This is a genomic window from Streptomyces sp. NPDC107581 (assembly GCF_055657175.1).
On sequence record NZ_JBVKBH010000008.1, the window covers coordinates 57,672 to 113,761 of the forward strand.

General features: G+C 71.5%; 52 protein-coding genes and 1 pseudogene (2 of these 53 cut by a window edge). 35 read left to right on the top strand and 18 right to left on the bottom strand.

The window, feature by feature from the left end; translation table 11 throughout:
• A protein-coding gene (locus ACZ7P3_RS21620) for a pyridoxal phosphate-dependent aminotransferase (RefSeq protein ID WP_472083991.1) crosses the window boundary here: on the bottom strand, positions 1-39 show its start. It extends 1,173 nt beyond the left edge of the window; only the first 39 of its 1,212 coding nucleotides appear in the window; its start codon is at positions 37-39; its stop codon lies off the left edge, out of view.
• A 126-nt stretch (positions 40-165) separates the two neighbouring features.
• Between ACZ7P3_RS21620 and ACZ7P3_RS21625 the strand changes: the two genes are divergently transcribed.
• Both ACZ7P3_RS21625 and ACZ7P3_RS21630 read left to right on the top strand, forming a co-directional pair.
• Positions 166-861, top strand: a complete 696-nt coding sequence (locus tag ACZ7P3_RS21625; protein ID WP_472083993.1) for a hypothetical protein — start codon at positions 166-168, stop codon at positions 859-861.
• A gap of 292 nt (positions 862-1,153) precedes the next feature.
• Positions 1,154-1,984: a trypsin-like peptidase domain-containing protein gene (locus ACZ7P3_RS21630; protein ID WP_472083995.1), complete on the top strand. Its 831-nt coding sequence runs from the start codon at positions 1,154-1,156 to the stop codon at positions 1,982-1,984.
• Positions 1,985-2,240: 256 nt separating this feature from the next.
• Here the strand turns inward: ACZ7P3_RS21630 and ACZ7P3_RS21635 are convergent, their stop codons facing one another.
• Positions 2,241-3,851 carry an N-acyl-D-amino-acid deacylase family protein gene (locus ACZ7P3_RS21635; protein ID WP_472083997.1) on the bottom strand — a complete coding sequence of 537 codons (1,611 nt, stop codon included), beginning with the start codon at positions 3,849-3,851 and terminating at the stop codon, positions 2,241-2,243.
• A 16-nt stretch (positions 3,852-3,867) separates the two neighbouring features.
• On the bottom strand, positions 3,868-5,145 hold the full coding sequence (locus ACZ7P3_RS21640) for an alanine racemase (protein ID WP_472083999.1): 1,278 nt from the start codon (positions 5,143-5,145) through the stop codon (positions 3,868-3,870).
• A 125-nt stretch (positions 5,146-5,270) separates the two neighbouring features.
• Here ACZ7P3_RS21640 and ACZ7P3_RS21645 point away from each other — a divergent pair, with 125 nt between their 5' ends.
• The 5 genes from ACZ7P3_RS21645 (at position 5,271) to ACZ7P3_RS21665 (ending at position 13,391) form a co-directional block, all read left to right on the top strand.
• Complete coding sequence (locus tag ACZ7P3_RS21645; protein ID WP_472084001.1) at positions 5,271-6,389, top strand: sugar kinase; 1,119 nt, start codon at positions 5,271-5,273, stop codon at positions 6,387-6,389.
• Positions 6,386-7,150, top strand: coding sequence for an IclR family transcriptional regulator (locus ACZ7P3_RS21650; protein WP_472084003.1), 765 nt, complete (start codon positions 6,386-6,388; stop codon positions 7,148-7,150). The genes ACZ7P3_RS21645 and ACZ7P3_RS21650 overlap by 4 nt, the downstream gene beginning before the upstream one ends.
• A complete protein-coding gene (locus ACZ7P3_RS21655) occupies positions 7,147-7,557 on the top strand; it encodes a RidA family protein (protein WP_472084005.1) in 411 nt (136 codons plus the stop codon). Before ACZ7P3_RS21650 ends, ACZ7P3_RS21655 begins: the two co-directional genes overlap by 4 nt.
• Positions 7,558-7,675: 118 nt before the next feature.
• Entirely contained in the window at positions 7,676-9,151 is a 1,476-nt protein-coding gene (locus ACZ7P3_RS21660) for a GntP family permease (RefSeq protein ID WP_472084007.1), read from the top strand.
• A gap of 13 nt (positions 9,152-9,164) precedes the next feature.
• Positions 9,165-13,391, top strand: coding sequence for a CHAT domain-containing protein (locus ACZ7P3_RS21665; RefSeq protein WP_472084009.1), 4,227 nt, complete (start codon positions 9,165-9,167; stop codon positions 13,389-13,391).
• Here the strand turns inward: ACZ7P3_RS21665 and ACZ7P3_RS21670 are convergent.
• Entirely contained in the window at positions 13,372-15,192 is a 1,821-nt protein-coding gene (locus ACZ7P3_RS21670; protein WP_472084011.1) for a caspase family protein, read from the bottom strand. The genes ACZ7P3_RS21665 and ACZ7P3_RS21670 overlap by 20 nt on opposite strands.
• A 130-nt stretch (positions 15,193-15,322) precedes the next feature.
• On the opposite strand from ACZ7P3_RS21670, the gene ACZ7P3_RS21675 reads away from it, so the two are divergent.
• The 6 genes from ACZ7P3_RS21675 to ACZ7P3_RS21700 all read left to right on the top strand — a co-directional run bounded on the left by ACZ7P3_RS21675 (position 15,323) and on the right by ACZ7P3_RS21700 (position 21,140).
• Positions 15,323-15,805 carry a hypothetical protein gene (locus ACZ7P3_RS21675; RefSeq protein WP_472084013.1) on the top strand — a complete coding sequence of 161 codons (483 nt, stop codon included), beginning with the start codon at positions 15,323-15,325 and terminating at the stop codon, positions 15,803-15,805.
• 61 nt (positions 15,806-15,866) lie between these two features.
• Positions 15,867-17,801: a hypothetical protein gene (locus tag ACZ7P3_RS21680; RefSeq protein ID WP_472084015.1), complete on the top strand. Its 1,935-nt coding sequence runs from the start codon at positions 15,867-15,869 to the stop codon at positions 17,799-17,801.
• Positions 17,798-18,319 carry a hypothetical protein gene (locus ACZ7P3_RS21685; protein WP_472084017.1) on the top strand — a complete coding sequence of 174 codons (522 nt, stop codon included), beginning with the start codon at positions 17,798-17,800 and terminating at the stop codon, positions 18,317-18,319. Before ACZ7P3_RS21680 ends, ACZ7P3_RS21685 begins: the two co-directional genes overlap by 4 nt.
• On the top strand, positions 18,316-18,882 hold the full coding sequence (locus ACZ7P3_RS21690) for a hypothetical protein (RefSeq protein WP_472084019.1): 567 nt from the start codon (positions 18,316-18,318) through the stop codon (positions 18,880-18,882). Before ACZ7P3_RS21685 ends, ACZ7P3_RS21690 begins: the two co-directional genes overlap by 4 nt.
• 74 nt (positions 18,883-18,956) lie before the next feature.
• Entirely contained in the window at positions 18,957-20,522 is a 1,566-nt protein-coding gene (locus tag ACZ7P3_RS21695; RefSeq protein WP_472084021.1) for an AAA family ATPase, read from the top strand.
• 102 nt (positions 20,523-20,624) lie between these two features.
• Positions 20,625-21,140, top strand: coding sequence for a hypothetical protein (locus ACZ7P3_RS21700; protein ID WP_472084023.1), 516 nt, complete (start codon positions 20,625-20,627; stop codon positions 21,138-21,140).
• On the opposite strand, the gene ACZ7P3_RS21705 is transcribed toward ACZ7P3_RS21700, so the two are convergent.
• Complete coding sequence (locus ACZ7P3_RS21705) at positions 21,137-22,480, bottom strand: M14 family metallopeptidase (RefSeq protein ID WP_472084025.1); 1,344 nt, start codon at positions 22,478-22,480, stop codon at positions 21,137-21,139. The genes ACZ7P3_RS21700 and ACZ7P3_RS21705 overlap by 4 nt on opposite strands.
• A gap of 350 nt (positions 22,481-22,830) precedes the next feature.
• A complete protein-coding gene (locus ACZ7P3_RS21710) occupies positions 22,831-24,192 on the bottom strand; it encodes a DUF1266 domain-containing protein (RefSeq protein ID WP_472084027.1) in 1,362 nt (453 codons plus the stop codon).
• A gap of 456 nt (positions 24,193-24,648) precedes the next feature.
• Here ACZ7P3_RS21710 and ACZ7P3_RS21715 point away from each other — a divergent pair, with 456 nt between their 5' ends.
• Entirely contained in the window at positions 24,649-25,329 is a 681-nt protein-coding gene (locus tag ACZ7P3_RS21715) for a hypothetical protein (RefSeq protein ID WP_472084029.1), read from the top strand.
• A gap of 24 nt (positions 25,330-25,353) precedes the next feature.
• Here the strand turns inward: ACZ7P3_RS21715 and ACZ7P3_RS21720 are convergent, their stop codons facing one another.
• From ACZ7P3_RS21720 to ACZ7P3_RS21735, 4 genes are all read right to left on the bottom strand, one after another.
• Positions 25,354-26,004 (bottom strand): HAD family hydrolase, encoded by a 651-nt coding sequence (locus tag ACZ7P3_RS21720; RefSeq protein ID WP_472084031.1) that lies wholly within the window; start codon positions 26,002-26,004, stop codon positions 25,354-25,356.
• A 169-nt stretch (positions 26,005-26,173) separates the two neighbouring features.
• Positions 26,174-26,452, bottom strand: a complete 279-nt coding sequence (locus ACZ7P3_RS21725; protein ID WP_472084033.1) for a ribosomal protein L7/L12 — start codon at positions 26,450-26,452, stop codon at positions 26,174-26,176.
• 84 nt (positions 26,453-26,536) lie between these two features.
• Complete coding sequence (locus ACZ7P3_RS21730) at positions 26,537-26,737, bottom strand: DUF397 domain-containing protein (protein WP_472084035.1); 201 nt, start codon at positions 26,735-26,737, stop codon at positions 26,537-26,539.
• A gap of 8 nt (positions 26,738-26,745) precedes the next feature.
• Positions 26,746-27,597, bottom strand: coding sequence for a helix-turn-helix domain-containing protein (locus ACZ7P3_RS21735; protein ID WP_472084037.1), 852 nt, complete (start codon positions 27,595-27,597; stop codon positions 26,746-26,748).
• Positions 27,598-27,800: 203 nt separating this feature from the next.
• Between ACZ7P3_RS21735 and ACZ7P3_RS21740 the strand changes: the two genes are divergently transcribed.
• Together ACZ7P3_RS21740 and ACZ7P3_RS21745 are read left to right on the top strand one after the other, a co-directional pair.
• Positions 27,801-28,217: an ATP-binding protein gene (locus ACZ7P3_RS21740; RefSeq protein WP_472084039.1), complete on the top strand. Its 417-nt coding sequence runs from the start codon at positions 27,801-27,803 to the stop codon at positions 28,215-28,217.
• Between the two features lie 96 nt (positions 28,218-28,313).
• Positions 28,314-28,550, top strand: a pseudogene (locus ACZ7P3_RS21745) (transposase); the annotation flags it as partial.
• Between the two features lie 375 nt (positions 28,551-28,925).
• Here ACZ7P3_RS21745 and ACZ7P3_RS21750 read toward each other — a convergent pair.
• From ACZ7P3_RS21750 to ACZ7P3_RS21770, 5 genes are all read right to left on the bottom strand, one after another.
• The gene (locus tag ACZ7P3_RS21750) at positions 28,926-33,650 is read right to left on the bottom strand and encodes a putative T7SS-secreted protein (RefSeq protein WP_472084041.1); all 4,725 of its coding nucleotides are present in this window, start codon (positions 33,648-33,650) and stop codon (positions 28,926-28,928) included.
• Positions 33,650-34,261: a hypothetical protein gene (locus tag ACZ7P3_RS21755; protein ID WP_472084043.1), complete on the bottom strand. Its 612-nt coding sequence runs from the start codon at positions 34,259-34,261 to the stop codon at positions 33,650-33,652. The genes ACZ7P3_RS21750 and ACZ7P3_RS21755 overlap by 1 nt, the downstream gene beginning before the upstream one ends.
• On the bottom strand, positions 34,258-34,803 hold the full coding sequence (locus tag ACZ7P3_RS21760; protein WP_472084045.1) for a hypothetical protein: 546 nt from the start codon (positions 34,801-34,803) through the stop codon (positions 34,258-34,260). The genes ACZ7P3_RS21755 and ACZ7P3_RS21760 overlap by 4 nt, the downstream gene beginning before the upstream one ends.
• Before the next feature lie 476 nt (positions 34,804-35,279).
• The gene (locus ACZ7P3_RS21765; protein WP_472084047.1) at positions 35,280-36,536 is read right to left on the bottom strand and encodes a DUF1266 domain-containing protein; all 1,257 of its coding nucleotides are present in this window, start codon (positions 36,534-36,536) and stop codon (positions 35,280-35,282) included.
• 167 nt (positions 36,537-36,703) lie between these two features.
• Positions 36,704-38,401 (bottom strand): chitinase, encoded by a 1,698-nt coding sequence (locus tag ACZ7P3_RS21770; RefSeq protein ID WP_472084049.1) that lies wholly within the window; start codon positions 38,399-38,401, stop codon positions 36,704-36,706.
• Positions 38,402-38,838: 437 nt separating this feature from the next.
• Here ACZ7P3_RS21770 and ACZ7P3_RS21775 point away from each other — a divergent pair, with 437 nt between their 5' ends.
• The 14 genes from ACZ7P3_RS21775 to ACZ7P3_RS21840 all read left to right on the top strand — a co-directional run bounded on the left by ACZ7P3_RS21775 (position 38,839) and on the right by ACZ7P3_RS21840 (position 49,952).
• A complete protein-coding gene (locus tag ACZ7P3_RS21775; RefSeq protein ID WP_472084051.1) occupies positions 38,839-39,681 on the top strand; it encodes a hypothetical protein in 843 nt (280 codons plus the stop codon).
• Positions 39,682-39,750: 69 nt separating this feature from the next.
• Positions 39,751-40,455, top strand: coding sequence for a Flp pilus assembly protein CpaB (cpaB, locus tag ACZ7P3_RS21780; RefSeq protein WP_472084052.1), 705 nt, complete (start codon positions 39,751-39,753; stop codon positions 40,453-40,455).
• 12 nt (positions 40,456-40,467) lie between these two features.
• Entirely contained in the window at positions 40,468-41,718 is a 1,251-nt protein-coding gene (locus ACZ7P3_RS21785) for an AAA family ATPase (RefSeq protein WP_472084054.1), read from the top strand.
• Between the two features lie 7 nt (positions 41,719-41,725).
• On the top strand, positions 41,726-42,109 hold the full coding sequence (locus ACZ7P3_RS21790) for a TadE/TadG family type IV pilus assembly protein (protein WP_472084056.1): 384 nt from the start codon (positions 41,726-41,728) through the stop codon (positions 42,107-42,109).
• Position 42,110: 1 nt separating this feature from the next.
• Entirely contained in the window at positions 42,111-42,458 is a 348-nt protein-coding gene (locus ACZ7P3_RS21795) for a TadE/TadG family type IV pilus assembly protein (RefSeq protein ID WP_472084058.1), read from the top strand.
• 17 nt (positions 42,459-42,475) lie between these two features.
• Entirely contained in the window at positions 42,476-43,813 is a 1,338-nt protein-coding gene (locus ACZ7P3_RS21800; RefSeq protein ID WP_472084060.1) for a CpaF family protein, read from the top strand.
• A gap of 14 nt (positions 43,814-43,827) precedes the next feature.
• A complete protein-coding gene (locus tag ACZ7P3_RS21805) occupies positions 43,828-44,772 on the top strand; it encodes a type II secretion system F family protein (protein WP_472084062.1) in 945 nt (314 codons plus the stop codon).
• A 16-nt stretch (positions 44,773-44,788) separates the two neighbouring features.
• Entirely contained in the window at positions 44,789-45,676 is an 888-nt protein-coding gene (locus ACZ7P3_RS21810) for a DUF5936 domain-containing protein (protein ID WP_472084590.1), read from the top strand.
• 21 nt (positions 45,677-45,697) lie between these two features.
• Positions 45,698-47,047 (top strand): sensor histidine kinase, encoded by a 1,350-nt coding sequence (locus tag ACZ7P3_RS21815; protein ID WP_472084064.1) that lies wholly within the window; start codon positions 45,698-45,700, stop codon positions 47,045-47,047.
• A 13-nt stretch (positions 47,048-47,060) separates the two neighbouring features.
• Positions 47,061-47,816 (top strand): response regulator, encoded by a 756-nt coding sequence (locus tag ACZ7P3_RS21820; RefSeq protein ID WP_472084066.1) that lies wholly within the window; start codon positions 47,061-47,063, stop codon positions 47,814-47,816.
• Positions 47,817-47,929: 113 nt separating this feature from the next.
• Positions 47,930-48,115 (top strand): Flp family type IVb pilin, encoded by a 186-nt coding sequence (locus ACZ7P3_RS21825; RefSeq protein ID WP_472084068.1) that lies wholly within the window; start codon positions 47,930-47,932, stop codon positions 48,113-48,115.
• A complete protein-coding gene (locus ACZ7P3_RS21830; RefSeq protein ID WP_472084070.1) occupies positions 48,115-48,702 on the top strand; it encodes a pilus assembly protein TadG-related protein in 588 nt (195 codons plus the stop codon). The genes ACZ7P3_RS21825 and ACZ7P3_RS21830 overlap by 1 nt, the downstream gene beginning before the upstream one ends.
• A 34-nt stretch (positions 48,703-48,736) precedes the next feature.
• Positions 48,737-49,318: a hypothetical protein gene (locus ACZ7P3_RS21835; protein WP_472084072.1), complete on the top strand. Its 582-nt coding sequence runs from the start codon at positions 48,737-48,739 to the stop codon at positions 49,316-49,318.
• A 7-nt stretch (positions 49,319-49,325) separates the two neighbouring features.
• Positions 49,326-49,952 carry an OmpA family protein gene (locus ACZ7P3_RS21840; RefSeq protein ID WP_472084074.1) on the top strand — a complete coding sequence of 209 codons (627 nt, stop codon included), beginning with the start codon at positions 49,326-49,328 and terminating at the stop codon, positions 49,950-49,952.
• Positions 49,953-49,971: 19 nt separating this feature from the next.
• On the opposite strand, the gene ACZ7P3_RS21845 is transcribed toward ACZ7P3_RS21840, so the two are convergent.
• From ACZ7P3_RS21845 to ACZ7P3_RS21855, 3 genes are all read right to left on the bottom strand, one after another.
• Positions 49,972-50,088, bottom strand: coding sequence for a DUF3224 domain-containing protein (locus ACZ7P3_RS21845; protein WP_472084076.1), 117 nt, complete (start codon positions 50,086-50,088; stop codon positions 49,972-49,974).
• Positions 50,085-50,387, bottom strand: coding sequence for a DUF3224 domain-containing protein (locus ACZ7P3_RS21850; RefSeq protein WP_472084078.1), 303 nt, complete (start codon positions 50,385-50,387; stop codon positions 50,085-50,087). The genes ACZ7P3_RS21845 and ACZ7P3_RS21850 overlap by 4 nt, the downstream gene beginning before the upstream one ends.
• Positions 50,388-50,579: 192 nt before the next feature.
• On the bottom strand, positions 50,580-50,960 hold the full coding sequence (locus ACZ7P3_RS21855) for a DUF192 domain-containing protein (RefSeq protein WP_472084080.1): 381 nt from the start codon (positions 50,958-50,960) through the stop codon (positions 50,580-50,582).
• A 184-nt stretch (positions 50,961-51,144) separates the two neighbouring features.
• Between ACZ7P3_RS21855 and ACZ7P3_RS21860 the strand changes: the two genes are divergently transcribed.
• The 5 genes from ACZ7P3_RS21860 to ACZ7P3_RS21880 all read left to right on the top strand — a co-directional run.
• On the top strand, positions 51,145-52,017 hold the full coding sequence (locus tag ACZ7P3_RS21860) for an LLM class flavin-dependent oxidoreductase (RefSeq protein WP_472084081.1): 873 nt from the start codon (positions 51,145-51,147) through the stop codon (positions 52,015-52,017).
• A gap of 41 nt (positions 52,018-52,058) precedes the next feature.
• On the top strand, positions 52,059-52,541 hold the full coding sequence (locus ACZ7P3_RS21865) for a GNAT family N-acetyltransferase (protein ID WP_472084083.1): 483 nt from the start codon (positions 52,059-52,061) through the stop codon (positions 52,539-52,541).
• A 276-nt stretch (positions 52,542-52,817) separates the two neighbouring features.
• Positions 52,818-53,603, top strand: coding sequence for a methyltransferase domain-containing protein (locus tag ACZ7P3_RS21870; protein ID WP_472084085.1), 786 nt, complete (start codon positions 52,818-52,820; stop codon positions 53,601-53,603).
• A gap of 748 nt (positions 53,604-54,351) precedes the next feature.
• Positions 54,352-55,125 carry an isoprenyl transferase gene (locus ACZ7P3_RS21875; RefSeq protein WP_472084086.1) on the top strand — a complete coding sequence of 258 codons (774 nt, stop codon included), beginning with the start codon at positions 54,352-54,354 and terminating at the stop codon, positions 55,123-55,125.
• 373 nt (positions 55,126-55,498) lie between these two features.
• Positions 55,499-56,090, top strand: the beginning of a protein-coding gene (locus tag ACZ7P3_RS21880) for a PhoH family protein (protein ID WP_472084088.1). Its footprint extends 734 nt past the window's final position; 592 of the gene's 1,326 nt are visible here — the first part of the coding sequence; its start codon is at positions 55,499-55,501; its stop codon lies off the right edge, out of view.

Genomic DNA, 56,090 nt, shown 5'->3' on the forward strand with positions numbered 1-56,090 from the left:
ACAGACGTTGGCGAGCTTGGTCGACTGGATCACCTGCATGCCCGTGAGCTTACGGCCCGGTAACGCGTCATGGGCCGTGTTTTCCGCCACGTGAGGCCCGAAGGTTTGTGCTGTTATCGCCGGTAGCTGTCTCAGAAGTCACTTGCGTCTCTAGAATCCGCCGCCATGTCCACCGAACGCGACCACGGGACGGAGGCGTACGGCGCGCACGGGGCGGACGCCGGGCCTCCCGGCGGTCCGCACGTGTACCACCCGCTGACGGGCCCGGCCCCGTCGTACGAGGGGTATGCCGACCCCGCCGCCGCCCACGGCTGGCAGAACGCCTACGACGAGACGCACGAGTTGCCTGCCGTGCCGGCGCCGCGGGAACCCGCCGGGGGCCGCGCGGACCGCAGGCGGCGGCAGCGGCGCACCGGCGGCCGCCGGCGGGTCGCGGCCGTCGCCGGGGCGTTCGGGGTGGCCGGCGCGGTCGCGGTGATCGCCGCTGTGGCGGGCGGCCCGGACTCCGCCGCCCGGGACGGGTCCCGGCCGGCCGGCGGCGGACACATCGCCGTCGGCGACTCCGCGGGCGCGAGCCCCCGCACGGACACCGGCTCCCCGGCCGTGACCGCCCCGACCGCCGCCGCCACGTCCTCGCCGGCCGCGCCGCCCGGCCCGTCCGCCCCGCCGGCCGTCGTCGTGCCCCGGTCGCCGGCGGCCACCGGGCCGGCCGCCCCGACCTCGGTCCCGGGCTCGGCCCCGGCCTCCACGACGTCCGCCCCGCCCGCGCCCACGGCCACGACGGCGACCGCGACGGCCTCCGCGACCGGCTTCCCCGGCGGCTGGAACCACGGCCACCGAGGCGGCAGGCACCACCACTGAGCGGCGGGCGCGCCGCCCTCGCGCCGACCGGGGTCCGGTCTCGGCCGTTCGGCCGTCCGGTGCGCGCAGCGATCCACCGCCCGGTCCCTGGGGGCGGTGGCAGGACCGGTCCGGGTGAGGCCCAAGTCGGTTGTGTTTCAGGCGGGTTGCCCGGCCCCGCACGCACAGGGAAACCCCTACGACCTGACCCGGGTTCTTGTTCACACCCCTCGCAGCATCGACAATGCGCATGACAAAGCAATGGGCGGCCGGAAGATCTCCGGTCGCCCAAGTCGTCAGAGGGGACCCCCACATGAACAAGCCTCTCCTTGCCGCGCTCTCCGCCCTGGCCATAGCCGGGGTGGGCGCAGCACCCGCGGTCGCGGCCCCGCAGGCCAAAGCACCTGCCGCGACCGTCGACTTCGCCGGTACCGTCTCCCTCAGCAACTGCTCCGGATCCGTCATCCGCTTCCCCGGTTCCGCGGACAGCGACCCGGCGCTCGTGCTGACCAACGGGCACTGCCTGGAGACCGGTTTCCCGGACCCCGGCGAGGTCATCACCGGCCAGTCCTCCAGCCGTACCTTCGGCCTGCTGAACTCCTCCGGCAGCAAGGTCGCCACGCTCCGCGCCAACCAGGTCGTCTACTCGACCATGACGGACACGGACATCACGATCTACCGCACCACCACCACCTACGCGGCGATCAAGAGCAACTACGGCATCAGCCCGCTCACCGTGCAGGACACGCACCCGGCCGCCGGCTCCGCCATCAAGGTCGTCTCCGGCTACTGGAAGCGGACCTACAGCTGCAACGTCGACGGGTTCGTGTACCGGCTCAAGGAGGGCGACTGGACCTGGAAGGACTCGGTCCGCTACACCTCCGCCTGCAACACCATCGGCGGCACCTCCGGCTCGCCCGTGATCGACACCACCACCGGCAAGGTCGTCGCCGTCAACAACACGGGCAACGAGGACGGCGAGCGCTGCACCGTGGACAACCCCTGCGAGGTCGACCAGAACGGCACCGTGACCGTCCGCAAGGGCATCAACTACGCGGAGGAGACCTACATCATCCCGGCCTGCTTCACCACCGGCAACAAGCTGAACCTCAGCGCCTCCGGCTGCACCCTGCCCAAGCCGTAGCACCCGGCCGCCCGCCGTAGCACCCGGCCGCCCGCCGTGGTCCCCGGCCGTGAGCCGTGAGCACGGCCGCCGGCCTCGATTTCCGATCGGGAGTCGTGGATGCGCTTCCGTCGGCCGCGTTTCCCGATCGGGAGTCACGGATCCGCGGCCGTCGGTCGCGGCTCCCGGCGGTCAGCCGTAGCTCACGGCCGGCGGCCGTGTTCCACGGCCGCCGGCCGCAGTACTTCACCCTCACCCGCGGTTCCCGGTCGTCGGGTCACACGGGCGTACGGCGGACCGACCGGCCCGCCAGTACGTCCGTGCGCCGGCCGTCCTCGATGACGAAACGGCCGTCGACCAGCACGTGGGGGATGCCGGCCGGCAGCGTGCGGGGCTCGGCGAAGGTGGCGCCGGGCGCGACCGTCCGCGGGTCGAACAGGACCAGGTCGGCCCGGTACCCTTCGCGCACCAGACCGCGGTCCGGCAGTCGCAGCCGGGCCGCGGGCCGCCCGGTGAGGCGGGCCACGCACTCCTCCAGCGTGAGGATGCCCAACTCCCGCACGTAGTGGCCGAGATAGCGGGGAAAGGTGCCGTAGGCCCGCGGGTGCGGCTTGGTGCCCTGCAGGATGCCGTCGGAGCCGCCGGTGTGCGCGCGGTGCCGCATGATCGCGCGGACGTTCTCCTCGTGGCCGACGTGCTGGAGGACCGTCGTGCCCAGCCGGTCCTCGGTCAGCAGGCGGCGGGCGGTCGTCCAGGCACTCTCCCCGCGCCGGGCCGCCGCCTGGGGGACCGTGAGGCCGACGAGGTCCCCGAGGGCCGGGTCGCTCACCCCGGAGATCTCGATCGTCTCCCACTCCACCGGCACCCCGTGGCAGCCGTCCGAGCCGGTCACCTCCAGATCGTGCCGGATCCGCTCGGCCGTCGCCGGGTCGCCGAGCCGGGCCAGGACCTCCTGCGGGCCGCCCTCGCTCGCCCAACTCGGCAGCAGCGCGGCCAGGGTGGTGCACCCGGGGGTGTAGGGATAGGTGTCCAGCGTGATGTCCGCGCCGGAGTCCAGGGCCCGGTCGAGGAGGGTCAGCAGGTCGTCCGCGCGGCCCTTGTTGACGCCGAAGTTCATGGTGGCGTGGGCCAGGTGCAGCGCACAGCCCGCCCGCCGGGTCAGCTCCACCATCTCGGCGTACGCCTCCAGGGCGCCGGCGCCGTAGGAGCGGTGGTGCGGGCAGTAGTAGCCGCCGTACCCGGCCACCACCCGGCACAGCTCGGTCAGCTCGGCGTCCCCGGCGTACATGCCGGGCGTGTAGGTGAGCCCGGAGGACAGCCCGACCGCGCCCTGCTCCAGGCCCTCCGCGACCAGCTGCCGCATCCGGTCCAGCTCGGCGGGGGCGGCCGGCCGGTCCTCCCAGCCGACCGCGAGCGCACGGACCGTGCCCTGGGGGATCAGATAGGCGGCGTTGACGGCGATGCCCCGGTCCAGCCGGTCGAGGTACTCGCCGACGGTCCGCCAGTCCATGTCGACGTCGTCGCCGTACCCGTTCCAGCCGGTGATCGCCCGGCGGACCTCCTCCAGCGTTCGGTCGTCCACCGGGGCGTACGAGAGACCGTCCTGGCCGAGGACTTCGAGCGTGACCCCCTGCGCCGCCTTGGCGCTGTGGTCGGGGTCCCGCAGCAGGGCCAGGTCGGAGTGGGCGTGCATGTCGATGAAGCCGGGGGAGAGGACGAGCCCGTCGGCGTCCAGTTCCCGCCGCGCACGGGGGCGCTGGCAGCCCGCCGCCGCGGCCTCCTTGACGATCGAGACGATGCGGCCGCCGGCGACCACGACGTCGGCGCGGTAGGAGTCCGCGCCGCTGCCGTCGACGACGTCCGCGTCCCGGATGACCAGGTCCTCCACGGCACTCTCCGGCTCTCTAGAAGAACGTGCGGACGTAGTCGACGACCGTGCCGTCCGCCGTGGCCACCGGGATCAGCTGCCACTTGTCGAAGGACGTGCACGGGTGGGACAGGCCGAGCCCGATCCAGTCGCCCACCTCCAGGTCCGCCTCGGCCGAGGTGCGCAGCCAGGCGTGCTGGTCGGACAGGCCGGTCACCGAGATGCCGGCGGCCGGGCGCTCGGCGCCGTCCCGGCGGACCACCTGGGCGTCCGGCAGGTCCAGGTCGTAGGCCGCGTCGCGCTTGCCCGCGTTGGCGAAGGCCTGCTCGGCCGAGGGGCGGGAGACGATCTGCGCCCACAGGCGGAAGGCCGGCTCCAGGGCGCCCTCCTCGGGGACCCGGGCGAACGGGGTGAGCCTGCTGTAGTGGCCGTCGTCGTGCGAGACGTAGGCACCCGAGCGCAGCAGCTTCAGTACGGGCCGGGAGAGTTCGGGAAGCTCCGCGAAGACCTCGGCGACCGCGTCGAACCAGGCGCTGCCGCCCGCGCTCACCACGATCTCGTCCAGCCCGGCGAACCGGCCCTCCTTGTCGAAGGCGGCGGCCAGCGCCGTCAGCCGCCGCAGATAGGCCGTCACCCGCCCGGTGTCGGCCTGCGGCACCTCGCCCTCGTACCCCGCGACCCCGGCCAGACGCAGCGTGGGCACGGCGGCCACGGCGTCGGCGACGGCCGCGCACTCCGCCTCGGTGCGCACACCGGTGCGGGCATCCTCGCCCGCGGCCAGCTCCACCACGACGTCCACCGGGCGGGCGGCGCCGCGCAGGGCCGCGTCCATCAGCTCGACCCCGCGCACGGAGTCGACGTAGCAGACGAAACGGAAGGCGGGGTCGGCCGCCAGGTCGGCGGCGATCCGGCGCAGGGCGGCCGGGTCCACCAGCTCGTTGGCCAGGAAGATCCGCTCGGTCCCGAACGCCCGGGCCACCCACACCTGGTGGGGCACCGCGAGCGTGATGCCCCAGGCGCCGTGCGCGATCTGGCGCTCGAAGAGCTGCGGGGCCATCGAGGTCTTGCCGTGCGGGGCGAAGGCGAGGCCGTGCCGGGTCGTGTACGTCTCCATGAGCGCCAGGTTGTGCTCCAGCCGCTCGGCGGACAGGGCGAGGACCGGAGTGGTGAAGCCGTCGGTGAAGAGGTTGCGGCGCTGGGCGGCCAGCTCGGCGACGGTCAGGCCCGCGGCGTCCGGGGGGAGGCCCTTGAAACGGTGGTCGACGCGTTCCTCGGCGAGGCGGGCGAGTGCTTCGGTACCGGCCTGGCGGGCCATGGGGCCTCCCTGATCTGGTGCGTTGCACTTACTGCAACGTCCATTGCGTATGTCGCTCACTGCTGTCTAACATCTCGGCCAACACGGGGTCAACGGACTCCCACCACTGAGGAGCTGCGACGATCGTGACCGCCACCGGAACCCGCAACGCCCCTGACATTGTGGATGTCGTGGCGCTAGGCGAGTCCATGGTCACCTTCCTGCCCACCCGGCCCGGCCGCCTCGCCGACGTCCCCGCCTTCGAGCGGGCCATCGGCGGGGCCGAGTCCAACGTGGCCTGCGCGCTGGCGGCGGCGGGCCACGCGGCGCGGTGGGTGAGCCGGGTGGGGGCGGACGGGTTCGGGCAGCACCTCGTCGAGCGGATCGCCGGGTACGGGGTCGACACGAGCGCCGTGGGCGTCGACGCCGACAGGCCGACGGGCATCTACTTCCGCACGGCGGCCGACCGGGCCACCGACGCGCACGAGGTGGCGTACTACCGGGCCGGCTCGGCGGCCTCCGCGATGTCCGTCGAGAACCTCGATCTGGCCGCCGTACGCGCGGGACGGCTGCTGCACCTGTCCGGCATCACGGCGGCGCTCTCCGGCGACTGCCTGGACCTGATGCGCGAACTGACGGCGCCACGGCCCGGCCGCCCGCTGGTCTCCTTCGACGTCAACCACCGGCCCGCGCTGTGGCCGGACGCGGACGGGCCGCAGGTGCTGCTGGAACTGGCGCGGGGCGCCGACATCGTGTTCGTGGGCGAGGACGAGGCACGTCAGGCATGGGGGCTGCACGGCGGCCGGGCCGTCCTGGAGGCGCTGCCCGGGCCCCGGACCGTCGTCGTGAAGCAGGGCGGGGGCGGGGCGACCGCGTTCGACCGGAACACCGATGGGCTTCAGGACGGCGACGGCACCGCGACCTTCGTCAGGGCCCCGAGCGTGGACGTCGTCGCCCATGTCGGCGCCGGGGACGCCTTCGCCGCCGGATTCCTCTCCGGCACCCTGCGCGGACTGCCCCCGCGCGAGCGCCTCCGGCACGGGCACCTGATGGCCGCGGCCGCGCTCACCACGCACGGCGACCTCGCCCTCCCTCCCGCCCGCCACCCGGCCGCCGCCCCTCATGGAGCCGCCGCGCGGCGCCCCTCCTGGACGGGCCACGCCGACCGGCTGGCCGCCCTGGACGACGAGGCATGGGGGAGACTTCGACTCGGCCCCGGCTGGACGCAAGCCGAGCAGGCCACGGAGGAGGCGAACACCCCATGAGTCAGACCGTCGACCGCGCCCTGAGCATCCTGCCGCTGCTCGCCGAGGGCCCCGCCGACCTCGGCCAGGTCGCCGACCGGCTCGGCGTCCACAAGTCCACGGCCCTGCGACTCCTGCGCACCCTGCACGAGCACGGCCTGGTCTACCGCCAGTCGGACCAGCGCTACCGGCTCGGCGCCCGCCTCTTCGCCCTCGCCCAGGAGGCGATGGAGAACCTCGACATCCGCGAGATCGCCCACCCCCACCTCGTCCGCCTCAACGAGAGCTGCGGCCACACCGTGCACCTCGCCGTGTACGAGGAGAACGAGGTGCTCTACATCGACAAGGTCGACAGCCGCTACCCGGTCCGCATGTACTCGCGGATCGGCAAGCCCGTCGCCATCACGGTCGCCGCCGTCGCCAAACTGCTCCTGGCCGACCTGCCCGAACCCGAGCGCCGCGCCCTCGCGGACCAGCTCGACTACCCCCTCTACACGGCCCGTTCCACCCCCAACGCCGCGGCCTTCCTGCGGGAGTTGGAGCAGGTGCGCGAACAGGGCTGGGCCACCGACCTCGGCGGCCACGAGGAGTCCATCAACTGTGTCGCGGCCCCCATCCGCGGCGCCGACGGCCGGGTGGTCGCCGCGATGTCGGTGTCCGCGCCGAACGTCGTCGTCACCGCCGAGGAACTCCTCACCCTGCTCCCGCAGGTGCGCCGCAGCGCGGACGCGATCAGCGGCGAGTACTCCGGAAGAACGCCAGTGAAGGGCACCCCCGTATGACCGAGAAGACCGCGCTCACCCCGAAGACCCACACCACCCCGCCCGCGAAGTTCTCCCACGGCGTGAAGAAGGGCAACATCCTCCAGGTCGCCGGCCAGGTCGGCTTTCTGCCCGCCGAGGAGGGCAAGGCCCCCACGCCGGCCGGTCCCACCCTGCGCGAGCAGACCCTGCAGACCCTCGCCAACGTCAAGGCGATCCTCGAAGAGGGCGGCGCGGGCTGGGACGACGTGATGATGATCCGCGTCTACCTCACCGACGTGGACCACTTCGCCGAGATGAACGCCATCTACAACACCTATTTCGAGGAGCAGGGCCTCACCCGGCCCCCCGCCGCCCGGACCACGGTCTACGTCGGTCTGCCGGCCGGACTCCTCATCGAGATCGACGCCCTCGCCGTACTCGGCTGAGACCTGGCGATCCTTCCCCCACCTCCCGCAATTCCGCACGGCACGGCACCCCTTCGGGGCGCCGTGCCGCGATCCTCCCTGCCCGAAAGCACGATGCACTTAACCAGAGGACCCCCGCATGTCCTTCCCGCTCGCCGCAACCGCCCCCGCCGCACCACCCCACACCGGAGGCCTGCTCCTCCTGCTCGACGGCACCCCCGGGCTGCTGACCGTCGCCGGCATCGGCATAGCCCTGCTGCTCTTCCTGATCATCAAGGTCCGGCTGCAGCCCTTCGTCGCCCTCCTCGCCGTCTCCATAGCCGTCGGCCTCCTGGCCGGCCTCTCGGTCACCGAACTCTTCGGCACCGTGCAGCGCTCCGACGCCGTGTCCACCGTCGAGTCCGGCATGGGCGGCATCCTCGGCCATGTCGCGATCATCATCGGGCTGGGCACGATGCTCGGCGCGATCCTCGAAGTCAGCGGCGGGGCGGAGGTGCTGGCATCCCGTCTGCTGGGCCTGTTCGGCGAACGCCGGGCGCCCCTGGCCATGGGCCTGACCGGCCTGATCTTCGGCATCCCGGTCTTCTTCGACGTCGGCATCTTCGTCCTCGCGCCGCTCGTCTACGCGGCCGCCAAGCGCGGCGGCAAGTCGATCCTGCTCTACTGCCTGCCGCTGCTCGCGGGCCTGTCCATGACCCACGCCTTCCTGCCCCCGCACCCCGGGCCGGTCGCCGCCGCCGGACTGCTCCACGTCCAGCTCGGCTGGGTCGTCCTCATGGGCATCGTCTGCGGCATCCCCGCCGTCCTGGCCGCCTGGGCGTACTCCGCCTGGATCGGCAGGCGGATCTTCGTCGCCGTACCGCAGGACATGGTCGAGGCGGCCGAGGAGGCCCGGCAGGCCGTGGTGGCCGAACAGCGCAGGGCGGGGGTCCCGCCGCAGGAGAACCCGGTGCCGCTCGGCACGGTCCTCGCCATCATCGGCACGCCGCTGGTGCTGATCCTCGCCGCCACCTTCTCCTCGATCGCCCTCGACCCCTCCACCGGCCGCTCGGTGCTCGAGTTCTTCGGCAGCCCGTTCGTCGCCCTCACCCTCGCCCTGCTGCTCGCCTACTACCTGCTCGGCATCCGGCGCGGCTGGTCCCGCAAGTCCCTGGAGAGCGTGTCGACATCGTCCCTCAAGCCGGTCGGCAACATCCTGCTGGTGGTCGGCGCGGGCGGTGTCTTCGGCGCGGTCCTCAAGGCGAGCGGGGTCGCCCAGGCCCTGTCCGACACCTTCCACGGCGTCGGACTGCCGGTGATCGTGCTGTCGTACCTGATCTCGCTGGTGCTGCGGGTCGCCCAGGGCTCGGCCACCGTCGCGATCGTGACGACGGCGGGCATCGTGGCGCCCCTGCTCGCGGAGGACCACCACTCCCAGGCCTTCGCCGCCCTCGTCATCATGGCCATCTCCGCCGGCTCCATCTTCGCCTCCCACGTCAACGACGGCGGCTTCTGGATGGTCGCCAAGTACTTCGGCATCAGCGAGCGGGACACCCTGCGGACCTGGACGGCGCTGGAGTCGGTGCTGTCGGTGGCGGGGTTCGCCGTAGCCGGGGTCGTGAGCCTGTTCGTGTAGGCAGTATGGGTACGTGACCTCCTCCTCCGACCTCGACGCCCAGCAGGCCGACCCGATCGGTGACATCACCGCCGAACGGGACGCCGTGCTGGACCAGTTGGCCCGGCAGTCGGCCGGACACCCGGGGACGCCCGCCCTGTGCGGGTACGCCGGCGAGCTGAGCCACCGGCTCTACCTGCTGCGGCGGGACGACGGCCGGGACGAGGAACTCGCCCTGGCCGTCGAGGCGTTCGAGCACGCCTTCCGCAGCCCCGGGGGCGATCCGCCGTGGGCGTCCTGGCGGATCCGGTTCGGGCATCTGCGGGCCGTGCAGTACGAGGACGGCGGCGACCGGCAACTGCTGGAGCAGGCGTGGCAGTTGCTGGTCGAAGGCGTCACCGGCGTCACCGGCGTCACCGGTGTCGGCGGCGTTGAGGGCGTTGAGGGCGTTGAGGGTGTTGACGGCGCCGACGGCGCCGCGGGGCCGTTCGTCGGCGACCCCGGCTTCGCGTGGGAGCGGGAGTGGGGCCGGCATCTGCTCGCCCTCTGCGCCAAGCTCCGCTACCTCGCCGCACCCGACTCCGCCGAGCTGCTCGACGAGGCCCGGCGCCGGCACGCGGACGCCCTGGAGCATGCCGAGCCGGGCAGCGAGGAGGAGGCCGACCTGCGGGCCGGGGCCGGCTTCCTGCTCCTGCAACGGGCCCTGCAGTTCGGCGACATCGACGCCGCGGACGCATCGGCCCGCCACTACCGCGCCCTCCTCGACACCGCCCCGCCCGCCGACATCCCCCACCTGCGCCACAGCCTGGGCCTCGCCACCCTGGTGCACGGCCGCGCACGGGCCGACCGCGAGCGGCTGGAGGAGGCCCGGGACGCCTTCGACACCGCCCTCACCGAGGCCCGCCGGGCGGGCGGCCCCGAACCCGACTGGGCGTTCGAGGCCGAGGTCAACGCCCTCTTCGTACGCGCCCTGATCTGGTCCACCTGGCAGGACCTCGGCCACTGCCTGGCCGCCGAGGTCGAGGTGCGCCGCCTGCTGGAACGGCCCGGCGCCGAGGAGCAGCTGCTGCCGCAGTACCTGGACCTGTTCGGGCGGCTGCTCTACGAGCGGGCCGCGGCCCGCGACGACCCCGCGGGCCGGGACCGCGGCATCGCCCTGCTGCGCCGCGCCCTCGACACCTGGGTGCCGGACCGCGACGGCGACCTCACCGCCACCGCGCTGTTCCTCGCCCTCTTCCAGCAGGCCCGCCACCACGACGACCCCGACCCCGCCCGCGCCCAGGACGTGCTGCGCGCCGCCGCCCTCGTCCTGGACGCCGGAGACGATCCGCACCATCTCGCCCAGACCGCCCGCATGCTCGACGGCTGGGCCCGCTTCACCCTCGCCGACCACGGTGTCCTCACCGAGACCGACGGACGGCCCGAAGGGCTCGACCTCGAACAGCTCAAGCAGAGCATGGGAGCCCTTCTGGAGGACTTCCGCGAGGGCCGGGCCTTCGTCGACTTCGGGGAGGAGGAGTTCCTGCGCGGCATGGGCCGGGACGTGGCCGGACAGCACCGCCGCATCCAGGGCTTCGAACAGGCCCTCGCCCGGCTGCGCTCCCTCGGACCGGACGACCCCGGCCGGGCCGAACTCGCCGCGCTGATGCTGTGCAACCTCACCCTGGTGGACCCGGAGGGCACCTACGTCACCGCGGAGCACCGGCGCGAGCTGAGCGAGGCGGTGCTCCAGCGGGCGGAGTGCGACCCGGCCTGGCGGGGCCGGGCCCATGCCGTCAGCGGAGTCGCCCGGCTGCACCAGGAGATGAGCGCCGGCTCCACCGCGGGGCTCGACGAGGTGCTCGCCGACCTCGACCGGGCGGAGGCCGTCGGCGGCCTCGGCGACGACCACAGTCACGGCCTGGCCCTCGCCCGGTTCGTCGCCCAGAGCCACCGCGGCCAGACCGGCGGCGCCGACGACGACATGGAGGCCGGCGCCGCCACCTGGCGCCGGCTGCGCTCCGACCCCGCCCTGCCCGCCCATCTGCGCACCCTGATGGACCTCCAGCAGGCGGGCTTCGACGCGCACGCCGCCATCCGGCGCGGCGACCTGGCCGAGGCCGACCGGCTCATCGCCGAGCTCACCGAGGGACACGCCGCGCTCGGCGACGAGGAACCCTCCCGCATCGAGATCCTCACCCACCTGGAGAACACCCGCGCCGGCCGCGACAACCTCGCCCAGCACCTCGGCGTGCCCCCGCTGCCCCCGTTCCGGGCCCGGCCGAGCGCGTCCGAACTGCGCCGCCAGGCGAAGCGGCTGCCCCGCGACCACCGTGCCTGGGTGCTCGGCGACAACGGCATGACCCGCTTCGTGCAGGCCGCCACCCAGCAGGACGGGCCCGGGATCTCGGCGGCCATCGGCCTGCTCCGGGAGGCCCACGAGCTGTGCGAGCCGGGCGGCGACCGCCGGCTGCGCTACGCCAACGGACTGGGCATCGCCCACTGCGCGCTGTCCGAGCTGGAGTTCGACCGGGTGCGCCGCAGAGAACGTCTGGCCAAGGGCATCGCCCTGCTGGAGGGTGCCTTCGCGGAGACCGGCGGCCCCGAGCACCGCCTCTACGCCGACACCGGCCTCGCGCTCGCCCGCGCCCGCCGCGCCCGCGACGACCTGCACCGCCGCGACCGGGACGGCGCCCGCGCCACGGGCCTGGAGTCGCTGCGCGGCCACGCCTGGGCCGCGCTGCTGCAGTCCGGCACCGACCATGCGACGGTCGCCGCCGCGCAGGCCACCCGGGCGGCACTGGAGGTGGCCGGCTGGTGCCTGCGCGACGACGAACCCGAGCAGGCCCTCCAGGCCCTGGACGCCTGCCGGGGGCTGGTCCTGCACGCGGCCCTCACCTCCGCGACCGTCCCCGACCTGCTCACCGCCACCGGCCACACGGAGCTGGCGGAGCAGTGGCGGGCCACCGGAGCCGACACGGCCGAACAGCCCGCCGACCCGCTCACCGCCGTCCGGACCCCGCTCGCCGTCCCCAGCACCCTGCGCCGCCGCGTCCTGGCCGCCCTCGGCGGCACCCACCAGGCCCGGCTCCTCGACCCGCCCGCCCCCGCCGAGATCGCCGAGGCCCTGCGCACCCTCACCAAGGACGCCCTGGTCTACCTGGTGCCGAGCACGGAGGACACCCCGGGCACCGCCCTGGTCGTCACATCGAAGGGCACGGTGCACGCCGTACCCCTGCCGACCCTGACGGAGGACGCGGCGCCGCTGAAGGAGTACGGCCCCGCGGCCGGGCCGTCCCGCGAGGCCGGTCCCCGCGACCTCGGACCCGTCCCCGGATGGCGCCCCGCCGCCCCGGACTCGCTGCGCGCCCAGCTCGACCGGCTGTGCGGCTGGGCCTGGTACGCGGCGGTCAAGCCCCTGCTGGAGGCCTTCGAGATGCCCGCCGGGCGGATGCCCAGGCTGGTGCTGGTCCCCATGGGGAAGCTGGGTCTGGTGCCCTGGCACGCGGCCTGGCAGGAGGGCGGCCCGCGCGGTCGGCAGTACGCACTGCAGGCCGCCGAGATGTCGTACGCCGCCTCGGCCCGCCTGCTGTGCCAGGTGGCCGCCCGGCCCGCCGCCGAGCACACCGGCGCCGCCCTGATCGTCGGCAACCCCACCGGCGACCTGCGGCACGCGGGCGAGGAGGCCGACGCCGTCCAGCGCGCCTTCTACCCAGGGGCCCGCTTCCTCGGCCGCCGCACCACCGGTCCCACCGACGGCCCCGGCACCCCGGACGAGGTGCTGCGCTGGCTGCGCGAGACGCCCGAGGACGGGGGAGTGCTGCACCTCGCCTGCCACGCCTCCGTCGCCGCGAACACCCGCCGCAGCGCCTATCTCTCCCTGGACGACGGCCAGTTGGCGGCCGAGGAGATCACCGGCGCGGGCGGCGACCGGCTCGGCCTCGTCCTGCTGGCCGCCTGCCGCAGTCATGTCTCGGGCCGGGGCCACAACGAGGCCTACACCCTCGCCACCGCCTTCCTCGCGGCCGGCGCCCGCTCGGTCGTCGGCTCGCTGTGGCCGGTCCCGGACGAGGCGACCTCGGTCCTGATGTTCCTCACCCACCACTTCCTGCGCACCGACGGCGAACCCCCGGCGCGGGCCCTGCGCCGGGCCCAGCTCTGGATGCTCAACCCCGGACGCGAACTACCGCCCGGCCTGCCGCGGTTCCTCGCCGAGCGGGCCCGCCGCATCGACCCGCACGACCTGAGCGCCTGGGCCGGCTTCACCCACTTGGGCCACTGACGCCCGTCCCCGGGTCCGGCACCCGTGTGCGCAGCGGCACGGTCAGCGCCGTCCAGCGGCCCGCCGCGCCCACCACCGGACCCAGGTCCCGGGGCCCGGTGACCCGGTCCCAGGCGGGCAGCTGGAACGGCAGCGTGTTCAACTCCCGGTCGGCGACGATCAGTTTCAGCCAGTCCCGGACCTCGGCCCCCGGCACGGCGGCCCGGGACGCGGGCAGCGACAGCTGCACCGGGTCGCCGTCCAGCGCATGGCCCGTACGGCCGGGTCCGACGAAGTGACCCGGGAAGAGCGCCGAACCGGACGCATACCCGTCGGTCAGATCCAGCAGCACGCACCACAGGGTCCGGTCGGCCGAGCGGTTGTGCAGGCGGATCGACACCCGCGGCGGGCGCAGACCGCTGCCGTAGGCGCAGACGATCTCACCCGAGGCGTCCGGCCGCAGCGGCTCGCCCCCGCCCCACGGGACGATCTCCAGCTCCACCAGACCGTCCAGCAGCGAGGGCCGCGGGGCGAGGTCGCGCAGCTGGTGCCAGCGGGTGAGGTGGGCCAGGCAGTCCGCGACCCGCCCGGCGTCTCCCGGCCCCCCGAACGGCAGCGGCGCCGTGAACTCCGTGCCGTCGCGCCGCAGGACGGACGCCCGCCCGTCCCGCACCCGCACCCGGAAGTGCAGCCCGTGCGCCTGCTCGGGCCCCTCCACCAGCCGTACCAGCGGCCCGAGTCCGCCCGCCAGCCACCGTACGTCCCGCGGGGAGCCGTCCACGGTCGCACTGGCCGGCTCCAGCGCGACCTGCGACAGCGCCACCGGATACACCCGCTCCGGCTCCGGCTCCCAGTCCACCGGCGCGACCAGCGTGCGCGCGGCCGACACCTCCACCGCCCGCACGGCACCCCGGCCCGGACCCTCCTCCAGCGCCGCGAACGTGGTGTCCTGCGCCTGCGCACCGCCCTCCCGCAGCCCGTGCACGGCACCGCAGTCCACCTCCCAGCCGTCGGCGCCGTACCGCAGCAGGTGCGGGCCCGCCGTCCGGGCCGTACCGCCCAGCAGCGGCCGGTCCGCCGCGCCGCCCGGCAGGTCCGGGTAGAGCACCGGATGCTGGGTGCTGCCCGCCCGCTGCACCCGCGCCGCGGCCCCCGCCAGCAGCTCCCGGCAGGTGGCGCCGGGCCCGGCCGCCCGTACCGCGCCGGCCAGCGCATGCGTGAACGCCCCGTGCCGGCGCCCCTCGAACCAGCCCTCGTACGACGGCTCGTCCAGCCGGCTCGCCGCCAGCAGCACATGCCGGGGCGGCCCGCCGGGCCCGCGCACCTGCGGCCCGCCCAGGTCCCAGCCGGGCCGGGGCGGCGCGTACCGCGCGGTCAGCTCCGCCTCCCGCGTCGCACCGCCCGAGTGGCAGCAGTCCAGCACCGCCGTCACCTGCGCGCCGCCCGCCGCGACCCGGTCCAGCAGCGCGCCCAGCCGCTTGTCGAGCAGCGGCCCGTCCACGCACACCAGCGCCTGGTTCAGGCCCGTCGCCTCGATCAGCAGATCGTCGCCGGTGGCGGCCTCCTGGGTGCCGTGCCCCGAGAACCAGAGCAGCGCGCAGTCCCCGGGACCGGCCGAGCCCAGGTGCCGCAGCACGGCGTCCGTGACGGCGTCCACGGTCGCCTCGTCGTTCAGCAGAACGGTGATGTCGGCCTGTCCGCCGGCCAGCTCCGTCAGCAGCCCGCGCGCCTCGGTGACGTCGTTCACGCAGCCGCCGAGCGCACCCGCCACGGACGCCGGATAGTCGTCGATGCCCACCAGGAGCGCCTTGATCCTCCCCATGGAGGAGAGTCTGCCACTGTCACGTGGTGGTCAATACGGCGTACCGGGATGCACTCTTGACGTGACGTCACTAACCTTCACCTTCCGTGCATCGCACAACCGCTCACCACCCATGACTCTCGGGGGACACATGGGGAACACCGAACGGCCGCGCCGGATCGTGCGGCCGGCACCACAGGGCCCGGGCGCTCAGCCGGGCCTGGGCGCACAGAGGGCCTCCGCGCCCGCGAACCCGGCACCCGGCGCCGTACGCCGCGCGCTGTACACACCGCGCTCCCGCGAGCTGCTGGACGCGGTCGGCCGGCTCGACGCCGGACTCGACGAGCAGGCCTGCCGGTCACTGGCCGACTGGCTGCGCGAGCAGTACACGACCGCCTACGGCTCGGTGCCGCTCGGCTACGTCGCCCGCTGCCACCTGGGCCCGCCCTACGTCGACCACCAGCTCAGCCTCCTCGGCGTCATCGTCCGGCACTTCTCCGCCGCCGAGCCCATGCCCGAGCCGTTCTCGGCCGCCCGCATGCTCGCCCGCTCCGGCGGCTACGCCTGTGTCGAGGTCTACGACGACGGCCTGATCCTGCCCGTCCTGGACGACGGCACCGTCGTCCGCCCCTGACTTCCGCCCCCTGATCCCCACCCCTGCCCGCTCACCCCGCAGCACGCGAACGGAGTTCCGCATGTCCGAGGTCGACCTCGCGCTGCACCGCAAGGTGCAGGAAGTCAGCAACCTCGTCATCAGACTCAGCGAACAGGTCGGCTCCGTCTCCGGCCAGGTCTCCACCGTCGAGGCAAACCAGCACCACACCCGCACCGAACTCCAGCAGCTGCGCGACGAGTTCCTCGCCTTCGTCCGGCAGGCCGAGGCCACCGCCAACGTGCAGCGCGCCGAGACCCGCATCGGGGTCATCGAGGACAAGATCGATCACGAGTTCGGCCACCACAAGACGGTCCGCCGCACCGCGGTCGGCATGCTCCAGGCCTTCGACGTCGGCCTGGTCTCCGAGGAGAACGTCCGGATGGTCAGCGACCAGCTGATGATCCAGACCCCGCGCTACTGGCTCGCGCCGGCCCTGGTGGCCCTCGCCTCCTGGTCCGCGGACGACCGCACCCTGTGCGACCGCGCCGTCGACGAGGCGTTCCGCCGCTCGCCCGACCGCACCTCCCTGTTCTTCGCGCTCGTCCTGCGCCGCCAGGGCCGCTCCGAGGCGGCGGTGCGCTGGCTGCGGCACTACCTCCTCGCCCAGGACCCGGCCGCGCTCGGCCGCGAGTTCGCGGTCATCCTGGAGGCCATCGCCCAGGGCGCCTTCGGACTCGTCGGCCGCGAACTGCTCGACCGCACCCTCGCCGAGTGGCGCGCCCAGCTGATGGACAGCGCCGACGCCCAGGCCCGGCAGGTCCGGCGCTGGCGCGACGAGCTGGAGTCCCTGCGCGGCCCCTCCCAGGCCGCGGAGTTCCCGCGCCTGGCCGCCCTGTCCCCGCAGTGGGTCACCCTCGACGGCGTGCTCTCCTCCGCGCGCGGCCAGCAGCCCCTGCTGGACAAGTACCGGGCCGTCATGGAGCGGGAGTTCCGGCCGTCCGAGCGCATCGAGGACGCCGTCGACGACATCCTCGACCGGCTCGTCTCCGAGTACGACAACGAGGAGCTGCCGCTCCGCCGCGACCTAGCCTTCAACCAGGCGGTGGTCGACCACGACGGCGACCTCGGCGTGGCCCGCACGTCCGCCGACGCGGACTCGGCGTCGTACGAGGAGACCCTCGACTACCTCACCGTGCAGACCACCGCGGCGCTCAACCCGCAGGCCATCGGCACCTCGCCGGCCACCCAGCGGCTCTCCGTCGCGGCCTGCCACGAGTGGTTCCAGCAGGCGCACGCCGGCCACACCCGCGACTACCGGGCGGCCGTACCGCAGGACGTCCAGGCCCAGTTCGCCACCACGCACACGGTGGGTTCGCAGCTCTTCCAACTGCCCACCTGGGTCGGTTCGTTCACCCAGCCGCTGGCGTCCCTGGAGAAGTCCCTGAGCGACCACTGGGACCACTACACCCGCCCCTTCGTGGACGGGCTCGCCTTCCCGTGGCTGAAGAAGGCGGCCCCGCTCGCCGGTGTTGTCGCGGCCATCCTCCTCTTCCTGGTCGGCAGCTGGCCCGTCTTCGCGATCGGCGCCGCGGCGATCGTCGCCCTGGTCTGGGGCCTGATCCTGCGCAACCAGGCCCAGACGGCGGCACGCGCCCAGGCCGCGGCCCGCGAGCTGCTGGAGCGGGCCAGGACGGAGTCCCTGCACCAGCTGCGCGGCGCCTCGGCCGAACTCACCGACTGGTACGAGAAGTTCACCGCCGCCGACCGGGTGGAGGCCAAGGTGCGGGAGCTGATCGCCACGCTGCCGACGGCGGGTGGCGGCGCCTCCCCGTACGAGGGACGCACGGTACGCAAGGAGACCCCGGCCGAGCCGTCGCCCCGCGAACGGCCGGCAGGCGATCCGCAGGCGAAGGAGACCTCGGGCGAGCCCCGGACGGCCTCGTCCGAACCCCGGACGACCTCGTCCGAACCCCGGACGACCTCGTCCGAACCCCAGGAGACCCCGCTCGAGGCCAAGGAGGACAGCGCCCGATGAGCACCCCACCGCCGCCCGCCCACCAGCCCGACCCCACCGCGCCGGCGCCCGGCACAGCCGCGGACCAGCGCTCCCGGGCGGCCACGGGCGCGCAGCCCGCAGCCACGGTGCCGGCGCAGGGCGCCACCGCCGTCCCGCCGTCGTCCCCGTGGGCCGCGGCCTCTCAGCCCGCCACGGCCCCGCAGCCCGCCACGGCCCCGCAGCCCGCCACGGCCCCGCAGCCCGCCACGGCCCCGCAGCCCGGCGCCGCCCCTCAGCCGGCGACGGCCCCGCAGCCCGGCGTCGTCTCCCGGCCCGCGACGGCCTCCGTCCCCGGCGCGGGCGCAGCGCAGGCCGCCTCCCCCTGGGCCGCCTCCGCCGACGCCGGCCGTGCGCAGGGCTCGCCGTGGGCGGCTCAGCGCCGCCCGCAGCAGGAACGGATCACCAGCAGGCTCCGCAAGGTCGTCGAGGGGCTGCCCGACTGGGAGCCGCTGCCGCCCGGCGAGACCTTCGTACGCCGGCCGGGCAGCACCGCATGAGCGGGCTGTGGGGCGACGGCGGCCCGTTCCAGGCCTGGGTCGATTTCCTGCGCCGCTGGTCCGCCCTGGAGCCGGTCGACCCCGCCGGCCTGCCCGCCCTCCCCGAGGAGCAGTGGGACGACGACACCTGGGCCCGGCTGGGCGAGCACCTCGGTGCCGCCCTGGGCGCCCGGCTCACCGCCTGGGCCGCCCATCTGGTCCGCGCCCTGAACGAGGCCAGGGACGAGTTCTCCTACGGTCGTGAACTCGCCCAGGCCCGCACCGGCCTGCACACGATCCGGGCCCTGGCCGCCCACCCCGGCCTGCCGGAGGACCTGCGCACCGCGCTCACCGGGATCGTCGACGGCCAGATCACCCAGGTGCAGGGCCAGCTGGAGCAGAGCCTGGACGACGAGGCCCGGCGCGGCGCCGATCCCCGCCTGGTGGAGCGCCGCCGCCGCACCCTGCGGGACAACGCGCTGACCGCGACGCTCACCGCACCGCCGCACGGCGGCGTGCCGAACGCGGGCGGCTGGTCGTACGACCCGGCGGCCCCGCCGAGACGGCGCATCGTGCCCGGCTGAGGCGACCGACCGAGGGGCGCTCCGCCGCTGCCCCGCCGCCCGCACCCCACCCTCCCAGAAGGCCCGAACCCCGAATGTCGAACTACGCCGAGAGCCTCAGCCACCTCGACAGCTACATCTCCGCCCGCGTCCCGGTCATCGCGATGCGCACCATCGAACAGCAGCGCGCCCTGCGCCTGCTGCGCGAGGCGGCCACCCAGTCCCGGCGCAGCAGCATGCCGTTCTGGATCTACACCCGGGCCACCGGCCTGCGCGACCTGCGCAGCAACGCGGCCGTGCAGGACGACCGTTCGCTGGCCGGGGCGATGGACTTCGCCGCCGCCCAGTTCGGCAGCCGGGCCAACGCCACCGTCGTCTTCGTCGACCCCGACGAACTGGAGTCGGACACCCCGGTCACCCGTCACTTCGCCGAACTGGCCCGGCTGGCCGACAGCAACATGGGCAGCATCGTCCTGATCACGGACACCCCCATCTGGAGCGGCCTGCAGCGCCTCGGCATGAGCCTGCGCCTGGACCTGCCCGACTCCGAGGAGATGTACGGCATCCTCAGCGGCTTCCTCGGCGACCACCACGGCCACATCCCCATCGAGTGGACCGAGGAGGACGCCCGCCGCGCGGCCGAGTTCCTGAGCGGCGTCACCGAGGCCGAGTGCGTCAACCTGATGGCGACCATCGCCGCCAAGGGTGCCATCCGCCGCGAGGACGTCCTCGGCCTCGCCCAGGCCAAGGACCGCATCTTCAGCGACCTCACCGGGCTGGAACGGGTCCACCTCAAGCAGAGCGACTACGCCATCGGAGGCCTGACCGGCCTGCGTACCTGGCTGGAACGCAAGCACGACATGATCTCCCGTGACCTGCGCCACACCGCCCTGCGCCCGCCCCGCGGCGTCCTGCTGGTCGGCGTACCCGGCTGCGGGAAGTCGCTGTCGGCCAAGGCGATCGCCCACGACTGGCAGTTGCCCCTGTACCGGCTGGACATGGCCAGCATCCACGGCAAGTACCTCGGCGAGTCCGAGGGCCGCTTCCGCGAGGCGCTGGCGATGGCCGACCGGGTCGCCCCCTGCGTCCTGTGGATCGACGAGATCGAGAAGGGCCTGGCGGGCCGCGACGACATGTCCGGCGTGCCGCAGCGGATCATCGGCCAGTTCCTGTACTGGCTCCAGGAGTCCCAGTCCCGCGCGTTCGTCGTGGCCACGGCCAACGACATCCGCAGCCTGCCCCCCGAGCTGCTCCGCAAGGGCCGCTTCGACGAACTCTTCTTCGTGGACCTGCCCGACGCCCACGACCGCAAGGAGATCATCCGCATCTACCACCACCGCTACCTCCAGGCCGAGCCCACTGCCGAGCAGCTCGACCGTCTGGTCGACCTCTCCGAGGGCTTCGCCGGTTCCGACCTGGAGGCCGCGCTGCACGACGTGGGCGAGGAGGCGGTGCGCCGCGGCGGCTTCGACCGGCTGAAGGACTCCTACGTCATGGACACCTTCGCCCAGGTACGCCCGCTCAGCGTCAGCAACCCCGAGCAGATCGAGGAGATCCGCGCCTGGGGCCGCGAGCGCGCGGTGCCGGCGGGCCGGGCGGCGGTGACGCCGGTACCGGGGGACGGGGGCCGCACCCGCAGGATCGTCTTCATGGACGAGTGACCGGAGCCGACCGGCCGGCACCCCGATGCCGTGACCAGGGTCAACCCATGTGCCGGGTGGTCCGACTGGTTCCGGCACAGGAATGTCGTCCATACTTCCGCCGTGGAGCAGCGCATAGGATCGAGCAGCAAGCCCCTGGAGGGCGAGCCCGTCAAGGGCGCCGGATTCGACCCGGCCTTCATCCCCGGGCTCACCGCGCCCGCGAAGGCCGAGCCGCAGGACGCGGAGCCGACGGCGGAGGCGGAGCAGCCGTCGGCGCCGGAGCCCGCCGAGGAGCCGGAGGCGCACGCCGCCGACGCCTCGGCCGAGCCGGAGGAAGCGGAGGCGGCGCCCGAGGACGGCCCCGTCTTCGAGGCCTCCGACCGCCGCGCCAGGTTCGTCGCCGACCACCGCGGGATCCGTCTGAGCCTGGACGAGGAGAAGTGCGAGTTCCGCTGGGAGGAGATCGCGGCGGTCGAGACGGAGTCCCCCCGCTTCGGCAAGCGCTTCACCATCACGGTGCACACCCCTGAACGCCGCTGGTACCCGATCGAGATCGAGGCCACGGCCAGGGCGCGCTTCAAGGAGTGGGAGTCGGAGCTGGACGCGGTCCTGGACGCGTACTTCGAGGAGGCCTAGCTGCAGTACTGGGCGGCCTTCCCGATCGCCCGGTACATGCAGTCGGCGTTCTCCAGCAGCTGCAGCACCGCATCCTTGTTCCGGGACGTCTCCCGCTCGATGACCTCGTCGGGCGGGTAGAACCCGCCCTCGAACGCGGACGTCGGATACATCTCGAAGGTGTAGTCGAAGATCTTCTGTGTACCCCACAGATAGTCGTCGATCGATCCGTCGGTGATGTACAGATCACTCGACTGCTCGGCGGTGTACCCGTTGCTGGCGGCCATCTTCTGCCCCACGGCCTTGAACGCCGCGGCGTCGTCCGCGGTCATCCCGGCAGCCGTGTCCGCGTACGTCCACCCGAACGGCCACAGCACCAGCTCGCTGTAGGTGTGGAAGTCGATCCCGGCCCTGATCTGCTGCCTGCCCCCGACGACCCGGCTGCGCACGAAGTCGGCGACGACCTTCACCTCGGGCGCGGACTCGGCGGCCGAGCCACGGTACGTCTCGGACGACTTCGAGCCCGAGGACCCGCCACAGCAGCCCCACTTGTAGTTCCAGTTCCGGTTGAGGTCGGTCCCGACGTACGAGGAACCGGAGTTGGGCTGCCAGTTCTTGCGCCACGACCGGTACGACCCGGTGGCGATGTCGTACTCCCCGCCGTCCGGATTCAGATCGGGGACGATCCAGATCTCCCTGCTGTCGACGAGGCCGGTGATCCGGGGGTCGCTCCCGTACCCGGCGCCCAGCTCCCGCAGCAGATACAGCGCCATCTCGACGGTCAGGTGCTCACGGGCGTGCTGGTGTGCGGTGAAGAGGACCTCGGGCTCGTCCTCGTCGGTGCCCACGTTGTCGCTGACCTTGATGGCGACGATGTCCCGGCCCTCGTACGACTTCCCGATCACCCGCTTGCTCATGATGTCCGGGTGGGCGGCCAGCCGCTGGTCGATCTCGGCGTTCATCTCGGCGTAGTTGTGGTACTTCGAGTCGGCACCGGGGAAGTCGTACGGCCGGGTACCGGAGCGCCGGGGTGCCGCGCCCAACGGACTCACCTCATAGCCGAGTTGACGCAGCCTCCTGATCTGCCCGGCCCGTCCCGAGACGACGACGGTCTCCTCGTCGGCCTCGTCGACGGTGACGCCGGCCTGCTGAATGGCCGTACGGGTCACGGGAGTGGTGCTCCGATGGATCTCGTACTGCAGGATGCCGTCGCCGAAGGCCGCGGTCCTGCGGGCGCTGTCGGCGGCGGCATGCGGGGCGGTGGCCGCCACGGGGGCGGCGAGCGCGAGGGCCAGCAGCGTGCCGAGGACAGCGGTACGTCTGCTGCCGCGCGCGCCGGAGCCGCGGATGCGGAGTCGCATGAATTCTCCTTGAGTCTCCAGGGATTCCGGGGTCACCGCGGGGGTCGCCCGGACGTGGGGAGTGGAGCTGGGGGAGCTGGGGGGTGTTTCAGTGCGACGGTGCGGGGCTGGCGCTCATGGTGAAGGCTTGGCATGGCCGGGTCAAGAGTGTGCCAAGGTGTCACCATCGGAAAGCAGCCGCGGCCACCGGCTGTTCGCGTGGGTGCTCAGTGCGGGGCCGGCCGGAGTCGACCGATGCGGCCGGGACCGCCGGCGAGCAGGTCCTCGTGACCGGGGTGATGCTGCCGCCCGCAGTACGCAGTCGTGCCGGAGAAGGCGGCCTCACCCGCCGAGACGCACAGGGCGGCGCCTCACTTGAAGGGAACGGTGAGCCAGGGGCTCTCGGGGTCGGACATCAGGAGCCGGTGGAGGTCGGCCATGTCCGTGTACCACTCCCCGAACTCCTCGTCGTCGAAGTGCAGACAGCGCCCGAGGATGTACCCGGCGGCGAAGTCCTGCCAGGACTTGTACGACCGTGCGGCGGCCCGGCCCGCCTCGACGACGGCGGACTCGGCCTCCTTCAGCGAGCAGTACCGGGATGCCAGCCCCCAGCGGGCCATGCCGGAGGCCCGGCCGAAGTTCCAGGCGTCCACGGAAGTGACGAACCGGTTCTCGTCGAGGATCCCGTCGGCCCGGAAGCGCGCCTCGTACCGGGTGATGCGCCCTACGAGATGCTGCACACCCTTGATCCGCGCCTCGGTCTCCGCCTCCGGGGCGGCGGGGGTGCTGGTCACCCCGTCCGGGGTGATGACGGTCTCGCCGCCCGCACGGGCCCGCAGCACCCGGGCGACCATGTCACGCCAGTAGGCGGTGTCGACATGGCCGCCGAAGTCCCGGGCGATGGTGCGGCGCAGCCCGAGGGCGAACTCCCAGACTTGGTTGGCGCCGTCGGGGTCGAGCAGGGCGCTCTGCTGCTCCCTCCACTCCTCCCGGCCGGTGACGCCCCACCACTCCCGGAGCGCCCTGCGCTCCCCCGGATAGCCGTTGCCGTGATGCGCCATGGCGTTCCAGGGGAACCCGTAGCGCACGATCAGCAGCGCACCGCAGGCCAGCCCCTGGGCGACAGATCCCTCCAGGGGCCCGCCGACCCGGAGCGTGCGCACCCTTGCGCGGTTCAGCGGACCCTGCGCCTTGTACTGCGCCCACGCGGCGGAGTGCGGGGGAGCGGAGGGCAGGAACGCCTCGCACGGACTGCCCGGATTGACCACGATCATGGACGGATCGCTCGGCTCCCACACCCGGGCGAACCACCCGAGGCTCTGCCAGTCCAGCACCCGGTGCGGGTCCGGCGCGGGCAGCATCCCCTCCGTGTACACGGCCCAGATCCGGCCTCCGGCGACCCGGGGGTCGTGTCCGAAGACGGGAATGGTCCTGCCCCGTTCGGCATCCGCCCCGTCGCGCCGTATCTCGAAGTACAGACGGCAGTCCGCGAGCGTACCGAAGTAGGCGGCCCAGTCCTCACGCGACTTGGCCTCGAAGAGGTCCTGCTCGACGGAGGTCGGCGCAGTCCAGGCGGGCGGAGCCGGGGCGGGCGGAGCCGACGGCGGCGGGGTGGAGGCCGACGGGGGCGGGGTGGAGGCCGGTGGAATCGACGGGGCCGGGGTGGAGCCCGGCGGATCCGAAGGGGGTGGTGTCGCAGGCCCGAACCCTGCGGGTGGCGGACCGAACGACATGTTTGCCCTTTTCAACTTATGGCCGACTGAGGCAACTTGCTTTGTGTGGTCATGTTATGAGGCGCGGGGGCGGTGGCTTCGGCGGGGTGGGGTATACGGCGCCGTGTCCACCACAACGGTGCCGGAGGGGGCCGTGTCCACGACAGCGGTGCCGGAGGGGGCCGTGTCCACGACAGCGGTGCCGGAGGGGGCCGTGTCCACGACAGCGGTGCCGGAGGGGGCCGTTCTCCAGCAGGGCCACGGCCGCACGGCCGGCCGGACTTCGGTGGGGTGCGGTGAACCGCCGAGGACGGAGTGGAGTCCGTCCCGCGTCACATGATCCGTGCCCCGTGACGGCATTGTCCGGAGTCCGTGACACAGGTTCCTCCGGTAGTGCGGCGCGCGCCGGGGCGTTGCTACGGTCCCGGACCGGGAGCGGCCGTCCGGGCCGTCCGTGAACAGGGGGGACGTTCCACCATGCACGCTCATCGCCTCAGACCTGCCGTCATCACGCTCGCGGCCGTCGCGCTGGCCGCGGTGCTCACCGGTTGCCAGGGGGACGACACGGCCGCCGGAGCCGACGGCACACCGAGCGCCGCCGCCACGGCGAGCAAGGCGCCCGGCACCTCCGGCGGTGGCAAGGGCGGGGGCACGGGGGCCACGGGTGGCGCGGGAGGCACAGGGGTCACCGCGACCGCGTCCCCCGGTTCGGCCGGTGCCGGGACGCCCGCGGCGAAGCCCGCCTCCAAGGCCTCCGGGTCGGCCAAGACCCCGGCACCGGCGGCCGGTTGCGCCACCGAGGCGCCGGACCCGGACCATGTCGACCCCGACGAGATCGCCGTCTACCGCGTCGAGGAACTCCCCGCCGGCACCGGCAAGGTGAACCTCGTCATCCAGCACGGGGCATGGGGATGCCCCGGCAAGGACTCCGACGGCAAGCCGTTCGTCGTCACGGGCGAGGACAGCCGCTGGGCCCTCGACCAGGCCGCGTATGTCACCGCCACCAACCCCATCGTCGCCAGCAGCAAGAACCAGCGCATCGGCGTCCAGGAACTGATCGACTGGATCAAGGCGCACCCCGACTCCGGCCTGGTGTTCAAGTACGGGACGGGCGACGACGGAGCCATTCACAGCCTGGAGCAGGTGTACACGCCGTAGCCGCCGGAACGGGAGGTGGATGCTCTACTGCCCGGCGATGAGCGCGGGCAGCTTCCGCATGTCCTGGAAGACGGTGGTGCCGGGACCTTCGAGCCGTCCGGCCGGGGTGAGCCCACCGGCGTATCCGAAGGCGCGCATGCCGGCCGCGCGGGCGGCCTGGACGCCGGGCAGGCTGTCCTCCACCACCACGCAGGCGGCGGGATCCACCCCCATCTGCCGGGCGGCATGCAGGAACAGATCCGGGGCGGGCTTGCCGCGGGCGACTTCGGAGGCACTGAAGATACGGCCCGCGAAGCGGTCGTAGAGCCCGGTGCGACCGAGCGTGTGCCGCATCTTGCCGTGGGAGCCGCTGGAGGCGACGCAGGTCGGCAGGGCTATCGCGTCGAGTGCCTCGGGCAGCCCGTCGACGGGGGCGAGGTCGGCGTCCACGGCCTCCCTGTGCAGCCGTTCGAACCGCTCAGCCCAGACCGCGGCGGTCTCCTCGCCGAGCCGGTCGGCGACCTGCTCACGGATGGCGGCGTGCGAGCGCCCGATGAAGCGCTCGACGACCTCGCCCTCGGTGAGGGGCCAGCCCAGCTCGGCGCCGAGGGTGACCTGGACGCGGGCGGCGATGCGTTCGCTGTCGACCAGCACGCCGTCGCAGTCGAATATGACGAGTTCCACGGGATTGATCATCCGGGCAGCTTAGGAGCCCGGCCGGTCCCGCCGGTGATCTTTCGCGAGCGCCCGGCGAGCCGCCGGTGTCCGAGGCGGGCGACGGCTGACGGCCGACGGCTGGCAGGCGGTGTCCGGTCCGTTCCATGGGCGGTGGCCGATGCGCTCGGCGGGCGGCTGCCGACAAGCGTCAGCCGATGCGTTCGACGGCCTCCTTGGCCTCCCTCAGGCCGGCGCCGGTGGCCTCCCGGTACACCTTGATCGCCTGGATCTTCTTCCCCTCGCGCACGAGCGCGTTCACCTCGTCCATCCGCGGAAGCTCCTCGTGCAGGTCCAGGTGCTTGATGACGAGGTCGAGCTTGCGCTCGACGCGCGCGAGACGGTCATCGGCCCGCCCGAACCGGCTCACGGTGCTGAGCATGAGGCCGAGCACGGCCAGGGCGAGAGCGAGGAAACCCAGTATGTCCATGACCATGATCTTAGAAGCCCCCGGCCGCGCTGCGTGACGTGGACACGCTCTTGACCCGTGTGCGTGTAGACGTCCGTCTCCGACTCAAAGCCCCGCGGGGCGAGCCTCTTTCAGGGCTTCGATGAAGGGGACGAAGGAGGCGGCGGGGAAGGTGAGGGTGGCTCTGGCCGGGGCCTTGGAGTCGCGGACGGATATGTGGGTGTCCATGTCTGCGACTTCGACGCAGTCGTTGCCCTCGCCTCCGCCGGAGAAGGACGACTTCTTCCACGAGGTGGGGGTGATCATGACGGTCCTCACAGCTCCTTGGTCAACTGGTGGATGAGGTCACGTGACTGCTGCGGAGGCAGTGCCTGTTCCTTAACCCTACGGAAGAGCGTTCGAAAGTGCTCCAATTGTGCTTCGGAGTCGACGAAGGCGGTGCCATGAGGGGCATCGCGTACGACGGTATCCAGACGTGGGATCGTGCCGCCCACGTGCACCATGGTGCTTCCGGCTCCGGCGAAGTCGTCCACGGTGAACGGGACCACCCCTACCGTGACATGGTCGGCGTCGGACATCTCCAGGATGCGGCGCAACTGAGCCCGGGTCGCGGCGCGCCCTGCCACGTTGATCCGAAGCGCCGCCTCATGGATCACGGTCTCGTACGGGATGGGATCCGTTCCTTCGATGACGACCTTCCGCTTCATCCTGTGCTCCACCCGGAGCCTCACCTCGCTGCCCGGGAACTCAGGGTTCATGTAGGCGAAGAGGGCCCGGGCGTAATCCTCCGTCTGGAAGAGCCCCGGCACGTGGATGACCGCCACGTCATGGCGGAACCTCGCGTGATGGTCCAGCTCGGCGAGGTCCTGGTACGCGGCTGGGAGGACGCCTCGGTACTCCTCCCACCAGCCCCGGGTGCGATCGGACGCCATGGCTGCCAGGGCGTCGATCAGATCCTCGTCCGAGCAGGCGTAGTTGGCGGCGAGCCGACGCACACGCTGCTCGCTCACCCCTGCGATCCCGGACTCCATCTGGCTCATCTGCACGGAAGTCACCCCGAGCAGGCCGGCCGCCTCGGTGGCTCTCAGTCCGGCGGCTTCGCGGAGCCTGCGGAGTTCGATCCCCAGGCGCACCTGGCGTGCTGTGGGATGCCGTCGTGCTGGCACGGCGCCCTTCCTTCCTCAACGGCTCTGGTGAGGCGACTCGTTCGGGCGTCAGGTTACGCGATCCGCTTGCCGCGAATGAAATTTATGCCCTACCGTCGGTGACGTAGCAAGCACACAGCGGAAGTGCACCGCGCTGTCCCGTCATGACGGCTGCGGCAATGCCACCGCTCGCGAAATCCCCTCCCACTGAACGGAGTTGACGCATGTCCGAAACCGAGTCCTGGGACTACACCCTCTACATCCCCAACGACCTCAGAGCGGTCACGGTGTGCCGTCGCACCCTGCGCCTGATCCTGACGCTGCACGGCTTGATCGGGTTGGTGGACACGGCGGAGCTGCTGGCGGCGGAACTGGTCTCGAACGCGGTACGGCACACGAAGGGCCCGGCCGCGCTCAGGGTTCGCCGTACGGCGGAGGGGGTGGTCTGGATCGGCGCGTGGGACACGGACCCCGGACCGCCGGAGCCCCCGCAACCGCTGGACCGGGCGGGGGAACTGGAAGAGGCGGGCCGGGGTCTGGGCCTGGTGGTGGCCTGCGCGGAGCAGTGGGGCTGGCAGCCGTCGGCGCGGTTCGGGAAACGGGGCAAGTACGTGTGGTGCGAGCTGACGGAGGCGGCGTGATGGTGGGCCAGTCGCACGAGACACTGCACCGCACCTTCCAGAAGGACCCGGCACTGTTGACGCGGGTGTGACACACGGGTGTGGCCCGCGGGCCGCGAGCTGATCGCCGCCCGATTATGGCTGGCCGTCTACCAGTTGCCGCCGTACGCTCCCGAGCTCAACCCCGTCGAGGGCGTGTGGCCGCACCTGAAGAGGTCGCTGGCCAACCTCACCAAACACAGCCTGGACCAGCTCACCGAGTGGGTGAAGGCGCGGCTGAAACGCATGCAGTACCGGCCCCGCCTCATCAACGGTCTCATCGCCAAGACCGGACTCGACTTCCACCCACCGTGACCTCAGTGGTTAAAGATCTCTAGATCCTGTTACGAAAAGGGGGGTACCAATCTCTTGGCAAACTTTGGATGGTCTCGATCTCTGCTAGCTCGTCATTTACGATCCTGAAGGACGTGTAGGTTGCCGGATAGTTTACTGCTGACATTGCCTGCTCTCGTGTGAGAACCTGCAGATCAGCTCGGTGCGTTCCGAGGAAGTGGATGCTTGAGGTGAATCCGATAGATTCGTCGTGATGAACCGTAATGGATTCCTTTGCGTGATTTCTGTGCAAAGTGAGAAGCCAATTCGTCTGCCAGGTCCCATCGCTCAGTTGCCTGAAGGCCCCCCATTGTGTCTTGCGTAGGGCCGACGCGGGATATGGATCTTCGCTTGGTGTCATGGAGTGATTGGTCCCAGCCATTGCGCCTCTCCGTTGATCGTTTCGAATGCGTCGGGATGGAATATGGTCTCGTCGGGGACTCCCTCACCCACCTCGCGAATCAAGACATGCCCCTGGTCTACGAGCCTCTGGTACGTCGCCTCGGGGAGGCGCATAATGACGATAGTCGATGGAGACTGACGATCCACTCGCAGACCCCACTCGTAGGCGGACTGGAAGCCGGGTGATTGTGCACCGGCCACCTCATGTGTGAAGAAATGGCCGGGCCTGCTCATCGAACCCCCATGCGTGGCGGTGCGTCCAGCATCTGCACTCAAGCCGTTCTCGAGTATGTCCGATGCGAACTTCTTGGAAGTTCCGTGCGCGAAATCTCGGTAAGGAGCAAGTCCGAGAGGGTCGCTCCAGGTGTGTGGGTTCAGAATGTATGTGGCAGGATTCGGGGCGGGGGTGAGCCCCAGGGGATCCGGGCTTAAATAACGACCGCTCTCAGGGGCGTAGTAGCGGAAACAGTTGTAGTGGAGACCGGTTTCCGGGTCGTAGTACTGGCCAGGGAAGCGCAGGGGTGTATAGGCGGTGCTGTTCGCCGCCCACGCCGTCGTTCCCCACAGGGTGCTGCGGGTACGCCAGGTAATGTCGCCCTGTTCGTCGATGAGTTCGCTCGGAGTGCCGACCAGGTCCGTGACGATGGCGAAGAAGCGGGAGTCGATCTCGTCCTGGGGCGCGTCGGCCGCGGTGATGCGTTCCGTTTGGGCCAGGGGGCGCAGGCCCTGGTGGTCCCAGGTGAGGGTGACCGGGTTCGGGAGGTCCAGAGACCTCGTCGTCTGTTCGCAGAGAGTGGTGCCGTCCCAGGTGAAGTCGACCCGCTCCAGGACTGTCTCGCCGTCTGCCGCGAGGCGGAGTTTGGCGGTGCGCCGACCCAATGGGTCGTAGGTGTAGCGCCAGCGGGTGCCGTCCGGTGTCGTCACCGAGGTGAGGCGGTCCTCGGCATCCCATGCGTAGCGCCAGGTGTCGGGCTTACGGGACAGGCGGGTTTTCTGGCGGAGTGTGATGCGGCCCAGGGCGTCGTGTTCGTAGCGGACGTTTCCGGCACGTGTGATGCGTGTGCCGGTGTACTCGCGGATGCCCACAGCCTCCTGGCCGGGGTGGTCCGCCGGCCACGATGCCTGTGTCTGGTTGCCCGCCTCGTCGTACGCGTACCGTTCCGTCCAGCCCGCCGCGTGGACCGCTGTCACCCGGCCCGCCGCGTCCAGGTCGAAGCGGCGGGAACCGGCGAGCTGGTCGTCGATGCCGATGAGGTTGCCGTCGGCGCGGTAGGCGTACGCCCGGTGCTGCACCGCGCGGCCCTCCACCCCGGTCACCGACTGGGTCGTCAGGCGGCCCAGGGGATCGAAGGTGTGCTCCAGAGTGATCGTTCCGCCGATGTGGCGGGACAGTTCTCGGCCTGCCTCGTCGTAGGTGAAGTCGATGGCGCGGCCCGAGGCCACCATGCCGGTGCGGCGGCCGGTGGCGTCGTACGACCAGGTGGTGACGGCGCCCGTGGGGGTCGTGCGCCCGGTACGGTGGCCCAGCGCGTCGTACGTGTAGCTCAGGGTCCGGCCGTCGACCGTCTCCGAGTGCAGCCGGCCGTGGCGGTCGCGGAGCAGGGTGAGGGTGGTGCCGTCGGGGCCGGTTGCCCGCGCGAGCTGGTCGGTCAGGTCGTAGGCGTACGTCGTGATCTGGCCGGCCGCGTCCTTGCGGGTCACCTGGCCCAGTTCGTTGCGCTCGAAGGAGACCGTCTCGCCGAGAACGTTCCTGCGCGACGTGAGGCGTCCCGCGGAATCGTAGGTGTAGGTCAGCGTGCGGTCGTCGAAGTCCGTCTCCGTGACGAGGCGGCCCGCCGCGTCGTACTCGTACGTCCACGTCAGGCCCTGCGGGTTGCTGACCTTCGTCAGGCGCAGTTCGCTGTCGTGGTCGAACTCGTAGCGGACACCGTCGGGGCCCGTGCGCGCCGTCAGCAGGTCGAAGTGGGTGTGCTCGAAGCGGGAGACGCCGCCGATCGGGTCGGTGTGGCTCGTGCAGTTGCCCTCGCCGTCGTACGTCCACGTCTCGGTCGTGCCGTCCGGGGCCGTACGTCGGGTCGGATGGCCCTCGATCGACCATTCCAGCAGTGTCGTCGCGCCTGTGGGATCCGTGACCGCCGTCGGACGGCCCAAGGCGTCCCGCTCGTAGCGGGTGGTCGCGCCCAGCGGGTTCGTGATCTCCAGGGGGAGGCCCGCACGGTCGCAGACGACTCTCGTCGTATGGCCGAGAGGGTCGGTCACGGAGGTCAGGTGACCGGCCTCTGCGTAGGTGAAGCTGGTCGTCCGGCCCGCCGAGTCCGTCACCGACGTGCGGTTGCCTCGCTCGTCGTACGTCTGGCGTACGACTGTGCCGTCCGGGTTGACCACCTTCACGGGCAGGCCGAGTTCGTTGTACTCAGCTCTCCACTCGCGGCCGTCCGGGCGTACGGCCGACGTCAGGTTGCCGTCGTCGTCGTAGTGGAACGTCGCCGTGTGGCCCAGCGGGTCCGTCCGGGAGAGAAGGCGGTTGTAGCGGTCGCGGTGGTATCGGGTGGTCGCACCGAGGGCGTCGATCTCCGCGACCACCTGCCAGGCGCTGTTGACCAGGTAGCGGCGCGTGTGGCCCTCGCCGGTCGTGGCGGTCGTGGTCCGCAGGCCGGTATCCGGATCGGGGTCCCCGTAGGTCAGGCGTAGAGCCATGTGACCCGCTGAGCCGCCCTCGGCCGTGCAGCGGTCCCGGTCGTCGTACTCGTAGGTGTAGCTACGGTCGTTCGTGTCCGTCCAGGAGGTGACTCGGCCTGCCTCGTCGTACGTGAAGCGGAGCGGCAGGCCCGAGGAGTTGATGACCTCCGTCAGATTGCCGTCCGTGTAGCCGTAACGCTTCAGCTCCTCCCCTGTTGCCGTCAGGTGGAAAGCAACGATGCGGCCGGCGTCCGTGGTGACGCGGATGGTCTGGCCGCTGCTGGAGACCACCGCGAGCGGCGTGCCCTCCGCGTCGTACTCGAAAGTGATCCAGTTGCCGTTGCGGTCGTCCATCTGTTCCAGGACCGACAGGGTCTCGCTGCGGTCCGCGAAGTGCCAGGTACGGTGCGTCCTCGGGTCCGTGACCGTGTAGCCGCCGTCCACCCGGTCGAGGGGCCGGCGGGGGCCATGGCTCGGGAGAGTCGGCAAGCCCGGCGCCGGGTGCGGGTAGGCCAGGAGCAGGCCGTCCTCCGCGACGAAGACGACTCCCTCCGTATCGATCTCCAGGCGCTGGTCCAGGGTGGAGGACCAGGACGGGCCGAACCAGCGGCCGAGGTGGTAGCCGGACTCCACCCGCCGCTTGAGAACGAGCGGCAGCACGCCCGGCAGGGTGACGTCCGTCTGCGGCAGGTACACCTTGCCGGTGGCGAGGTTGATCGGGTCGGTGCCCCCGCTCTCCGTGCTGCTTTCGTCGTGGGAGGTCGCCGGCGGGTCCTCGTCGACCTGCTCCCGAGCGGATTTCCCGCCCGCGCTCTCGGCGGCCTCAGCCCCCGCTCCCGCCTCACGTCCGGCCGCCGCTTCCGCTGCCTGACGGGTCGCGACCCCCTCCGCAGCCTCCCGCGCCAGGCCCGTCTCCACTCCCAAGCCGTCGGTGCCGATCGCCTGGGGGATCAGACGTCCGGTGAACTCGGACGGGTCCTTGCGGAACTCGTCCCACATCGTCTTCACGGTTCGGTCGGGGTGCGTGGCGGTGGACACCAGGCCCGCGAGCGTCATGCTCGTGTTCTGGAGGAACGCGGCGGGGTGGGTGAGGTTGTAGGGGTCCGTGGGGTTGAGGCCGCGGGCGAAGTTGATCAGGCCTGCAGCCCCTTTGACGATGCCGCCGTCGAGGTGGACGACCTCGGTGTTGAAGGCCCCCAGGCCATCGGCGCCGTCCGCCTTCAGACGGGCGAGCGGGGGTGGCTCGGCGGGTGCGTGGGCGAGGGCCTTGCCGACGGCTTCCGATGCGATGCCTGCGGCGGTGTTGCGCTGCTTGCGGGCCGTGGCGAGCTTCTCCGACGCCGCCTTGATGTCGACAGTTCCGGGGTCCTGGAACGGCCCCGGCTTCGGACCCGGGTCCTCGTTCGCCTTGATCTTGGCGTTGTAGGCGTCGACCTTCTTGTTGTAGGCCTCGGCCCCGTCCTGCGACGCCTTCACGCCCTTCTTGTAGAGCTCGATGGCCTCCTGGGCCTGCTTCTGCGCCCAGGTGACGGTGTCGGCATAGTTCTCCAGCGCGCCCGCCGCAATATGGCAGGCATCCGCCGCGTGCAGCCACCCGACCGGGTGCACGGCGAACTTCTTGCGAAACGCGTCGGCCGCCTCGCCCTGCCAGGACGAGGAGTCCAGCTTCCGCATTCCCTGGCCGACCTTGTCGAAGGCTGCGTGGAAGTCCTTCAGGTGCTTGGCGCTGGCCTGGATGTCCTTCGGGTTGCCGTGGACCAGCTCGAAGGCCAGATCGGTCTCACCGAGCTGCATCTCGCCCGGAGTGGCGCCGAGATCCGAGGCGATGTAGTCGCCCCCGGCCCTGATGGCGTCGGCGTACTTGTGGGCACCGACCTTGTCCAGAAGGTCACCGGTGATGTCCGTGGCCTTGTCGATGCCCTTGCCGACGAGCTTCTTGCCGCCGTCGACGAGGTGCTCGGCCCCGCCCACGACCGAGTTGGTCAGGTCACCGAGCCCCATCAGCCGGCACTCCCGTCCTGCCCGCCCTCAACGCCCTCGACCGAGTGCTTGAGGTCCTCCGCGCTCACGCCCACAGAGCCGAAACCCATCGGGCCGAACTTCGCGGTCACCACGTCGTGCCCGGCGTTCTCGGCGTCCTGCTTCGTGTGCTGCCACGCCTCCTCGAAGGACTTCCCGCTGTAGTCCGGATCGGTGTAGGCGTCGGCGCCGTTCCGCGCCAGCTGGTGCCAGCTCTCCTTCTGGACGTCGTCCTCGGACATGTACGGGTTGCCCCACAGCGAGTTCGCGCCGACCTTCAGCGCCCCGCCGACGTACTGGTCCGTCTCGTACAGCGTGCCCGCCGCCAGGCCCACGTCCTGCGCGAACGCGTTGCCCTCCAGTACGAGCGTGCGCACGCCCCACTCCCACCGTTCGCAGAACGACTTGAACTTCGACGTCAGGTCCTCGTGCCCCAACTGCATCCCCGAAAGTTCCAGGTTCGAGAAGCCCCGGCCCGCGCCCGCCAGACTGTCGATGCCCAGCTCCTTCAACTCGGCCAGGGTGAGCGTGATGCCCTGCGCTATCTCGTCCAGGCCCTCGGACCTGAGGTCCTTGCCCCCGCTTCCGCTCACCGCGGCACGTCCTCCCTCGTCCCGGCGGCCCGGTCGACGGCCGCCGCATCCGGCACGATCCCCAACACCGGCGGAAACAGCACACCTTCGCCCTCGGTGCCGACGTCCAGGGCAACCCCGCACGGCACCCCGACGGCCGGGACCCCGGCGTCCAGCAACCTGGCCCCCAGCAGCCGCTGGTACGCCCACTCCCGGTCGCCCTCACCCCTCGCCATCGCGAAACGCGCCAGTGCCGGCTCGTTGGAGAAGGCCAGGATCCAGCGGATGCCGCCGTGGTCGGCGGTCAGGGGGTTCTCGTCCGCATCGATGGGGACGAGCACGGCCGTACGGCGGAACTCGCCCAGCAACGCGGCGAACTCCCGGCGCCTGCGGCTTGTGTCAGCCGATTCGGGCACGATGGCGGCAGGCACGCTTGGAGACACCTGGTGCACTTCCGGAGATACCTCGTCGGGTGCGCCCGCCCTGGCCACCTCTGCGTACTCCGACAGCCGTGACCTGCGTATCTCGCCCGCCTGGTCGGCGGCACCCCCGCTCTCAGCCATGCCCGGGATCATCACATCGGCACATTGAAGGATGCAACGCCGTACCCGACCCGGTCGACGGACTTTGGCCGAATACGTCCCCCGGAGATGTGCACTACGCATACGGCGACGTCCGGCTGAACGAGGGGATGCGGTGGGGCTCCTTCAAGGAGAAGACGTCGGTCCACTTCTGCCCCTGTGACCCCCGAACGATGACGCTTCCGTCGATGGAGAGCATGACGAACTCGGGATGCCCCCAGCCGCAGCCCGTGACCCGAGCTTCGGCGCCTGCCCCCGCGAAATCCCAGTCGGCCTGCAGTGCCACCCGCGCCCACCCGGCGACACCAGGGTGATCGTTCTCCGCGTCACGGACGGCGCACCACCTCGTGCAGGCGAACCTTGGGCAGGCCCGGCGGGGCGCCGCGACAGATGCGGGTGATGCCCTCGGGGTTGATCACGAGCATTGTCCACGGCGTGGCCGCCTGCCGTCCGGTCCGCTATCGGAAGGGAATGTCGAGCCAGGGGCTGCCGGGCTCGGACATCAGGATCCGGTGGGCCTCGACCATGTTCTGGTACCAGTCACCGAACTCCTCGTCGTCGAAGTGGAGACAACGCCCGAGGACGTAGGCGGCGGAGAAGTCCTGCCACGACTTGTAGGAGAGTGCGGCCGACCGTCCCGCCCGGACGACGGCGGACTCGGCCTCCTGCAGCGTCCCGAAGCGGGCGCCCAGCCCCCAGCGGGCCATTTTCGAGGCGCGCCCGAGATCCCAGGCGTCGACGGAGGAGACGTACCGGTTCTCCCCGAGTACGCCGTCGGCTCGCATCCGTGCCTCATAGCGGGTGATGCGCCCGATCAGCCGCTGCACACCCTCGACGTGGGCCGCGACCTCGGACTCGGGCCGGGGCTCCGACCTGGTGACGCCCTCCTCGGACACGGCGGCCGAACCCCCGGACCTCGCACGGATGATGTCGGCGGCGGCCTGCCGCCAGTACCCCGTGTCGACGTGCCCGCCGAAGTCCCGGGCGATGGTGCGGCGCAGGCCCAGGGCGAAATCCCAGGTCGAGCTGTGCTGCTCGCAGGCGAGCAGGTCGCGGAGGTAGTACTGCCACTCCTCGCGGGTGGTGATGCCCCACCATTCGCGAAGCCGGTCCCGCTCACCTGGATATCCCGCGCCGTGCCAGGCCATGGCGTTCCAGAGGGAGCCGTTGTTGACGCACAGGAGCGCGCCACAGGCGAGGCCGTGGGCGACGGGACCGTGCTGCGGCCCACCGACGCGCAGGGTACGCAACCGCAGGGACCGTTTCCGGGCGGGAGCCCGCTCTCCGTACTGCGCCCAGGCCGCCGAATGCGGCGGCGCCGAGGGAAGGAACGCCTCGCACGGGCTTCCGGGATTGACGACGATCACCGGCGGATCGGTCGGCTTCCACACCTTGGCGAACCACTCCAGGTAGTTCCAGTCGAACACCCGGTGGGGTTCCGGCGCGGGCAGCATGCCCTCGGTGTACACGGCCCAGATCCGCCCGCCGGCGACACGCGGATCGTGTCCGAAGACGGCGTACGTGGCACTGGGCGTCGCATCCGCCCTGTCCTTCTGTATCTCGAAGAACAGCCTGTGCCGGGCGAGCGTCCCGAAGTACGCGGCCCAGTCCTCGCGCGACCTGGTCTCGAACAGGGTCCGCTCGACATCCGTCGGCGGTGTCCAGGCGGGTGGTGCGAGCGGCTGGAAATGCGTGGGTGGCGGACCGAATGACATGATCCGGGATCATCACATCAGCACATTGACGCATGCAATGCGATACGTGGCACAGTGGCGAGGTCCGGCCGAATGCGTGCCGAGCTGCAGCGCGCATACGACAACGCCCGGACCCCACCGCGGGGTACGGGCGTCGTCCTCACGCCGGGCGGTTGCGGCGGCTCCCGCTACGGCAGCCCGTGCACATGCGCCCCCACCGAGCTGGACCACGCATTGCCCGCAGCCGCGTCCCAGTTGGTCGACCACGTCATCGCGCCCCGCAGGTCGGGGTACGTCTTGGACGGCTTGAAGGAGCCGCAGCCCGTGCCCTTGGCCAGGCAGTCCAGGGCGTTGTTCACGACCGTCGGCGACACATAGCCGCTGCCCGCCGCGCTCGTCGAGGCCGGCAGGCCCAGACCCACCTGGGACGGGGACAGGCCGCCCTCCAGCTGGATGCAGGCGAGGGCGGTGAGGAAGTCCACCGAGCCCTGGCTGTACACCTTGCCGTCGCAGCCCAGCATGGAACCGCTGTTGTAGTACTGCATGTTGACGACCGTGAGGATGTCCTTGATGTTCAGGGCCGTCTGGAAGTAGGAGTTCGACGTCGACTGCATGTCGATCGTCTGCGGGGCCATCGTGATGACGAGCGACGAGCCCGCCTTCGCCGACAGGGAACGCAGCGCCTGCGTCATGTACGTCGCGTTCAGGCCGTTCTCCAGGTCGATGTCGACGCCGTCGAAGCCGTACGTCTGCATCAGGGAGTAGACCGAGTTCGCGAAGTTCGCCGCCGACGCCGAGTCGCTGATCGACACCGTGCCGTTCTGGCCGCCGATCGAGACGACGACCTTCTTGCCGGCCGCCTGCTTGGCCTTGATGTCGGCCTTGAACTGGTCGACCGTGTAGCCGCCGAGGCCGGCCGAGTCCAGGTTGAAGGACACCGCGCCCGGCGTCGAGGTCGCGTCCGCGAAGGCGACGGCGATGATGTCGTACGAGGACGGGACGTCCGACAGCTTCTGGACCGTCGCGCCGTTGTTGAAGTTCTGCCAGTAGCCCGTGACGGCGTGCCTGGGCACGGCGCCGCCTCCGCCGCCGCCCCCGGTGGCCGGGGTCGTGCCGGTCACCGCACCCGACTTGGCCGACTCACCCGCCGAGTTGGTCGCCGTCACCTGGAAGGAGTACGACGTCGAGGCCGCAAGGCCGGTCACCGTCGCCGACGTGCCCGTCACGGCCGACACCTTCGTACCGTCGCGGTAGACGTTGTAGCCCGTCGCGCCCGAGACCGCGGACCAGGACAGGGAGACCGAGGACGAGGTCGTACCGGAGACCGACAGGCCCGAGGGTGCGGCCGGCACCGTGGGGGCCGGGTCGCCGCCGCCCCCGCCGTCGGGGCCGTAGACCGAGATGTCGTCCGCGTAGTAGGCGGCCTGGCCGTACCAGCCGTGCGTGTACACCGTGACGGACGTGGTCGAGGCGCCCGTGGTGAAGGTCGTCGACAGCTGCTTCCAGGACGACGAGTCGGGCGTCCACGTCGAGACGTCCGTCGTGCCCGTGCCCGTCACGCCGAGGTAGGAGTAGCCGCCCTGCACCCACGCGCTCAGCGTGTACGTGGAGTTGGGTTTCACCGCCACCGACTGGGTGCACTGGGCGTTGTCCTGGCCGGCCGGGGTCGCCTTCAGGGCCGACGATCCGCCGTGGACCGGGGACGGGACCGTCGTACCGCTGCCCGCCGTACAGGTCCAGTTGGTCAGGCCCGACTCGTAGCCGGCGTTCTTGACGTTGTTGACGTCCGCTGCGGACGCGGGGGTGGCGGCGAGGCCGGCCACCGAGAGGGCGAGGGCGGTGGCGGCGGACCATGTCGCGATCCGCCGTCCGTGTGGTCTGGGCATGCCTGGTGCGCGGTCCACTGGGGCCTCCGGTGGGGAAGTCTTCGGGGAGGAAGAGAGAGGGGGAGGTGGGGGAGGTGGGGGAGAGGGACGGTGGCCACCGTTGGCGTACAAGTTGGTCCAGACCAATCTCGCTGTCAAGAGGTCCAGACCAAAACCATCTCCGCCGAAGGGGAGTTGCGCGGAGGTCGCGCGGAACGTCGCACTGAAGGACGCCTGGAGTGCGGCACCGAAAGTCGCGCGCTCAACCTGTCCGGTTTTGGCGGGACTTGTGCCCGAAGAGTTCCACACGAGCTACACAAACGCTGTTCTCCGGTCATTGGGGCGTGGATACAGTGCTCAGGTAGTCACGCAATGAAGTCGTCCTGGCGCATGGGAGTGACACCGGTGGGCCGCAGGGCGTGAAGAGCGGGGAGCTGCGCGTGCCAACAGTCATTGCCGTGACCAGTGCCGACATGGCACTGCCGGCGCAGGACGAGCGGACCATGCCCGCCGTGGTGCTGAGCGACCTCGACCAGCGCCCGCTGGACCACGCGCTCACCGAACTGCACGCCCTGACCGAGCAGTACGGGCATGTGGTCGTCGTGTGCTCCCAGGCCACCGCGGAGCCCGTCGTACGGCGGCTGCACACCCTGCGGTCGCTGCTGGAGAGCGACCGCATCGCCTTCTTCCGGCCCGAACTGCCCCCGCTCGGCACGGCCGTCCTCGCCCGGCAGCTGCGGCAGCTCGCCTCGTGCGATCTGAGCCCGGGCGTGCTCGCCTCCGCCGGGCGGCTGCTCACCCACTACATCCACGCCGGCGCCGTGCTCGGCTCGGTCGCCCGGCTGGACCGGGTGCCCGTAGGACTCAAGGCGCACGCCAAGTCATGGGTGCCGGGCAGCCAGTTCGCCGTGCTCGCCCACCCCGAACCGCAGCTCGTCAGGCTCGTCCCCGGCACCACACTCAAGGGGCCCGAGTTCAGCACCTGGATGGTCGTCGCCAAGGGGCAGCTGCAGACCGACTGGGTCGCCGGCCTCGCCGAGCAGTGGGGCGCGCACGGCCTGCGCGAGACCCCGCTGCCCGCCGAGTCCCCGCAGTGGTGGGGCACCGGCCGGATGGTCGAGTTCTGCAGCCATCTCGCCGACCTCTCCGTCCTCTACCAACTGGTCACCTCGGTACGGCAGTCCCGCTGCCACTGGTGCGGCATCGACGTCATCGGCGACCGCTGTGTCTTCTGCAGCGCCGGCCCGCCCGTGTACGAGGCCCCGGCCCCCCGTGCCCTGGAACAGCGAACACCCGCCTGACCCGACCCGCCGCCCGAACGCGACTCACCATCCCGCTCGACCGATTCCCCCAATGAGGTTGCACGGTTCATGAACTCCCGTCAGCGCCGCGGCGTGATACTCCTGATCCTGTCGGTCCTGTGCGCTCTCGGCGCGTTCGCCGGTGTGCTGTCCGTCGTCCACGACGCGAATTCCAAGGTCGGACCCGAGGTCGCCGCCTATCGGGTCAGGTCCGACGTGAAGCCGTACACGACGCTGAGCACGGGCCAGTTCGAGAAGACCGAGATGCCCAGGCGGTGGCTGTCCGGCAACGCCGTCACCGACCTCCGGCAGATCCAGGGCAAGATCGCCGTGACCACCCTGCGCGCGGGCTCCCTGCTGCAGACGGACATGATCGTCGACCAGCCCGCCCTCCAGCCCGGTCAGCAGGAGGTCGCCATCATGATCGACGCGGCGACCGGCGTCGCGGGCAAGATCACCCCGGGGTCGAGGGTCAACGTCTACGCCACCTTCGAGGGGAAGAAGGAGGGCGACCCCGACCAGTCGAAGATCATCGTCACCAACGCCCGGGTCCTCGACGTCGGCCAGATCACCGCCCTCGACCCCGACCGGGACAAGGACCAGCAGCCCACCGAGGCCGTCCCCATCACCTTCGCGCTCTCCACCCTCGACGCCCAGCGCATCACCTACGCCGAGTCCTTCGCCCAGCGGGTCCGGCTCGCCCTGGTGGCCCCCGGCAGCGAGACCACGGTCCCGGACAAGGACCGCACCTACGAACTCGCGACGGACAAGTGAGAGGCGGCCCGCATGCCCACCAGGATCCTCCCGGCCGGCGCGGACCCGGACGCAGTCCGCTCCCTCGTCACGCTGCTCAGCCAGCTCCCCGACGCCGAACCACAGCCACCCGTCGCCGACTCCACCCAGCTGGTCGACACCCTCGCCCGGCAGGCCGCCGAGTCGGTGGACGAGCTGCCGGAGGTCGTCGTCGTCCATGAACGCATCGGCCCGGTCCCGGCGCTGGAGCTGATCCGTGAGGTCGCCCTGCGCTTCCCGGCCGTCGGCGTCATCCTCGTCACCACCGATGCCGGCCCCGCCCTGTTCGCCGCCGCCATGGACTCCGGCGCCCGCGGCCTGGTCGCGCTCCCGCTGTCGTACGAGGAACTCGCCAGCCGCGTCCAGGCGGTCGCCCAGTGGTCCACCGGCGTACGCCGCCACCTCGGACACGGCGGCTCCGACGTCCTCGGCGGCGTCGGCGGTACGGTCGTCACGGTCAGCGGCGCCAAGGGCGGCGTCGGCGCGACCGTGACGTCGATCCAGCTCGCCCTCGCCGCGCAGGCCTCCGGCCGGCCCGCCGCCCTGGTCGACCTCGACCTCCAGGCCGGTGACATCGCCTCCTACCTGGACGTCCAGTTCCGCCGCTCGGTCGTGGACCTCGCCGCCATCACCGACATCTCCCCCCGCGTCCTCGCCGACGCCGTCTTCCGCCACGACACCGGCCTCGCCCTCCTCCTCGCCCCCGCCGAGGGCGAGCGCGGCGAGGAGGTCACCGACCGCGCCGCCCGCCAGATCATCAGCGCCCTGCGCTCCCGCTACGAGGTCGTCGTGGTGGACTGCGGCGCCCAGCTGGGCGGGGCCAGTGCGGCGGCGGTGGAGATGGCCGACACGGCCCTGCTGCTGACCACGCCCGACGTGGTCGCCGTACGCGCCGCCAAACGCACCGTGCGCATGTGGGACCGGCTGCAGATCCGCAAGGCCGAGGAGACGACCGTCGTCGTCAACCGCCACAGCCGCGGTACGGAGATCCAGCCCGCGCTCATCCAGCGCATCACCGGCACCGCACTGGCCCGTACGGCCGTCCCCGCCAACTTCAAGGAGCTGCAGGGGGTCGTGGACGCCGGACGCCTGCACGAACTGGACGGCAGGAGCACGGTCAAGCAGGCCCTGTGGGGGCTCGCCGGGGAACTGGGCCTGGCGAAGCCGCCCGAGGGGTCCCACCGCGGAAGCGGCCGGCTGCGCGGCGACCGCGGTGCGGTGAGCATGCGGCGGCGGAAGGAGTGAGGGGGCGATGAGGCGTCTGCGAGGGGACGACCGGGGGCAGGTCAGCATCGAGTTCCTCGGGATGGCTCCGCTGATCATCCTGACTCTGGTGCTCATGTGGCAGTGCGTGCTCGTGGGGTACGCCTACACCCTCGCGGGGAATGCTGCGGACGAGGGGGTACGGGCGGGGACGGCGGTGCCGCGGGGAGAGCGTTCCGGCGCATGCCGGCAGGCCGCCCTGAAGCATCTGTCGGGGGCGTGGCGAGGGGGTGCCGGCGTGGACCGGTGCGGCGGGACCGGTTATGTGACGGCGGACGTCTCGATCAAGGTCCCCGTCCTCTTCCCCGGCTCGATCGACTTCCCCGTCACGGTGCACGGCCATGCCGGTGCCGTGGAGGAGGTGAAGGAGTGAGATGTCGTACCGCCGGAAGCGCGACACGGGCCAAGTCGCCATCGAGTACCTCGGGTTCATTCCGGTCCTGCTGATCGTGGGGCTGGCCGGGTTCCAGATCGGGGCGGTCGCCTACGCGGCCGAGCAGGCGGGTACGGCGGCGAGAGCGGGGGCGCGCGCCGCCTCGCTGCGCCAGGGTGCGCAGCAGGCGTGTGCGCAGGCCGTCAGCGGGGGGATCAAGGTGGAGTGCTCCGCGGCCGAGGGGGGCGACACGGTCACCGTCACCGCGTCCGTGGACATCCCCCGGATCGTCCCCGGCTGGCACTTCGACCCCGCCGAGAAGTCCGCCACCATGCCCCTCGACCACTGACCCGGGAGAAGCGAACCATGAGCCTGCGGGCACGGATCAACACTCCCGAGGAGCACGGCAGCCGGGGCGAGGACGGGCATCTGGTCGCCTCCTACCGGGCCAAGCTGCTGGAGGAGATCGACCTCGCGGAGATGAGTTCGCTCGCGGCGGCGGAGCGCCGGGCCCGCCTGGAACGCGTCCTCGGACACATCATCAGCCGCGAGGGCCCGGTGCTCTCGACGGTCGAGCGCTCCCAGCTGATCCGCCGGGTGGTGGACGAGGCACTGGGCCTCGGCATCCTGGAACCGCTCCTCGAAGACGCGTCGATCACCGAGATCATGGTCAACGGGCCGGACGCGATCTTCGTGGAACGCGGCGGCCGGGTCGAGCAGCTGCCGCTCCGGTTCGTCTCGGCGGACCAGCTGATGCAGACCATCGAGCGGATCGTGTCCACGGTCAACCGCCGGGTGGACGAGTCCAACCCGATGGTGGACGCCCGCCTGCCCTCCGGCGAGCGCGTCAACGTGATCATCCCGCCGCTGTCGCTGACCGGCCCCACCCTCACCATCCGCCGCTTCCCGCGCTCCTTCACCCTGCAGGAACTCATCGGCTTCGGCTCGCTCGACGAGCACATGGTGTTCCTGCTGGCGGGCCTGGTGCAGGCGAAGTTCAACATCATCGTCTCCGGGGCGACGGGCACCGGGAAGACGACCCTGCTCAACGCCCTGTCCGGGCTGATCCCGGAGCACGAGCGCATCATCACCATCGAGGACTCGGCCGAACTCCAGCTCCAGCAGTCGCACGTGGTCCGGCTGGAGTCCCGGCCGCCGAACGTCGAAGGAAAGGGACAGGTCAGCATCCGGGACCTGGTCCGCAACTCGCTGCGCATGCGGCCCGACCGGATCGTGGTCGGCGAGGTCCGCGGCGGCGAGTCCCTGGACATGCTCCAGGCGATGTCCACGGGCCATGACGGCTCCCTCGCCACCGTCCACGCCAACAGTGCGGAGGACGCGCTCACCCGGCTGCAGACCCTCGCCTCCATGTCCGACGTCGAGGTGCCCTTCGTGGCGCTGCACGACCAGATCAACAGCGCGGTCGACGTCCTCGTCCAGCTCACCCGGTTCGCCGACGGCGCCCGCCGCATCACCGAGGTCGCGCTGCTCGACAGCCACGGCGGCGAGCCGTACCGGCTGGCGACCGTGGCCCGCTTCACCGCACAGCCGATGACCCCCGACGGCCGGGTGTACGGCGCCTTCGACTACTTCCCACTGCCGCGCCGCACCGCCGACCGCCTCTACATGGCGGGCCAGCCCATCCCGCAGGCGTTCGGCGTCGCCCACTCCGCGGCCCAGCTCACCACCCGAGAAGCCAGGTAGGTAGGCCACCCCCCATGGAACTCCACACCCTCGTCCAGGTCACCACCGGTGTCGCCCTGCTGACCTGCGTCCTGGCCGTCGTCGGCGTGCACGCCTACGCCTCGGGCCGGGCCCAGCGCGCCGCCCTGATCGACCGCCTCTCGCACACGGGCGCCGTCGCCGCCTCCGGCCGCCGGCGCCGCTTCCGCACCCTGGACCGCCGGCTGCGCCGTACCGCCCTGGGCCGGAAGCTGGAGCTGAGGCTGGCGGCCACCGGACTGGACATCACACCCGGCGAGTTCTTCGCCTGCATGCTCGCCGCGGTCGCCGCGCTCTGGCTGATCGGCCAGGCCACCCTGGCCCCCTTCTTCGGACCGCTCGCCGGTCTGCTCGGCATCTGGGCGGCCGTCCAGTTCCTCAACTGGCAGCGGCAGAAACGCATCGAACGCTTCATCAACCAGCTCCCCGAACTGGCGCGCATCCTGGCCAACGCCACCCAGGCCGGCCTCGCCCTGCGCACCGCGATCGGCATGGCGGCCGAGGAGCTGGAGGCCCCGGCCGGCGAGGAACTGGCCAAGGTGGCCGACCAGCTGGCGATCGGCCACTCCCTGGACGACGCACTCGGCGAACTGGCCGACCGCCTCCCCTCCCGCGAACTGGTCGTCCTCGTCACCACCCTGGTCCTGTCCAACCGGGCGGGCGGCCAGGTGGTCTCGGCCCTGCGGAACCTCACCGAGACCCTGGAGGAACGCAAGGAGACCCGGCGCGAGATCCGCACCCAGCTCTCCCAGGTGACCATGACGTCGTACGCCGTCCCCGTCCTCGGCATCGGCGCCCTGTTCCTGATGAACGGGGTCAAGAGCGGCGCCCTGGACCGGATGACGGGCTCACCCGTCGGCCAGGGCTGCGTGATCATCGCGTTCGGGATGTACGCCGTCGGCTTCGTGCTCATCCGCCGGATGAGCCGGATCGACGTGTGAGGGGGCCGGTCCGATGGTGGCAATCCTGCTCGCACTGCTGATGGGCCTCGGCGTCTGGGGCGCCTTCGCCGGCGTCCGCATGTACCGCGCGGACGCGAAACTCCCCGGCGACCTCGCGGTCGCCCTCGAGGTCGGCGCCACCCGCACCGGCGCGGTCGGCTCGGTGATCGACCGCATGGGCATGCGCTACGCCCCCGCGGTGCTGCGCCTGATGGGCCCCCGCATGGTGGCCAGGTACCGCCGCAGGATCGACCTCGCGGGCAACCCCGGCGGCCTGACCATCGACCGCTACGCGGCCCGCCGCGCGGTCTACGGCGCCCTCGGCAGCGTCGGCTTCCTGGTCTTCCTGCTCCGCGGCCAGTGGTTCGTGGCCCTGATCCTCCTCCTGTTCGGGGCGTTCTGGACGGAGGTCGGCATCTGGTCGGCGATCCGGGTCCGCAAGGACGTGATCGAGCGTACGCTGCCCGACTTCCTGGACGTGCTGGCGGTGGTGGTGAGCGCGGGACTGGGCTTCCGCCAGGCCCTGGACCGGGTGGCCTCCCGCTACGAGGGCCCCTGGGCGGACGAACTCCGCATCACCCTGCGCCAGATGGACCTCGGCATGAGCCGCCGCCAGGCCTTCGCGGAACTGCGCCGCCGCAACGACTCGGAGCAGGTGGCGATGTTCGTGACCGCGCTGCAACAGGGGGAGGAGCTGGGCGCCCCCATCGTGGACACGCTGGTCGCCCTCGCCAAGGACATGCGCCGCACGGACGCCCAGAACGCCCGCCGCAAGGCCGCCCGCGCGGTGCCCAAGGCCACGCTGATGATCACCACGTTCATGGTCCCGGCGACCATGCTCCTGCTCGGCGCGGGCCTGCTGCTGGGCTCCGGCGTGGACTTCGGCTCGCTCACGGGGAAGTAGACGGGGGGCGGGGAGATGGCCATGGTGATGACGAGGGAGGGCAGCGGCCGTGCGGGTCGTGGGGGCCGTGCGGGCGGCGACGCGGAGCCGGCCGCAGGCGGGACGCACCCCGAGGGATCCGCACCGGAGAAGCTGCAGGTCCGGGCCCTGCAGGCGATGTGCCGGCAGGTCTTCGGCTTCCGGCTGGCGATGATCGTCCTGGCGGCCCCCGCGGCGCTCCTCAACGCGGCCCCCGGCCTGGGCGTCCGCCTGGTCGGCGCGGCCGTGGTCGTCACCTTCATGGTGTCCTACGTCCTCTTCCGCGACTGGGAACGCTTCGGACCCCTCCTCCTGCGCCACCCCAGCCTCCTCGCCGCCGACACCCTCTTCGGCTCCTTCCTGCTGATCTCGGCGGGCCCGGACACCACCCTCGCCTACGTCAGCGTCTGCACACCGCTGCTGGCCGGCCTGGTCTACAGCTGGCGGGGCGCCGCCTGCTTCGCGTCCCTCCAGTCCCTGATCCTGCTCCTCGTCCACGCCACCCTGAAGCCGGACGGCCAGGCGGGCGTGGCCGAGTCGCTCCTCCTGCCCGGCCTGTGCGTCATCGCCGGGGCGATGGGCTCCACCCTGCGCAACCTGATGCTCCGCTTCGGCGCGGCCACCCAGGCCCTCACGGCGGTCCAGGCCCGCCTGGCGGCGACGGAGGCGGTGCACGCCGAACGGGCCCGCCTCGCACGCGAGATGCACGACTCGGTGGCCAAGACCCTCTACGGCGTGGCCCTGGCGGCCGACGGTCTGGCCGCGACGGCAGCGGCCGGCGCGCCCGACCCGGACCGCATCCGGCGCCAGGCGGACCTGGTGTCCCGCTCGGCCCGCAGGGCGGCGGCGGAGTCCCGGGAACTGCTGGAGGACCTGCGCCGGGACGAGACGACCGCATCGGCGAAGCCGACGGACATCTGGACGGAACTGACGGCACGCGCGGCCGACTTCACGACCCGCACGGGACTGCGGGCGGTATGCCGGCGGACGGGCCCCGCACCCCTTCCGCCCGTTCCCGCACCCCTCGCCCGCGACCTGCTGGCCATCGCCACGGAGGCGCTGGAGAACGCCCACCGCCATGCGGCCGCGACCCGGGTGGAGCTGACCGCGGGAGTGGACGGTGACGTGCTCCGCCTGACGATCCGCGACGACGGCCGGGGCCTGCCCCCGGGCACGACCCTCGAACACCTGCGGCACTCCGGCCACTTCGGCCTGCTGGGCATGGTCGAACGGGCGGCCCAGGCGGGGGCCCGCCTCAGGGCGGGGCCGGACGAGAACGAAAGAGGCACGCGGGTGGTCGTGGATCTGCCGCTGAGCGCCCTGACAACCGACCCACCGTCCCAGGAAGCCTGAGAGGAGGCACCCGATGCAGCACCTGAACCCCGGCCGGGGCTTTCCCCCGCCCACCGCCACGGCACCCCTGCGCCTCGTGGTGGCCGACGACAATCCCGTGATCCGGGCGGGCCTCACCGCCCTTCTCTCCGACCGCGAGGACACCACGGTGGTGGCGGAGGCGGCGGACGGCCGCGAGGCGTACGAGGCGGCGCTGCGGCACCGGCCCGACGTCATCCTCCTCGACGTCAGGATGCCCGGCGTCGACGGAATCTCGGCGTTACCCCACCTGGTCCGGCTGGCCCCCGTCATGATGCTCACCTACAGCCATGAGACGGAGACGGTGCGGGAGGCGCTGCGGCTGGGGGCGGGGGGCTATCTGGTGCACGGGGAGTTCACCACGGAGCAGTTGGTGAGGGCGGTACGGGATGTGAGGGAGGGGCGGCCGCATGTGACTCCGGGGGCGGCGAAGGCGTTGCTGACCGGGCTTGGCGCGAGTGCATCTGCACACGCCGGACCGGAACTGGTCGCTCCCCTGGGCAAAATTCAGCCCCAAAACCTTTCGCAACTGCAATCTGGTGTGGGACAGTCATTTCGGTCGCGGTTCCAACTGAGCAGCAGGGAGGCGGAGATCATGGACCTCATCGCGTCCGGCATGACCAACCAGCAGATCGCCGCCACCTGCTTCATCAGCGAGAAGACCGTCAAGAACCACATCAACCGCATCTTCGCCAAGCTCCACAGCACAAACCGGTCACAGGCGGCGGCGAAGTGGCTGGGGGTGGCCTGAGATGCCCGCACGGGTCAGGGGATGGGCCCGGGAATGGGTCCTGGGGCCCTCTGGGGGGCAGGCTGTCCCGGCATACGTTTCCGACTTCGGAAGCGCATCTGGAGGGGAGCACTATGAGCGACCTGATGCTGAAGTTCTTGGTTGCGATGCAGCGACGCACCAACGACAAGGGGCAGACTGCCGTCGAGTACCTGGGGATCATCGCGGTGGTAGTGGCGATTGTGCTGGCGATCACGGGTACCAACATCGGTCAGACGATCCTCAACAAGATCCAGGAGAAGATCAACGAAATCACCTGATGCGGTGGCACAGGTGTAACGATGCAGGGCAGGCCTTCCCCATCTACATCACGGTGGTGGCGGGTCTGCTCTTTCTTGCGTTCGCCTACCTCGCTGTCGGTCAGGCTGCAGTCAATCGGAGCGGCGCCCAGACGGCGGCTGACGCTGCGGCGCTCGCAGCCGCGCAGAAGGCGCGTGACGAACTTGCAGGCAAGTGGTTGGAGAGCTTGCTCGACCCCGCCAAGTGGCAGGACATCTTCGATGGCAAGGGTGCCAGCAACGCCTGTTGGCGCGCGGAGCAGTTGGCTGCTCAGAACGACGCCCGATTGAACTCCTGTGTCCCTGAGCTACTGAAGTACTCGGTGGAAGTGCAGACCAACAAGTCCGTCGGCGACTCAGTCGTACCTGGTACGGAGAACATCAAGTCGACGCAGTCGGCGACTGCCGTGATCCAACCCCTCTGCGCTTTCCACCTACCGGGTGTGGATGCAGGGGGCGGCCCACTGCCGCGACTCACCTGCAGGGACAAGGACTGGAGCCCGGACCCCGCTGATCTCGCCGATCTTCCGGGTCCCGAAGACCTCTTCGATGTCCATCTGGCCGACTGATATGCGAACGACGAGGGATGAAGGAAGCAGAGCGATGAGTGTTCGGTTCACTGCGAGGGCCAGCAGGGGGGTGGTCGCATTGACCATCGCGACCGGTCTGGCCGTCGGTTTGGCGGGCTGCGGTAGCGGTGGTGGCGATGACAAGAAGCCGGAGAAATCCGCATCCGCTTCCAAGGAAAATGGGTCCAATCCGAGTACTCAAGAGGGGCAGTCGGAGCAGCCCATGGCCGAGCTCAAGGGAACAGGAGGGCTGCTGCTTCAGGTTACCTCTGCGCAAAGGGATTCTGGGGGGTTTGTCACTGTAAGCGGCAATCTGAAGAACGATGCCGCCAAATCAGTTGTTGTGCCGGCCCAGACGAGTGGTGACGAGACCGAGATCGTTAAGCATGGGTCTTCCTTCGGCGGAGCCACGCTCGTCGATCCAAAGGGCAAGAAGCGCTACTACGTGCTGCGTGATACCGAGGGACGCCCCCTCACCACCACCGGCATCGTCACAATTCAAGCGGGCCAGTCGCTTCCGGTCTTCATGCAGTTCCCCTCCCCACCCGCCAACACTCCAGAAGTAACCCTCCAACTGCCCACGTTCTCCAGCGCCACCATCAAAATCTCCGGGTGAGGCCAAAGTGACCACCACCCCCCGCCTCACCCTCACCCTCGGCGCCGCAGCCCTCCTCGCTGCCGCCAATCTCACCCTGGCCCACGCCGACGACACCGGCCCCAGCCAACCCCCGGGCACGGAACCCTCCGCCACCGCGCCGGTGAAGATCGACCCCACCGACCCGGACCTCAAACTGCCCGAGGGCGCCACGCTCGCGCAGCCCAAGGTGCTGGACATCAAGTCGGTCGTCGAAGACCAGAGCGGCGACGAACGCCGGGAGGACACCAACGCCGACGTCACCTTCGCACTGCAGGCCGAGGTCCTCTTCAGCAAGGACAGCGCCAAGCTGGGCGACGAGGCCAAGGCCCGAATCGAGACGATCGCCGAGGAGGTCAAGAAGCAGAACGCGACCCAGGTCCGCGTCTTCGGCTTCACCGACAACCTCGGCTCCTCCGCCCACGGCGACATCCTGTCCAGGCAGCGCGCCAACGCCGTCCAGGCGGTGCTGGACCAGGACCTGAACGACCCGAACATCACCTTCGACGTGCGCGGCTACGGCGAGCAGTACCCGATCGCCGACAACTCCACCGAGGAGGGCCGGAAGAAGAACCGCCGCGTGGAGGTCTCCTTCCCGCGCACCGAGCAGCAGTGAGCGGGCAGCAGGCGGCCGCCTACTCGCCCACCGCGTACTCGAACCGGATCCGATGGGTGCCGTCCGCGTCGATCACCAGGCCGCCGGCCCCTCGGATCCCGGCCAGCGCCCCCGTCCCGCTCCCCGGCACGATCACGAAGAAGTCCGCTTCGCGGCCTTCCCCCCCCGTGTCGTGGCGGAGTGGGCGAAGTTGAAGGAACCGCTCAGGTCGTGGAGGGTCCCCTCGAAGGACTCCATGGCCACATAGGTACCGGTCGCGGTGGACTGGTCGTACGCCGCCGTGAACAGCGTGGCCGACACCCCGCGGACCTCCCCCTCGTACCGCTTGCGCATCGTGGCCACCCCGACGGGCACCGCCGTCTCGACCGCCGGCTCCGGCACCTGCACGGGCGCCGGGGTGAACTCCTCAACCGTGAACGTTCCCGAGGCTCTCATGCCCGGATGCCAGGCCGCCCCACTGACAACGCCCCCGAACCGACGGCCGGCCACGGCGTCCCGAACGGCCGGTTGTCGCGCCCCGGCCACCGCGTTCCGACCGGCCGGTTGCCGCGCCCTGGCGACAGCTACGGCTACCGCGTCCGGCTACGGCTACCGCGTCCGGCGACCGCCATCGCGCCGTGGCGACCGCTACCGCGCCCCGGCGGCCGGTTCGATGCGGATCACCGCCCCCGCCGCCAGCCCCCACCCCGCCATCGCCCCGGCCTCCGCCTCCAGCACGTGCCGCGCCCGCAGCCTCGGTCTGCCGAGCCGGCCCGGTCGCATGGTGCGTACGGCGATGACGCGCATCCGCCGGTCGAGGTAAGCGACGTCGATCGCCATCCGCATCCGGAAGGTGTGCACCCCGCTCGCGGGTGAGAGCAGCATCGCCCCGTCGACCGAGTCACGGCCCAGCAGGCCCTTGGTCCGCGCGCGATAGGACGCCGCGATCTCCAGCGGAACGGCCGCCGGGGTCCCGCCGCCGTTCCCGTCGATCAGCAGGCTTCCCCGCCCGTCACGCCAACGCGCCATCCCGAGGCCACCTCCGCAGTGACCGTACCCATGAGGCTGCGGGGAACGCCTGTGAACAAGCAGTTCTCTTCGAAGGACCCCCGGCGGGGCCGAACGAGCCCAGGCGGGTCCGAAGGAGTTCAGGCGAGTCCCGAAAAGCCCAAAGGAGTTGTCCCGTCCAGGCGCGGGCTACTAGGAAGGCCCCATGACTGGACTAGGCGCGGTATTCCGGCCCCAGGTCCCGCCCGAGCGTCTGCGTGACGTGGCCTGTCTCGCGGACCAGGTGGGGCTGGAGGAGCTGTGGCTGTGGGAGGACTGTTTCCTGGCGGGCGGTGTGTCCACGGCCGCGGCCGCTCTGGCCTGGACCGAGCGGATGCGGGTCGGTATCGGGCTGTTGCCCGTGGCGCTGCGGAACGTCGCCGCCACCGCCATGGAGGCGGCCTCGCTGGAGCGCATGTTCCCCGGACGGGCCGTCCTGACCGTGGGGCACGGGGTGCAGGACTGGATGGGACAGGTCGGTGCCCGGGCGGCCTCGCCGCTCACCCTGCTGGGCGAGCAGCTCGACGCCCTGCGCGCGCTGTTGCGCGGGGAGCGGCTGAGCGTGCGCGGCCGCTACGTCCGGCTGGACGACGTCGGCCTCGACCGGCCCCCGCCGCGGCCGGTCGAGGTGTTCGCCGGCGCCACCGGGTCCCGTACGCTGCGCCTCGCCGGCGCCAGGGCCGACGGCACCCTGCTCACCGCCTCCACCTCGCCGGACGGCGTACGGCAGGCCCGGCTCCTCATCGACGAGGGGCGCCGGGAGGCGGGGCGCACCGAACCGCACAAGGTCGTCGTCTATCTCCTGACCGCCACCGGGGCCGGTGCCACGGACCGGGTGCGCGCCGAACTCGCCGCCGAGGGGCTGGAGTCGGCTCCGGAGGTCGGTGTCGCGGGCGACGCCGGTGCCGTGGCCGGGGCGGTGCGGAGGCTGGCCGAGGCGGGCGCCGACACCGTCGTCCTGCAGCCGACCGGGGACGAGCCCGACCCGGAGGGCTTCGTACGGTTCGTCGCGCAGGAGGTCCGGCCCCTGGTGCCGTAGCGGCAGGGGCGTTGTCAGTGGGCGCTGCCACACTCGCGAGCATGACGGACGAGTACAGCGATGTGAGTCTGCGGCCGGTCCGCGAGGAGGACCTCGAACACCTCCTCGCCTATGAGCACGACCCGGAAGCCGTCCGGCGGTCGAGGTTCACGCCCCGACCACGGGAGGCCTTCCTGCGGCACTGGCGGGAGCGGGTGCTCGGCGATCCCGACAGCCTCGTGCGGGCGGTCGCGGTCGACGGCGAGGTGGCCGGGAGCGTCCTCTCCTGGACGCAGGACGGGCGGCGGTTCGTCGGCTACTGGCTCGGGCGGCCGTACTGGGCGCGTGGCGTCGGCACCCGGGCCCTCGGCCTCTTCCTGGAGCTGGAGCGGGTGCGGCCCCTGTACGCCGACCCGTTCTCCGGGAACACGGCCTCCGTCCGTCTGCTGGAGAGACACGGCTTCGCACGCTCCGGCACGCTCCGGCACGGCGAGGACGAGCACATCCTGCTCGTCCTGACCCACCCCGACGCGCCCGGCCGGTGAGCCCTGTCGCCGGGTCCCGGGCCGGAGCGGGTGCCGGACGGTTCCGCCGCCCGTGAGGCCGGGTGCCGGACGGTTCCGCCGCCCGTGAGGCCCGGCGTCCGCCGGGCGCCGGGCCGGCGGATGTGCCCGGTCCGCCGGATGTGCCCGGTGCCCAGGGGGCGTCCGCGCCCGTCTCCCAGCCGGTGCCGGCCGACGGGGCCAGGGCGGCCCGGCATGTCCAGGGGCGGCCCGGAAACTGGCAGGACCCGCCGACGAGGCCCTGCCACCATGGCGTTCATGGCAGAGAACCGCTCTTTCGCAGACCTGGTGGCCGAGGGTGCCGCCGTGCCCACCGAGGGATGGGACTTCTCCTGGTTCGAGGGACGGGCCACCGAGGCCCGGCCCTCCTGGGGGTACGCCCGGTCGGCGGGGGAGCGGCTGGCCCGGGCCGAGGCCGCCCTGGACATCCAGACCGGGGGAGGGGAGGTGCTCGACTTCGCCCTCGGCCGTGCCGCACCGGCCCGCCCGCGGCTGATCGCGGCCACGGAGGGGTGGCCGCCGAACGTGGCCAGGGCCACCGCCCTGCTGCGGCCGCGCGGAGTGGTGGTCGTCGCCGCACCGGACGACGCGCCGCTGCCGTTCGCCGGCGGGGCCTTCGACCTGGTTCTCAGCCGGCATCCGGTGCGTCCCCGCTGGGAGGAGATCGCGCGGGTGCTGCGGCCCGGCGGCACCTACTTCGCCCAGCACGTCGGGCCCGCCAGTGTGTTCGAGCTGGTCGAGTACTTCCTCGGGCCCCAGCCGGACGCCGTGCGCGCCGGCCGCGATCCCGAGGGGGAGCGGGCCGCGGCACGGGCGGCGGGCCTGGAGGTCCGGGACCTGCGCGCGGAGCGGCTGCGGATGGAGTTCCACGACATCGCCGCCGTCGTCCACTTCCTGCGCAAGGTGGTCTGGATGGTCCCCGGCTTCACCGTCGAGGCGTACGAGACCCAACTGCGCGCCCTGCACGAGCGGATCGAGAAGGAGGGGCCGTTCGTCGCGCACAGCGCCCGGCATCTCTTCGACGTCCGGAAGCCGACCCCCTGACCGGCCCGGTGGACGCTCGCGGATCGGCACCGGCCGCACCCGGCATGTGCACAGGGTTTCCACATCGTTATCGGCTCCGGTTCACATCCGCCCCATGCGTCACGTAAGTTCAGACCAAGGTAATTCGCGCCAGCAAAGCTGTGCGGGTGGCACCGCGCGGTGGAGGGGGCTGCGCGGTGCCGCGATGCCGTGCGGGGCCGTACCGGAACCGTCAAGTCACCGTTCGCCGGCCGGGTAGCCCGTCGGAGGGACCCCCGGGCGACGCGCCGAGCGCTCCCCGGACGGCCCAAGCCCTCTCGATCTCTCCGAATACGGTCCGATTCCCTGAGAATCCGCTGTGAATCGGCCATGGAGCGCCCCCGAATCCAGCATTCCGCGCCCACCGGGGCGTCGCCGGGTGATTCCGGAGAGTAGTTGTGGCACGCCGATGCACGCACCATCCCTCACGAAGGGTTATGGTGGAAACCCCCCCTCGGGCCGGTCCGTCTCCCCCCCACGGACCGGCCCGTTTTTTTCATCGGGAACTTCCGGGAACTTCGCGGCAGGGGCGAGGCGCCCCCGGCTGAAGGGGAGCGGTGCCGTATCGGTGTGCGGCTCCGCCGCCCGGGCCCGACCGACCCCCATGTACCCGCACCGAGTCGGGCCGCGGCCGTCCGAACCCCCAAAACCCCGAGCCCCGGCCGAACCGGCGGCCGGGGTAGGCTCGGGCCCGCGGTGACCGTACCCGCGCTCAATCCCGGAGGGCTCTGTGAACCTGCGCGACAAGCTGCGCAGCCTGCTCGTCAGGCTCTACGCGCGCCGGGTGGAAGGCCACCTGGACCACGCTCAGGTGCCCAAGCACATCGGCGTCATCATGGACGGCAACCGCCGCTGGGCGAAGGCCGCCGGCTCCACCACGGTGCACGGCCACCGGGTCGGCGCCGAGAAGATCGAGGAGTTCCTCGGCTGGTGCAGTGAGACGGACGTCGAGGTCGTCACCCTCTGGCTGCTGTCCACGGACAACTTCGACCGCCCGCAGGAGGAGCTGGGCCCGCTCCTCGGCATCATCGAGGACGTCGTGCGCACCCTCGCCGCCGACGGCCGCTGGCGGGTGCACCACGTCGGCACCGTGGACCTGCTGCCGCCCGGGATGCAGCGCACCCTCAAGGAGGCCGCGGAGAGCACCGCCCACGTCGACGGAATAGTGGTCAACGTGGCCATCGGCTACGGCGGCCGCCAGGAGATCGCCGACGCCGTGCGCTCCATGCTGCTCGACGCCCAGGACAAGGGCGTGTCGATGGAGCGGCTCGCCGAGTCCGTCGACGTCGACATGATCGGCCGTCACCTCTACACCGGCGCCCAGCCCGACCCGGACCTGGTGATCCGCACCAGCGGCGAACAGCGGTTGTCCGGATTCATGCTGTGGCAGACGGCCCACTCCGAGTACTACTTCTGCGAGGTCTTCTGGCCGGCCTTCCGCAAGGTCGACTTCCTGCGTGCGCTGCGCGACTACGCCGCGCGCCACCGTCGTTACGGCGGCTGAGCCGCCCCGGGCGCCCCGCCCGTCACCACCGTGGCGAGGTGCTCCGTATACCCCTGTTGGGGCGGATGTAACAAGGTGTTCACCGGCGCGCTGTTGGCTGCTTCTGCATGGCGGCGCATGTTCGAGGGCATAAGCCAAACAGGTCGATGCCCGAACCCCGGGCGTCGCATCTCAGCGGGCGGCACGGGGCCGTCCGCCCGGGAGGCCCTTTGCACCAGCCCGACCGTGCTGTCACTGCACGGAAGCAGCCGCGGAGGTCCGGTGTCCGGCCCGCCGTATGCGGTGGCCCGGGACCGGTCGCACTGCTCCCACCCTCCCGGCCCGGCTTCCACTTCGTCGCTCCCCGACCTCATCCGAGGGGGTACGTCCTTCCGTGGTGACCAGCACAAAGCGCCACAAGCCAGACCGGCGCACCTATGTTCTCGACACCAGCGTCCTGCTGGCCGACCCGAACGCCCTGACCCGCTTCGACGAGCACGAGGTCGTGCTCCCCATCGTCGTGGTCACGGAACTGGAGGCCAAACGGCACCATCCCGAACTCGGGTACTTCGCCCGCCAGGCCCTGCGCCTGCTGGACGACTACCGGGTGAAGCATGGCCGCCTCGACGCCCCCATTCCGATCGGGGAGCTGGGCGGGACCGTCCGTGTCGAGCTCAACCACTCGGACCCCAGCGTGCTGCCCACCGGCTACCGCCTGGGGGACAACGACTCCCGCATCCTCGCGGTGGCCCGCAATCTGCAGGCCGAGGGGTTCGACGTCACCGTCGTCTCGAAGGACCTACCGCTCAGGATCAAGGCCTCCTCCGTCGGCCTGCAGGCCGAGGAGTACCGCGCCGAACTCGCCATCACGGAGAACTCCGGCTGGACCGGAATGTCGGAACTGACACTCTCCGGCGAGCAGGTGGACATCCTCTTCGAGGAAGGGCACGTGTACGTCCCGGAGGCCTCCGACCTCCCCGTGCACA

What these genes read in the sequence shown, in the direction of transcription:
- ACZ7P3_RS21625 (WP_472083993.1), top strand. Translation starts at nt 166, where the DNA reads ATGTCCACCGAACGCGACCACGGGACGGAGGCGTACGGCGCGCACGGG.
- ACZ7P3_RS21630 (WP_472083995.1), top strand. Translation starts at nt 1,154, where the DNA reads ATGAACAAGCCTCTCCTTGCCGCGCTCTCCGCCCTGGCCATAGCCGGG.
- ACZ7P3_RS21640 (WP_472083999.1), bottom strand. Translation starts at nt 5,145, where the DNA reads ATGGCCCGCCAGGCCGGTACCGAAGCACTCGCCCGCCTCGCCGAGGAA.
- ACZ7P3_RS21650 (WP_472084003.1), top strand. Translation starts at nt 6,386, where the DNA reads ATGAGTCAGACCGTCGACCGCGCCCTGAGCATCCTGCCGCTGCTCGCC.
- ACZ7P3_RS21655 (WP_472084005.1), top strand. Translation starts at nt 7,147, where the DNA reads ATGACCGAGAAGACCGCGCTCACCCCGAAGACCCACACCACCCCGCCC.
- ACZ7P3_RS21660 (WP_472084007.1), top strand. Translation starts at nt 7,676, where the DNA reads ATGTCCTTCCCGCTCGCCGCAACCGCCCCCGCCGCACCACCCCACACC.
- ACZ7P3_RS21670 (WP_472084011.1), bottom strand. Translation starts at nt 15,192, where the DNA reads ATGGGGAGGATCAAGGCGCTCCTGGTGGGCATCGACGACTATCCGGCG.
- ACZ7P3_RS21675 (WP_472084013.1), top strand. Translation starts at nt 15,323, where the DNA reads ATGGGGAACACCGAACGGCCGCGCCGGATCGTGCGGCCGGCACCACAG.
- ACZ7P3_RS21680 (WP_472084015.1), top strand. Translation starts at nt 15,867, where the DNA reads ATGTCCGAGGTCGACCTCGCGCTGCACCGCAAGGTGCAGGAAGTCAGC.
- ACZ7P3_RS21685 (WP_472084017.1), top strand. Translation starts at nt 17,798, where the DNA reads ATGAGCACCCCACCGCCGCCCGCCCACCAGCCCGACCCCACCGCGCCG.
- ACZ7P3_RS21690 (WP_472084019.1), top strand. Translation starts at nt 18,316, where the DNA reads ATGAGCGGGCTGTGGGGCGACGGCGGCCCGTTCCAGGCCTGGGTCGAT.
- ACZ7P3_RS21695 (WP_472084021.1), top strand. Translation starts at nt 18,957, where the DNA reads ATGTCGAACTACGCCGAGAGCCTCAGCCACCTCGACAGCTACATCTCC.
- ACZ7P3_RS21705 (WP_472084025.1), bottom strand. Translation starts at nt 22,480, where the DNA reads ATGCGACTCCGCATCCGCGGCTCCGGCGCGCGCGGCAGCAGACGTACC.
- ACZ7P3_RS21710 (WP_472084027.1), bottom strand. Translation starts at nt 24,192, where the DNA reads ATGTCGTTCGGTCCGCCACCCGCAGGGTTCGGGCCTGCGACACCACCC.
- ACZ7P3_RS21715 (WP_472084029.1), top strand. Translation starts at nt 24,649, where the DNA reads ATGCACGCTCATCGCCTCAGACCTGCCGTCATCACGCTCGCGGCCGTC.
- ACZ7P3_RS21720 (WP_472084031.1), bottom strand. Translation starts at nt 26,004, where the DNA reads ATGATCAATCCCGTGGAACTCGTCATATTCGACTGCGACGGCGTGCTG.
- ACZ7P3_RS21725 (WP_472084033.1), bottom strand. Translation starts at nt 26,452, where the DNA reads ATGGACATACTGGGTTTCCTCGCTCTCGCCCTGGCCGTGCTCGGCCTC.
- ACZ7P3_RS21730 (WP_472084035.1), bottom strand. Translation starts at nt 26,737, where the DNA reads ATGATCACCCCCACCTCGTGGAAGAAGTCGTCCTTCTCCGGCGGAGGC.
- ACZ7P3_RS21740 (WP_472084039.1), top strand. Translation starts at nt 27,801, where the DNA reads ATGTCCGAAACCGAGTCCTGGGACTACACCCTCTACATCCCCAACGAC.
- ACZ7P3_RS21750 (WP_472084041.1), bottom strand. Translation starts at nt 33,650, where the DNA reads ATGGGGCTCGGTGACCTGACCAACTCGGTCGTGGGCGGGGCCGAGCAC.
- ACZ7P3_RS21760 (WP_472084045.1), bottom strand. Translation starts at nt 34,803, where the DNA reads ATGGCTGAGAGCGGGGGTGCCGCCGACCAGGCGGGCGAGATACGCAGG.
- ACZ7P3_RS21765 (WP_472084047.1), bottom strand. Translation starts at nt 36,536, where the DNA reads ATGTCATTCGGTCCGCCACCCACGCATTTCCAGCCGCTCGCACCACCC.
- ACZ7P3_RS21770 (WP_472084049.1), bottom strand. Translation starts at nt 38,401, where the DNA reads ATGCCCAGACCACACGGACGGCGGATCGCGACATGGTCCGCCGCCACC.
- cpaB (WP_472084052.1), top strand. Translation starts at nt 39,751, where the DNA reads ATGAACTCCCGTCAGCGCCGCGGCGTGATACTCCTGATCCTGTCGGTC.
- ACZ7P3_RS21785 (WP_472084054.1), top strand. Translation starts at nt 40,468, where the DNA reads ATGCCCACCAGGATCCTCCCGGCCGGCGCGGACCCGGACGCAGTCCGC.
- ACZ7P3_RS21790 (WP_472084056.1), top strand. Translation starts at nt 41,726, where the DNA reads ATGAGGCGTCTGCGAGGGGACGACCGGGGGCAGGTCAGCATCGAGTTC.
- ACZ7P3_RS21795 (WP_472084058.1), top strand. Translation starts at nt 42,111, where the DNA reads ATGTCGTACCGCCGGAAGCGCGACACGGGCCAAGTCGCCATCGAGTAC.
- ACZ7P3_RS21800 (WP_472084060.1), top strand. Translation starts at nt 42,476, where the DNA reads ATGAGCCTGCGGGCACGGATCAACACTCCCGAGGAGCACGGCAGCCGG.
- ACZ7P3_RS21805 (WP_472084062.1), top strand. Translation starts at nt 43,828, where the DNA reads ATGGAACTCCACACCCTCGTCCAGGTCACCACCGGTGTCGCCCTGCTG.
- ACZ7P3_RS21815 (WP_472084064.1), top strand. Translation starts at nt 45,698, where the DNA reads ATGGTGATGACGAGGGAGGGCAGCGGCCGTGCGGGTCGTGGGGGCCGT.
- ACZ7P3_RS21820 (WP_472084066.1), top strand. Translation starts at nt 47,061, where the DNA reads ATGCAGCACCTGAACCCCGGCCGGGGCTTTCCCCCGCCCACCGCCACG.
- ACZ7P3_RS21825 (WP_472084068.1), top strand. Translation starts at nt 47,930, where the DNA reads ATGAGCGACCTGATGCTGAAGTTCTTGGTTGCGATGCAGCGACGCACC.
- ACZ7P3_RS21830 (WP_472084070.1), top strand. Translation starts at nt 48,115, where the DNA reads ATGCGGTGGCACAGGTGTAACGATGCAGGGCAGGCCTTCCCCATCTAC.
- ACZ7P3_RS21835 (WP_472084072.1), top strand. Translation starts at nt 48,737, where the DNA reads ATGAGTGTTCGGTTCACTGCGAGGGCCAGCAGGGGGGTGGTCGCATTG.
- ACZ7P3_RS21850 (WP_472084078.1), bottom strand. Translation starts at nt 50,387, where the DNA reads ATGAGAGCCTCGGGAACGTTCACGGTTGAGGAGTTCACCCCGGCGCCC.
- ACZ7P3_RS21855 (WP_472084080.1), bottom strand. Translation starts at nt 50,960, where the DNA reads ATGGCGCGTTGGCGTGACGGGCGGGGAAGCCTGCTGATCGACGGGAAC.
- ACZ7P3_RS21860 (WP_472084081.1), top strand. Translation starts at nt 51,145, where the DNA reads ATGACTGGACTAGGCGCGGTATTCCGGCCCCAGGTCCCGCCCGAGCGT.
- ACZ7P3_RS21865 (WP_472084083.1), top strand. Translation starts at nt 52,059, where the DNA reads ATGACGGACGAGTACAGCGATGTGAGTCTGCGGCCGGTCCGCGAGGAG.
- ACZ7P3_RS21870 (WP_472084085.1), top strand. Translation starts at nt 52,818, where the DNA reads ATGGCAGAGAACCGCTCTTTCGCAGACCTGGTGGCCGAGGGTGCCGCC.